56 protein-coding genes and 11 pseudogenes (1 of these 67 running past the window's edge) are annotated in these 54,827 nt (G+C 67.9%); 42 read left to right on the top strand and 25 right to left on the bottom strand.

Annotated features, from left to right (window positions below; translation table 11 throughout):
* Both EOT10_RS33825 and EOT10_RS33820 read right to left on the bottom strand, forming a co-directional pair.
* A protein-coding gene (locus EOT10_RS33825) for a response regulator transcription factor (RefSeq protein ID WP_127832193.1) crosses the window boundary here: on the bottom strand, positions 1-616 show its 5' portion. The gene continues 38 nt to the left of window position 1, outside the view; 616 of the gene's 654 nt are visible here — the first part of the coding sequence; its start codon is at positions 614-616; the stop codon falls past the left edge of the window.
* 281 nt (positions 617-897) lie between these two features.
* On the bottom strand, positions 898-1,215 hold the full coding sequence (locus EOT10_RS33820) for a hypothetical protein (protein ID WP_127832192.1): 318 nt from the start codon (positions 1,213-1,215) through the stop codon (positions 898-900).
* 127 nt (positions 1,216-1,342) lie between these two features.
* Here EOT10_RS33820 and EOT10_RS33815 point away from each other — a divergent pair, with 127 nt between their 5' ends.
* The 4 genes from EOT10_RS33815 to EOT10_RS33800 all read left to right on the top strand — a co-directional run bounded on the left by EOT10_RS33815 (position 1,343) and on the right by EOT10_RS33800 (position 6,632).
* Positions 1,343-2,344, top strand: coding sequence for a zinc-dependent alcohol dehydrogenase family protein (locus EOT10_RS33815; RefSeq protein WP_189492410.1), 1,002 nt, complete (start codon positions 1,343-1,345; stop codon positions 2,342-2,344).
* Between the two features lie 143 nt (positions 2,345-2,487).
* Positions 2,488-3,567 carry a baeRF2 domain-containing protein gene (locus EOT10_RS33810; protein WP_127832190.1) on the top strand — a complete coding sequence of 360 codons (1,080 nt, stop codon included), beginning with the start codon at positions 2,488-2,490 and terminating at the stop codon, positions 3,565-3,567.
* A gap of 94 nt (positions 3,568-3,661) precedes the next feature.
* On the top strand, positions 3,662-5,422 hold the full coding sequence (polX, locus tag EOT10_RS33805; RefSeq protein WP_127832189.1) for a DNA polymerase/3'-5' exonuclease PolX: 1,761 nt from the start codon (positions 3,662-3,664) through the stop codon (positions 5,420-5,422).
* A gap of 175 nt (positions 5,423-5,597) precedes the next feature.
* Positions 5,598-6,632, top strand: coding sequence for a cation diffusion facilitator family transporter (locus tag EOT10_RS33800; protein ID WP_223281355.1), 1,035 nt, complete (start codon positions 5,598-5,600; stop codon positions 6,630-6,632).
* A 210-nt stretch (positions 6,633-6,842) separates the two neighbouring features.
* Here EOT10_RS33800 and EOT10_RS41480 read toward each other — a convergent pair whose 3' ends face one another.
* From EOT10_RS41480 to EOT10_RS33790, 3 genes are all read right to left on the bottom strand, one after another.
* A complete protein-coding gene (locus EOT10_RS41480) occupies positions 6,843-6,998 on the bottom strand; it encodes a DUF6131 family protein (RefSeq protein WP_189492393.1) in 156 nt (51 codons plus the stop codon).
* Positions 6,999-7,096: 98 nt separating this feature from the next.
* Positions 7,097-7,420 (bottom strand): plasmid stabilization protein, encoded by a 324-nt coding sequence (locus EOT10_RS33795; protein ID WP_127832188.1) that lies wholly within the window; start codon positions 7,418-7,420, stop codon positions 7,097-7,099.
* Positions 7,421-7,538: 118 nt separating this feature from the next.
* Positions 7,539-8,444, bottom strand: coding sequence for a LysR family transcriptional regulator (locus tag EOT10_RS33790; RefSeq protein ID WP_127832187.1), 906 nt, complete (start codon positions 8,442-8,444; stop codon positions 7,539-7,541).
* A 146-nt stretch (positions 8,445-8,590) separates the two neighbouring features.
* Here EOT10_RS33790 and EOT10_RS33785 point away from each other — a divergent pair, with 146 nt between their 5' ends.
* Together EOT10_RS33785 and dctA are read left to right on the top strand one after the other, a co-directional pair.
* A complete protein-coding gene (locus EOT10_RS33785; RefSeq protein WP_127832186.1) occupies positions 8,591-9,709 on the top strand; it encodes a PrpF domain-containing protein in 1,119 nt (372 codons plus the stop codon).
* Entirely contained in the window at positions 9,706-11,121 is a 1,416-nt protein-coding gene (dctA, locus tag EOT10_RS33780) for a C4-dicarboxylate transporter DctA (protein WP_127832185.1), read from the top strand. The genes EOT10_RS33785 and dctA overlap by 4 nt, the downstream gene beginning before the upstream one ends.
* Positions 11,122-11,318: 197 nt before the next feature.
* Here dctA and EOT10_RS42265 read toward each other — a convergent pair.
* A pseudogene (locus EOT10_RS42265) lies at positions 11,319-11,483 on the bottom strand (pirin family protein); the annotation flags it as partial.
* A 494-nt stretch (positions 11,484-11,977) separates the two neighbouring features.
* Positions 11,978-12,622 (bottom strand): TetR family transcriptional regulator, encoded by a 645-nt coding sequence (locus EOT10_RS33765; protein ID WP_127832183.1) that lies wholly within the window; start codon positions 12,620-12,622, stop codon positions 11,978-11,980.
* A 104-nt stretch (positions 12,623-12,726) separates the two neighbouring features.
* Between EOT10_RS33765 and EOT10_RS33760 the strand changes: the two genes are divergently transcribed.
* Positions 12,727-13,662, top strand: coding sequence for an oxidoreductase (locus tag EOT10_RS33760; RefSeq protein WP_127832268.1), 936 nt, complete (start codon positions 12,727-12,729; stop codon positions 13,660-13,662).
* A 29-nt stretch (positions 13,663-13,691) separates the two neighbouring features.
* Here the strand turns inward: EOT10_RS33760 and EOT10_RS33755 are convergent.
* Positions 13,692-14,535: pseudogene (locus EOT10_RS33755) on the bottom strand (IS5 family transposase).
* 817 nt (positions 14,536-15,352) lie between these two features.
* Here EOT10_RS33755 and EOT10_RS41475 point away from each other — a divergent pair.
* The 9 genes and pseudogenes from EOT10_RS41475 to EOT10_RS33710 all read left to right on the top strand — a co-directional run bounded on the left by EOT10_RS41475 (position 15,353) and on the right by EOT10_RS33710 (position 21,952).
* A complete protein-coding gene (locus EOT10_RS41475) occupies positions 15,353-15,508 on the top strand; it encodes a DUF6131 family protein (protein WP_189492390.1) in 156 nt (51 codons plus the stop codon).
* Positions 15,509-15,931: 423 nt separating this feature from the next.
* Entirely contained in the window at positions 15,932-16,363 is a 432-nt protein-coding gene (locus tag EOT10_RS33750; protein WP_431313353.1) for a CDGSH iron-sulfur domain-containing protein, read from the top strand.
* 175 nt (positions 16,364-16,538) lie between these two features.
* Positions 16,539-17,384: an iron-containing redox enzyme family protein gene (locus tag EOT10_RS33745; RefSeq protein WP_127832267.1), complete on the top strand. Its 846-nt coding sequence runs from the start codon at positions 16,539-16,541 to the stop codon at positions 17,382-17,384.
* A 330-nt stretch (positions 17,385-17,714) separates the two neighbouring features.
* Positions 17,715-18,182 (top strand): MrpF/PhaF family protein, encoded by a 468-nt coding sequence (locus EOT10_RS33735; protein WP_127832181.1) that lies wholly within the window; start codon positions 17,715-17,717, stop codon positions 18,180-18,182.
* Positions 18,175-18,444, top strand: a complete 270-nt coding sequence (locus EOT10_RS33730) for a Na(+)/H(+) antiporter subunit B (RefSeq protein ID WP_127832180.1) — start codon at positions 18,175-18,177, stop codon at positions 18,442-18,444. The genes EOT10_RS33735 and EOT10_RS33730 overlap by 8 nt, the downstream gene beginning before the upstream one ends.
* On the top strand, positions 18,441-19,211 hold the full coding sequence (locus EOT10_RS33725; RefSeq protein ID WP_127832179.1) for an MnhB domain-containing protein: 771 nt from the start codon (positions 18,441-18,443) through the stop codon (positions 19,209-19,211). The genes EOT10_RS33730 and EOT10_RS33725 overlap by 4 nt, the downstream gene beginning before the upstream one ends.
* Positions 19,211-19,558 carry a sodium:proton antiporter gene (locus EOT10_RS33720; protein WP_127832178.1) on the top strand — a complete coding sequence of 116 codons (348 nt, stop codon included), beginning with the start codon at positions 19,211-19,213 and terminating at the stop codon, positions 19,556-19,558. The genes EOT10_RS33725 and EOT10_RS33720 overlap by 1 nt, the downstream gene beginning before the upstream one ends.
* A pseudogene (locus EOT10_RS33715) lies at positions 19,555-21,367 on the top strand (complex I subunit 5 family protein). Before EOT10_RS33720 ends, EOT10_RS33715 begins: the two are co-directional and overlap by 4 nt.
* A 48-nt stretch (positions 21,368-21,415) precedes the next feature.
* Positions 21,416-21,952 carry a cysteine hydrolase family protein gene (locus EOT10_RS33710; protein ID WP_127832177.1) on the top strand — a complete coding sequence of 179 codons (537 nt, stop codon included), beginning with the start codon at positions 21,416-21,418 and terminating at the stop codon, positions 21,950-21,952.
* Between the two features lie 63 nt (positions 21,953-22,015).
* Here the strand turns inward: EOT10_RS33710 and EOT10_RS33705 are convergent, their stop codons facing one another.
* The 5 genes from EOT10_RS33705 to EOT10_RS33685 are packed head-to-tail and all read right to left on the bottom strand — an operon-like array spanning position 22,016 to position 26,628.
* On the bottom strand, positions 22,016-24,109 hold the full coding sequence (locus EOT10_RS33705) for a xanthine dehydrogenase family protein molybdopterin-binding subunit (RefSeq protein ID WP_127832176.1): 2,094 nt from the start codon (positions 24,107-24,109) through the stop codon (positions 22,016-22,018).
* Positions 24,106-25,110: an FAD binding domain-containing protein gene (locus EOT10_RS33700; protein WP_127832175.1), complete on the bottom strand. Its 1,005-nt coding sequence runs from the start codon at positions 25,108-25,110 to the stop codon at positions 24,106-24,108. The genes EOT10_RS33705 and EOT10_RS33700 overlap by 4 nt, the downstream gene beginning before the upstream one ends.
* Entirely contained in the window at positions 25,107-25,676 is a 570-nt protein-coding gene (locus tag EOT10_RS33695; protein ID WP_127832174.1) for a (2Fe-2S)-binding protein, read from the bottom strand. Before EOT10_RS33695 ends, EOT10_RS33700 begins: the two co-directional genes overlap by 4 nt.
* Positions 25,677-25,727: 51 nt before the next feature.
* Positions 25,728-26,231 (bottom strand): nucleotide exchange factor GrpE, encoded by a 504-nt coding sequence (gene grpE / locus EOT10_RS33690; protein WP_127832173.1) that lies wholly within the window; start codon positions 26,229-26,231, stop codon positions 25,728-25,730.
* Entirely contained in the window at positions 26,212-26,628 is a 417-nt protein-coding gene (locus tag EOT10_RS33685) for an SseB family protein (protein WP_127832172.1), read from the bottom strand. Before EOT10_RS33685 ends, grpE begins: the two co-directional genes overlap by 20 nt.
* Positions 26,629-27,119: 491 nt before the next feature.
* On the opposite strand from EOT10_RS33685, the gene EOT10_RS33680 reads away from it, so the two are divergent.
* The 5 genes and pseudogenes from EOT10_RS33680 to EOT10_RS42260 all read left to right on the top strand — a co-directional run bounded on the left by EOT10_RS33680 (position 27,120) and on the right by EOT10_RS42260 (position 31,574).
* Positions 27,120-28,658 (top strand): MFS transporter, encoded by a 1,539-nt coding sequence (locus EOT10_RS33680; protein WP_127832171.1) that lies wholly within the window; start codon positions 27,120-27,122, stop codon positions 28,656-28,658.
* Positions 28,659-29,002: 344 nt separating this feature from the next.
* On the top strand, positions 29,003-29,329 hold the full coding sequence (locus EOT10_RS33675; protein WP_127832170.1) for a plasmid stabilization protein: 327 nt from the start codon (positions 29,003-29,005) through the stop codon (positions 29,327-29,329).
* A gap of 140 nt (positions 29,330-29,469) precedes the next feature.
* Positions 29,470-30,216, top strand: a pseudogene (gene ku, locus EOT10_RS33670) (non-homologous end joining protein Ku); the annotation flags it as partial.
* A 25-nt stretch (positions 30,217-30,241) separates the two neighbouring features.
* Positions 30,242-30,916 (top strand): UdgX family uracil-DNA binding protein, encoded by a 675-nt coding sequence (locus tag EOT10_RS33665; protein ID WP_127832169.1) that lies wholly within the window; start codon positions 30,242-30,244, stop codon positions 30,914-30,916.
* A 409-nt stretch (positions 30,917-31,325) separates the two neighbouring features.
* The gene (locus tag EOT10_RS42260; protein ID WP_127832168.1) at positions 31,326-31,574 is read left to right on the top strand and encodes a hypothetical protein; all 249 of its coding nucleotides are present in this window, start codon (positions 31,326-31,328) and stop codon (positions 31,572-31,574) included.
* A 100-nt stretch (positions 31,575-31,674) separates the two neighbouring features.
* On the opposite strand, the gene EOT10_RS33655 is transcribed toward EOT10_RS42260, so the two are convergent.
* Positions 31,675-32,046: a helix-turn-helix transcriptional regulator gene (locus tag EOT10_RS33655; protein WP_127832167.1), complete on the bottom strand. Its 372-nt coding sequence runs from the start codon at positions 32,044-32,046 to the stop codon at positions 31,675-31,677.
* Between the two features lie 192 nt (positions 32,047-32,238).
* Here EOT10_RS33655 and EOT10_RS33650 point away from each other — a divergent pair, with 192 nt between their 5' ends.
* Positions 32,239-32,913 (top strand): ANTAR domain-containing protein, encoded by a 675-nt coding sequence (locus EOT10_RS33650; protein ID WP_223281352.1) that lies wholly within the window; start codon positions 32,239-32,241, stop codon positions 32,911-32,913.
* Positions 32,914-33,021: 108 nt separating this feature from the next.
* Positions 33,022-33,195 (top strand): annotated as a pseudogene (locus tag EOT10_RS42255) (ornithine decarboxylase); the annotation flags it as partial.
* 489 nt (positions 33,196-33,684) lie between these two features.
* Here the strand turns inward: EOT10_RS42255 and EOT10_RS42250 are convergent.
* Positions 33,685-33,957 (bottom strand): ANTAR domain-containing protein, encoded by a 273-nt coding sequence (locus tag EOT10_RS42250; RefSeq protein ID WP_223281351.1) that lies wholly within the window; start codon positions 33,955-33,957, stop codon positions 33,685-33,687.
* A 554-nt stretch (positions 33,958-34,511) separates the two neighbouring features.
* On the opposite strand from EOT10_RS42250, the gene EOT10_RS33635 reads away from it, so the two are divergent.
* The gene (locus EOT10_RS33635) at positions 34,512-35,180 is read left to right on the top strand and encodes an HAD family hydrolase (protein WP_127832165.1); all 669 of its coding nucleotides are present in this window, start codon (positions 34,512-34,514) and stop codon (positions 35,178-35,180) included.
* Positions 35,181-35,557: 377 nt separating this feature from the next.
* Here EOT10_RS33635 and EOT10_RS33630 read toward each other — a convergent pair whose 3' ends face one another.
* Complete coding sequence (locus tag EOT10_RS33630) at positions 35,558-35,965, bottom strand: STAS domain-containing protein (RefSeq protein ID WP_127832164.1); 408 nt, start codon at positions 35,963-35,965, stop codon at positions 35,558-35,560.
* 581 nt (positions 35,966-36,546) lie between these two features.
* Between EOT10_RS33630 and EOT10_RS42245 the strand changes: the two are divergent.
* A pseudogene (locus EOT10_RS42245) lies at positions 36,547-36,795 on the top strand (hypothetical protein); the annotation flags it as partial.
* Positions 36,796-37,087: 292 nt separating this feature from the next.
* On the top strand, positions 37,088-37,639 hold the full coding sequence (locus tag EOT10_RS33615) for a type 1 glutamine amidotransferase domain-containing protein (RefSeq protein WP_127832163.1): 552 nt from the start codon (positions 37,088-37,090) through the stop codon (positions 37,637-37,639).
* Between the two features lie 162 nt (positions 37,640-37,801).
* Here the strand turns inward: EOT10_RS33615 and EOT10_RS33610 are convergent, their stop codons facing one another.
* Positions 37,802-38,086, bottom strand: a complete 285-nt coding sequence (locus tag EOT10_RS33610; protein WP_127832162.1) for a DUF7336 domain-containing protein — start codon at positions 38,084-38,086, stop codon at positions 37,802-37,804.
* A gap of 325 nt (positions 38,087-38,411) precedes the next feature.
* On the opposite strand from EOT10_RS33610, the gene EOT10_RS33605 reads away from it, so the two are divergent.
* From EOT10_RS33605 to EOT10_RS33590, 4 genes and pseudogenes are all read left to right on the top strand, one after another.
* Positions 38,412-39,104: a HemK2/MTQ2 family protein methyltransferase gene (locus EOT10_RS33605; protein WP_127832161.1), complete on the top strand. Its 693-nt coding sequence runs from the start codon at positions 38,412-38,414 to the stop codon at positions 39,102-39,104.
* 313 nt (positions 39,105-39,417) lie between these two features.
* Positions 39,418-39,747, top strand: a pseudogene (locus tag EOT10_RS42240) (iron-containing redox enzyme family protein); the annotation flags it as partial.
* A gap of 39 nt (positions 39,748-39,786) precedes the next feature.
* Entirely contained in the window at positions 39,787-40,782 is a 996-nt protein-coding gene (locus EOT10_RS33595; protein ID WP_127832265.1) for a Ppx/GppA family phosphatase, read from the top strand.
* A 179-nt stretch (positions 40,783-40,961) separates the two neighbouring features.
* Positions 40,962-41,918, top strand: coding sequence for an LLM class F420-dependent oxidoreductase (locus tag EOT10_RS33590; protein WP_127832160.1), 957 nt, complete (start codon positions 40,962-40,964; stop codon positions 41,916-41,918).
* A gap of 114 nt (positions 41,919-42,032) precedes the next feature.
* Here EOT10_RS33590 and EOT10_RS33585 read toward each other — a convergent pair whose 3' ends face one another.
* From EOT10_RS33585 to EOT10_RS33555, 7 genes and pseudogenes are all read right to left on the bottom strand, one after another.
* Positions 42,033-43,160, bottom strand: coding sequence for an enolase C-terminal domain-like protein (locus EOT10_RS33585; RefSeq protein ID WP_127832159.1), 1,128 nt, complete (start codon positions 43,158-43,160; stop codon positions 42,033-42,035).
* A 282-nt stretch (positions 43,161-43,442) separates the two neighbouring features.
* Positions 43,443-44,432: pseudogene (locus tag EOT10_RS33580) on the bottom strand (thiamine pyrophosphate-dependent enzyme); the annotation flags it as partial.
* Between the two features lie 143 nt (positions 44,433-44,575).
* Positions 44,576-45,055 (bottom strand): annotated as a pseudogene (locus EOT10_RS33575) (FAD-binding oxidoreductase); the annotation flags it as partial.
* A 164-nt stretch (positions 45,056-45,219) separates the two neighbouring features.
* On the bottom strand, positions 45,220-45,411 hold the full coding sequence (locus tag EOT10_RS33570) for a CsbD family protein (protein ID WP_127832158.1): 192 nt from the start codon (positions 45,409-45,411) through the stop codon (positions 45,220-45,222).
* A 452-nt stretch (positions 45,412-45,863) separates the two neighbouring features.
* Positions 45,864-46,041: pseudogene (locus EOT10_RS33565) on the bottom strand (IS5/IS1182 family transposase); the annotation flags it as partial.
* A 57-nt stretch (positions 46,042-46,098) separates the two neighbouring features.
* Positions 46,099-47,037, bottom strand: a complete 939-nt coding sequence (locus tag EOT10_RS33560; protein WP_127832157.1) for an SRPBCC family protein — start codon at positions 47,035-47,037, stop codon at positions 46,099-46,101.
* A 4-nt stretch (positions 47,038-47,041) separates the two neighbouring features.
* Positions 47,042-47,836, bottom strand: coding sequence for a histone protein (locus tag EOT10_RS33555; protein ID WP_127832156.1), 795 nt, complete (start codon positions 47,834-47,836; stop codon positions 47,042-47,044).
* A 237-nt stretch (positions 47,837-48,073) separates the two neighbouring features.
* Here EOT10_RS33555 and EOT10_RS33550 point away from each other — a divergent pair, with 237 nt between their 5' ends.
* From EOT10_RS33550 to EOT10_RS33505, 10 genes are all read left to right on the top strand, one after another.
* Entirely contained in the window at positions 48,074-48,424 is a 351-nt protein-coding gene (locus EOT10_RS33550) for a gas vesicle protein GvpO (protein ID WP_127832155.1), read from the top strand.
* A 32-nt stretch (positions 48,425-48,456) separates the two neighbouring features.
* The gene (gvpJ, locus tag EOT10_RS33545; RefSeq protein ID WP_127832154.1) at positions 48,457-48,966 is read left to right on the top strand and encodes a gas vesicle protein GvpJ; all 510 of its coding nucleotides are present in this window, start codon (positions 48,457-48,459) and stop codon (positions 48,964-48,966) included.
* Positions 48,967-48,969: 3 nt separating this feature from the next.
* Positions 48,970-49,683 carry a GvpL/GvpF family gas vesicle protein gene (locus EOT10_RS33540; protein WP_127832153.1) on the top strand — a complete coding sequence of 238 codons (714 nt, stop codon included), beginning with the start codon at positions 48,970-48,972 and terminating at the stop codon, positions 49,681-49,683.
* Between the two features lie 9 nt (positions 49,684-49,692).
* The gene (locus EOT10_RS33535; RefSeq protein ID WP_127832152.1) at positions 49,693-49,944 is read left to right on the top strand and encodes a gas vesicle protein GvpG; all 252 of its coding nucleotides are present in this window, start codon (positions 49,693-49,695) and stop codon (positions 49,942-49,944) included.
* A gap of 28 nt (positions 49,945-49,972) precedes the next feature.
* Complete coding sequence (locus EOT10_RS33530; protein WP_223281364.1) at positions 49,973-50,371, top strand: gas vesicle protein; 399 nt, start codon at positions 49,973-49,975, stop codon at positions 50,369-50,371.
* Complete coding sequence (locus tag EOT10_RS33525; RefSeq protein WP_223281350.1) at positions 50,364-51,167, top strand: GvpL/GvpF family gas vesicle protein; 804 nt, start codon at positions 50,364-50,366, stop codon at positions 51,165-51,167. The genes EOT10_RS33530 and EOT10_RS33525 overlap by 8 nt, the downstream gene beginning before the upstream one ends.
* Positions 51,164-51,412, top strand: coding sequence for a gas vesicle protein (locus tag EOT10_RS33520; protein WP_127832151.1), 249 nt, complete (start codon positions 51,164-51,166; stop codon positions 51,410-51,412). The genes EOT10_RS33525 and EOT10_RS33520 overlap by 4 nt, the downstream gene beginning before the upstream one ends.
* Complete coding sequence (locus tag EOT10_RS33515) at positions 51,390-51,797, top strand: gas vesicle protein K (protein WP_127832150.1); 408 nt, start codon at positions 51,390-51,392, stop codon at positions 51,795-51,797. Before EOT10_RS33520 ends, EOT10_RS33515 begins: the two co-directional genes overlap by 23 nt.
* A gap of 40 nt (positions 51,798-51,837) precedes the next feature.
* Entirely contained in the window at positions 51,838-52,137 is a 300-nt protein-coding gene (locus EOT10_RS33510) for a CsbD family protein (RefSeq protein WP_317617380.1), read from the top strand.
* A 348-nt stretch (positions 52,138-52,485) separates the two neighbouring features.
* A complete protein-coding gene (locus tag EOT10_RS33505) occupies positions 52,486-52,689 on the top strand; it encodes a hypothetical protein (RefSeq protein WP_127832149.1) in 204 nt (67 codons plus the stop codon).
* 453 nt (positions 52,690-53,142) lie between these two features.
* On the opposite strand, the gene EOT10_RS43260 is transcribed toward EOT10_RS33505, so the two are convergent.
* Positions 53,143-53,553 (bottom strand): MerR family transcriptional regulator, encoded by a 411-nt coding sequence (locus EOT10_RS43260; RefSeq protein ID WP_127832148.1) that lies wholly within the window; start codon positions 53,551-53,553, stop codon positions 53,143-53,145.
* A gap of 54 nt (positions 53,554-53,607) precedes the next feature.
* Between EOT10_RS43260 and EOT10_RS33495 the strand changes: the two genes are divergently transcribed.
* Positions 53,608-54,492, top strand: coding sequence for an alpha/beta fold hydrolase (locus EOT10_RS33495; RefSeq protein WP_127832147.1), 885 nt, complete (start codon positions 53,608-53,610; stop codon positions 54,490-54,492).
* Positions 54,489-54,699, top strand: a pseudogene (locus EOT10_RS33490) (helix-turn-helix domain-containing protein); the annotation flags it as partial. The gene EOT10_RS33495 and the pseudogene EOT10_RS33490, both read left to right, overlap by 4 nt.
* Between the last annotated feature and the right edge of the window lie 128 nt (positions 54,700-54,827).

Here is a 54,827-nt window from a genome sequence, read left to right as displayed (position 1 = left end):
GGCGATCGGCCACGCCCAGCGCACCGAGCTTGGTCCGCAGCCGGCGGACGTAGGAGTCAAGGGTGTTGTCGCTGACCTGTGCGCCGTGCGGCCACCCGGCGGCGACGAGGGCGTGGCGGCGTACGGCGTCGCCCTGCGAGGAGATGAGCCTGCCCAGCAGCCGAAACTCGGTCGGGGTCAGGCTCTCGCTCGTCGAACCGTGGATCACGACATGTTTCGCCGGATCGAGAAGGACGCCTCTCGGCGGGGTCGTCGCGGTGGTTCTGCGCAGCAGGGCGCGGACCCTCACCAGCAATTCAGGTATGTCGAACGGTTTCGTCATGTAGTCGTCGGCTCCGGCCTCGAAGCCGCCCACCTTGTGATGCATGCCGTCCAGAGCGGTGAGCATCAGCACCGGGGCATCCACGCCACGTGCCCGCAGCGCCAGGCAGACATCGCGGCCGTCCGCGTCCGGGAGCCCCAGATCCAGGACGACCAGGTGAGGGACGGGCTCAAGGTGCCGCAGCAGGCTGTCCGCCGTGGGCGCGACCGCGATCGTATGGCCGTCGTGCTCGAGGGCGCGCTTGAGGACGTCGCGAACCGCCGCGTCGTCTTCGCACACCATGATAAAAGCCACGCGCTGACCCTAGGCACTCCGGCGAGAGTTCTCCATTCGCGCTGGTCAGAGCCCTGACAGGCGGCGAGAACCGTACTCACACGAACGTCTCAGAGGGCTTCACACCGCGGAGTTCCGCGAGGTTGGCCCGGGTCGGTCTCATGGACCTCGGCCTGGAGCGCGTGGGCGCGCAGGGCGAACCGTGTCCGTCACCGAACCCCCGGAACACCCGTCCGCCACGGCAGGGACAGACGAAAGCTGAGCCGAGCGGGCGACAGGACCCCGGCCTCCTCCGCAGCTCGTCATCCCATGTCGTCGCTTGCCAGGCGCAGCGCCAGTTCCTGGAGGACGGCATCGGTGTGCGGCTCGGCGCCCGTTTCATCGTAGGCGTCCGCGACCGCCCCGAAGGCGGTGATGAATCCGCTGATCAGAGCGCTCATCGGCTCGGCTGCCTGGCGCAGTACGGCCATACCGACCTCTTGTGTCGAGGCCCCGACAGGGACCTCGAACTGATCGGGGATGACCTCCCCGAGGAGTTCCGAGACGAAGTTCTCCGAGTCACCCGCGCGCAGAGCCGTGAGAGCGGCGATGGCCTTGAGCTTGATCTCGTTCTCGGTCATGTTCCGAGGATCCCCGGCCATGGCCGTCCCGGCATGCGCGAGGCAGGCTGGGCTCCAAGGATGGAGGTGTCCGGACTTCACGGCGAACCGAGGGAGGCCCGTGATGGATGCCTCGATTCCGGAGACGATGGCGGCCTGGGTCGTCTCCGCCGACCGCCCGGGCGGCCTGGAGCGCGCGGAACTGCCCGTACCGGTCCCGGCGCCGGGCGAGCTGCTGGTCCGCGTGCGGGCCTGCGGGGTATGCCGTACCGATCTGCACGTCCGCGACCACGACCTGCTGCCGCACCGCGACCGGGTCGTGCCCGGCCACGAGGCCGTCGGTGACGTCGTGGCCACGGGCAGTGGGGTCACTGGATTTGAAGTCGGTGCTCTGATCGGCATCCCGTGGCTGCGCGGTACGTGCGGGGCCTGCCCGTACTGCACGCGCGGCCGGGAGAACCTGTGCCTCTCATCGGTCCACACCGGCTGGGACGCGGACGGAGGCTATGCCGAGTACGCGACCGTCCCCGCGGACTACGCGTACGAGATGCCCGCCGGGTACTCCGCCGAGGAGCTGGCGCCGCTGCTCTGCGCCGGGATCATCGGCTACCGGGCGCTGCGCCGGGCGGACCTCCCCACCGGCGGCCGGCTCGGCATCTACGGGTTCGGCGCCTCCGGCCACCTCACCGCACAGCTCGCCCTCGCCCAGGGCGCCACCGTCCACGTCCTCACCCGCTCCCCCGCCGCCCAGGCCCTCGCCCGCGAACTCGGCGCCGCCTCGGCACGCGACGCCCGGACGGGACCGCCCGAACCACTGGACTCCGCCATCCTCTTCGCCCCTGAGGGCGCCCTCGTCCTGGTGGCCCTCGAAGCACTGGCCAGCGGCGGAACGCTCGCCATCGCGGGCATCCACCTCTCCGACATCCCGCCGCTGGACTACCAGAGGCACCTCTTCCGCGAACGGACCGTCCGCAGCGTCACCGCCAACACCCGCGAGGACGGCCGCGCCTTCCTCTCCGCCGCCGCCGAGCACCGGCCGCGACCGACCCTCTCCCCCTACGACTTCGCCCACGCCGACACGGCCCTGGACGACCTCGCCGCCGACCGCGTCCACGGCGTGGCCGTGCTCCGCATGCCCGGCGGGCCGTAAGGGATCGGTGATGCATGGAGGCCAACGGTCTCCCGGCGATTGCGGGGAGCTGCCTTGGCTACCCGGTGAAAAGTGAGCCCTGCGGTGGGAGCCCCATGACGTCACCGCGTCGTGCGCGTGAACCAGAGCAAGGAGCGCCTCTCATGCGGCTGCATTTTCTCTACTCGCTGTATGCCAGACCCGGCCCGTACGCCTCCGTCTACGTGGACACCTCCCGGGACATCGATGACCCGGACAGGGCGATCGAGCTGCGCAGGCGCCATACCCGCTCGGACCTGATCGCGCTCGGCGCCGACCCGGCCACCGCCGACGCCTCCGCCGACGCCGTCGGGACCGACGCCGACGTGCCCGGCTGGCACGGCCAGGCACTGTTCGCCACCCACGGCGAACTGGTCCTCACCGAGGAGCTGCTCCAGCCTCCTCCCGTCGACAAGGCGAAGTACACCGCGCTTCCCGATGCCATGCCCCTGGCACTGCAGCATGCCCCCGACATCCCCTACGCGGCCGTTGTCCTCACTCGCGTCGGAGCAAGGGACGGCGACAGCGCGCCCGGAGATGTGCAGGTGGAGCTGCAGACCGGACGCTGGCCGAGCAGTGCGGTCGCCCCGCGGGCCCTGACCGACTTGCGCATGCCCATCCACAGCTGGCACGAGGAGGCCGGGCGGCTCGCCGACGAGCTGGCCCACCTCGTCGACCTCGGCCACGCCGACACTCTCGTGGTCTGCGGCGACACCTGGGCCCGGGGCGTCCTGGTCAACCGCCTGCCCGCCCCGCTCCGCAGCCGCGTAGCCGTTGTCCCCGGTGACGGAGAGGACGCGGAGAGCGGCCGCGCCCTGCTCGAGCGGCAACTTGCCGCTCTCTTCCGCGGCCGTCTCTCCGCCCACGACCGCGACCGGCTGGAAAGCTTTGCCGCCCAGCGCGCTCGCAACCGCGCCGGCGAGGGCCTGCCCGCCACCGTTGCGGCCCTGCAACGCGGACAGGCCGATGCCGTTGTCGTCGACCACCCATTCGAGGAGTGGCCCCCCATCTGGCTCGGCACCGACCCCGACCAGATCGCCCTGTCTCCCACCGAGCTGCAAACCTTCGGCGTCGCCGGCTACGAGAGACAGCCCGCCGACGCCGCGCTGCTCTATGCCGCCGTCACCACCGGTGCGGAACTGATCGTCGTCCCCCGCGAAGAGACACCCCTGGAGGACGGCATCGGCGCGCTCCTGCGCTACTGACCGCACGGCCTGCCGCGTGAGCCCATGCAGTTTCCAGGGCACGCGGACGTGCTCGGCACGCATGAACAGGGTGTCGTCTGTCTACTCGGGAATCATGGCTCGGTCCAACGACGAGGTGGCCGCGCTGTTCCACGAATACGCGGACCTGATCTCGATCAATGGCGGAGACGCGTACAAGTCACGTGTCTACGAAAAGGCTGCCCGGTCGATCGGCGGCTACCACGCCGATGTGTCCACCCTTGACGTCAAGGGCCTCCAGGAGATCCCCAACGTCGGCAGGTCCATCGCCGAGAAGATCCTCGAGTACTTCCGCAGCGGCAGCGTGTCCGCCGTCGAGGAGCTGAGGGCGAAGATCCCCACCGGGGTCCGCCGGCTGACCGCCATCCCCACGCTCGGCCCGAAGAAGGCCTGCGCCCTGCACGAGGAACTGGGCATCTCCTCCGTCGAGGAACTCGCCGACGCCATCCACGACGAACGGCTGCGCGACCTGAAGGGTTTCGGGCCGAAGACGGAGGAGAACATCCTCCACGGCATCGAACTCCTGCAGTCCTCCGGAGAACGGGCCCTGCTCGACGTCGCCATGGACCTCGCCGACGACATCGTCACCGAGCTGTCCCGGGCGACCGGCTGTCAGCGCTGCACCTACGCCGGTTCACTGCGCCGCTTCCGCGAGACGATCGGCGACATCGACGTCCTCGCCGCGGCTGACAGGTCGGCGCCCGTGATGCGGGCTTTCACCGAGTTGCCGTACGTCTCGGAGGTCATCGCGCACGGCGAGAAGAAGACGTCCATCCGCACCACCAAGGGCCTGTCCGTCGACCTGCGTGTCGTACCGCCGGACTCCTGGGGCGCGGCACTGCAGTACTTCACCGGCTCCAAGGCGCACAACATCCGTACCCGGGAGCTGGCCGTCCACCAGAAGCTCAAGCTCTCCGAGTACGGGCTCTTCGACGCCGAGAGCGGCAAGAAGATCGCCTCCGAGACCGAGGAGGACGTCTACGCCCGGCTCGGCCTGCCCTGGATCCCGCCCACCCTGCGCGAGGACCGCGGCGAGATCGAGGCCGGACTGCACGACGAACTGCCCGACCTGGTCCAGGAGACGGACATCCGGGGCGATCTCCACACCCACACCGACCTCACCGACGGCCTGGCCCCGCTGGAAGAGATGGTCGCCGCGGCCGCCGAGCGCGGCTACGCCTACTACGCAGTCACTGATCACGGCCCGAACCTGTACATGCAGCGGATGACCGATGAACGCATCCTGGCCCAGCGCGACCGCGTCCGGGAACTCGACGGCGAGCACACAACGCGTGGCCGGCGGGGCGGAATGCGACTCCTGCACGGCGCTGAGCTGAACATCGGCCCTGACGGCACCGTCGACTGGCCCGAGGAGTTCCTGGCCGGCTTCGACCTGTGCGTGGCCTCGGTGCACTCACACTTCAACCAGGGAAGCGAGGCACTGACCCGGCGGATCGTCCGGGCCTGCGAGAACCCCTGTGTCAACATCATCGGCCATCCCACCACCCGGCTCATCGGCAAGCGGCCGCCCATCGACGCCGACCTCGAAGAGATCTTCGCCGCGTGTGCGCGCACCGGCACCGCCCTGGAGATCAACGCCCACCCCGACCGGCTGGATCTGCGCGACGAGGACATTCTGCGAGCCAAGAGGCACGGCGTGAAGTTCTCCGTCGACAGCGACGCCCATGCCACCGTCCACCTGGCCAACATGCGGTACGGCGTGGGCACGGCACAGCGCGGCTGGCTCACCAGGGACGACGTGATCAACACCTGGCCGGAGACCCGCCTGCGGAGCTTCTTGCTCAAGGGAAGGACCGCTCGCAGGTCCCGCGGCTGACCGAACCGAACAGAGTCCCGACGAGACGATCGTGCGGCAGTCGCGCAATGCGTTCCCCTTCCCTGGGCGTTCCGGTACCCCAAGCAGCAGCAAAAGGGATGAGCCTGAACAGTTGGCGGCATATCATCCACACGGGCGGGCCAGGACTGCCAGATCAGACTGAAGGGCAGCGCCAGTGACAGGCACTGACGGTCGTGGCGATCGCGACTCCGGCGCCCGGGACGTGCGTACGCGGATCACCGTCTTTGTCGCTCTCGCGGCCAACCTCGTGATCGCCGCGGCCAAAGCGGTTGCCGGTCTCTTCGCCGGGTCCCCCGCGCTGCTGTCGGAGGCGGCCCACTCGGTCGCGGACTGCCTGAACGAGGTGTTCCTCCTCATCGCCGTGCGCCGCAGCAAGCTCCCCGCCGACGAGCGGCACCCGTTCGGCTACGGCAAGGAGCGCTATTTCTGGGCCTTGCTGGCCGCGGTGGGGATCTTCGTCATGGGCGGCTGCTTCTCGTTCTATCAGGGCGTTCAGGCCATACGAACGGACCGGCAAGAATCGCTGAACGGCTACCTGGCGGGGCTGGCGGTGCTCGGAGTTGCGCTGCTGGCCGACGGCGCCTCCCTGGTCCGCGCCCTCTACCAGGCGCGCCGGCACCGGGAGGGCGCGTCCGACCCGGCGCTGCGCACGGTGATCGCGGAGGACGCGACAGCCGTGGCGGGTGTTCTCCTCGCGGCGGCCGGCATCGGGCTCCACCTGGCGACCGGGCAGGTGGTCTGGGAGGCCGGCGCCTCCATGGGAATCGGGCTGCTGCTGGTGTGCGTGGCCTATCGGCTCGCATGGGAGGCGCGCGACCGGCTGATCGGCGAGGCCGTCGACACGCGTCTGCGCGACCGGATCGGTGACTTCCTCGCGTCCCAGGACGAGGTCGACCAGGTCGCGGCGTTACTGACGATGAAGCTGGGACTGGACTCCGTACTCGTCGCCGCCCGCGTCGACTTGGCACCCGGCCTGGACAGCGAGGAGGTCGAACTGGTCTGCGTCCGGCTCAAACGGCGGATCAGCGACCAGTGGCCGCAGGCCGAGTATGTGTTCCTGGACATCACCGAGGCGCCCGGCCCCGAGGAGGACCGGCGCTCATCGGCGCCCACCGCCTCCGTCCTGGGCGGCCGGCTCTCCCGCCTCCTGCGGCGCGGACGACGTCCTCCAGGTCCATGGATCCGCTGATCTCCAGCTGCCGTGACCGGCCGGGCACGATGTCCTCCGGCTCACCGGGCTCGACGAGCACGTACGCGTCGCCGGCGTCGAAGCCCTTGACCATCTCGGACCATCTCGTCCAGCGGCACCTCCTCCGGTGCGTTCGTCGACACGCTTGTTGCGGACACCGAAGGTCAGAGCTCCGTTCCATACCGTGCGTGCCATGGCGGGGCAGCCTCGTCACCAGTAGTGCCGGCGGCCGCGCACAGCATGGCCGAACGCGCCGAGGGTCCAGAGGACGAGTCCGATGATCAGCAGAAGGATTCCTATCGACCACAGGATGCTGATGCCGGTGACGTATCCGACGACCAGCAGGATGATCCCGAGAATGATCACGATGGCCTCCAGGTCAGTCGACGCCTCACGGATACCCCTCCGCGAAGCGGCGACTCGGCCGGGCGCCCACCTGGCCCGGCCGGTCCTCGGCGCCGTCGTCACCGGCCGAGGGACTGCTTGAGCTCCTCCTTGTTCATCGAGGACCGGCCATGGATGTTGCGACGCTGGGCCTCGGCGTACAACTGGTCGTACGTGGGCCCCTCGGCGCCGCTGTGGGAGCGCTGACCACCGCGCTTCGACGACGGCATGTCCTGAGTGGAGGACTTGCTAGCGGTCCTGGACTCGCCCGAGCGGGCGCGTTCCTTGTTGACCGTGCGCGCTGCGATCTCCTTCGCGCGCTCGGTACTCTCCCCACGAGCTTCGGCACTCTCCTTGATGTGCTCGTACTGGCGTTCCCGTTTCGAGCTCGAGCCGCGTGGCATGGCCACTCCTTCCGGCTAATCCGGTGGTTCCTGTTGCTCAGGTCCAACACCCAAGCGCGGGGCCTGGATTGGTGGCGGTGAGCGCGACGGTTCCATGACCGGTGGGCGGGGTTCGGTGTCAGAGGGATCGGGCTGCTGCGGCGTCGCGGAGGAGTCCGGCGAAGGTCAGGGCGGCGGGGGTGAGCGAGTGGTCGGCCATGTGAACCAGGAGGATGCGTCGGACGGGGGCCGGCGGCTGGAGGGGCAGGACGTCGACGCCGGGTCGAATGCCCTCCAGGGCCAGAGTGGGGGCGAGGGCGACGCCGATACCGGCGGCGACCATGGCCTGGGCTTCCTGATAGTCGTGCGCCTCGTAGGCGATGTGCGGCTCGAAGCCGACCGCGCGGCAGCCGCGGACGAGGGCTTCGGCCACCGGGTGACGTTCGGCGCGGGTGATCCAGGGGTCGTCCGCGAAGTCGGCGAGTGAGGCGGCGTCACGGCCGGCGAGTGGATGGTGGTCGCTGACGAGAAGGGCCGGCGGATCATCGAGGAGGGGGGTGACGACGATGTCCTCCCGGTCGATTCGGCTCCAGTCGTAGTCCCACATCAGCGACATCTCGATCTCCCGGTTCTCCAGCATGGTCCAGAGTCCGGCGATACGGGCGCTGCGGACGGTCAGCCGCACGTCGGGGTGGGCGTCCCGGAAGGCGATCACGGCCTGCGGGAGGAGCGAGGCGCCGACGGTGGGGAAGGTGCCGATGCGCAGCGTGCCCGCGCGCAGCCCGGCGAAGTCGGCGAGTTCGTTATCCGCGGCCCGCAGTTCGCGTTCGATCCGTTCCCCTCGTTCGGCCAGCGCCCGGCCGGCGTCGGTGACCGTGACGCCCCGGGCGTGGCGTTCGAGGAGGGGCTGTCCTGCCTCCACTTCCAGGCGGCTGATCTGCTGAGACACCGCTGAGGGCGTGTAGTTGAGGGCGCGGGCGGTAGCTGTCACCGAGCCGCGCCGGGCGACCTCGGTGAACAGCAAAATGCGCCGGACGTCCAGCATGCCGCTACCTCCAGCGTTCACTTCAGCTTAATGGCCATGCAGATTTCCGAGATTGTACTTCACGCTGCCGTAACCCACCGTGGAGGACACCACGCACGGCGAGACCGTCGTTGGGCTTCCCTTTCCATGTCTGTGAGGAGCTAGTTGTGCTGCGTCTGCAGGGCGAGATGATCCGTGGAGGTACCAGCAAGTGCTGGATCTTCGACCACCGCGACGTGGTCGCCACGGGCGTGGAGGTCGATGCCCTGCTGCTCGCCGCCTTCAACGCCGCCGACCCCCGTCAGATCGACGGCGTGGGCGGCGCCTCCTCCACCACCTCCAAGGCCGCCGTCGTACAGGCGTCGACCCAGGCCGGTGTGGATGTCGAGTACGCCTTCGCGCAGGTCGGAATCGGCGATGAGCGCGTGGAGTGGGCCAGCAACTGCGGCAACTGCGCCACCGCCGTGGCCCTGTACGCCGTCCACCACAAGCTCGTGCCGATCACCTCGGACACCACCACCGTCCACATGCTCAACGTCAACACCGGGGCCCGCCTCACCGGCACGATCCCCACGCCTGCGGGCGAGGCCCCGGAAGAGGGCACGGCCGTGGTGCCGGGCACGTCGGCGCAGGGCGTGCCGGTCCTGCTCGGGTTTCAGGACCCGGCGGGCTCGACGACCGGCCGCGCACTGCCGACCGGCCGGGCACTGGACGAACTGACCGGCCCGGACGGCCCCGTCGAGGCGTCCCTCGTCGACGCCGGCGCCCCGGCCGCGCTCTTCGAGGCCAAGGCGTTCGGCCTCGACGGCACGGAATCCCTCACCGCGTTCGCCACCGCGGTGCCCTCCCTGACACTGCTGCGCCGCCAGGCAGCGCTGGCCATGGGCCTGGCCCGCGAGGGCGATCCGGTCAGCCACGCGGTACCGAAAGTGGGCATCGTCGCCCGGCCCGCCCCCTATCGCACCACACAGGGCACACTCGTCAACCAGGACGAGTACGACCTGGCCGTTCGCATGGTCTCCATGCACGCCCCACACCCGGCGATCGGCCTGACCTCCGCCGTGGCCCTGGCCGCGGCCGCCGCCACCCCCGGCACCCTCGCCCACCGCGTCGCCCGGCAGACCGCCGACGGCACGCTGCGTCTGGGCACCCCCGCCGGCGTGATCACCACGCAGGCCGTCCCCGCACCGGACGGCGCGTCCCCCACGGTGCTCCTGCACCGCGCCGCCCGGCGTATCGCCCGCGCCGAACTCCTCGTTCCCGTCCTGGAAGGACGCCCCGCATGAGCCGCAACGAAGCTGCCCCGGGCACCGTCACCGCACCACCGGGCCGCATCCGGCGGATGCTGTCCCACCTCTACATCCAGTGCCTGATCGCCGTCCTCCTCGGCGCCGCCGTGGGCGGGCTGTGGCCGTCCGTCGGCGCTGACCTGAAGCCGCTCGGCGACGGCTTCATCGCGCTGGTGAAGATGTTCATCGCGCCGATCATCTTCTGCACGGTCGTCCACGGCATCGCCTCCATGGGCAACGCCCGCGCGGTCGGCCGCGTGAGCCTGAAGGCTCTGGTCTACTTCGAGGTGCTGACCACCGTGGCCATGGTGATCGGCCTGGTCGTCGTCAACGTCGTCAAGCCGGGCAGCGGTCTGCACGTCGACCTCTCGACCCTGTCCGCCAAGGGCCTGCCGCCGGAGGCGACCACGGCCCACGAGGGCTTCGCCCAGTTCGCCCTCGCCATCATCCCGGCCACCCTGATCAGCGCCCTGACCGGCAACGAGATCCTGCCGGTGCTGCTGGTGTCCGTGCTCTTCGGCTTCGGCCTGCACGCCAGCGGAGAGGCCGGCCTGAGCATCGCCCGGGGCGTCGAGAAGTTCTCCACGGTCCTGTTCACGCTCATCCGCTGGATCATGCGGCTCGCCCCCATCGGCGCGTTCGGGTCCATGGCCTTCACCATCGGCAACTACGGCCTGGGCACCCTGCGTCATCTCGCCCTGCTGGTCGGCTCGTTCTGGCTGACCGCCCTCTTCTTCGTCCTGGTCGTCCTCGGGACCGTGATGCGCCTGAACGGACTGCGGCTGCTGCCCTTCCTGCGCTACATCAAGGAAGAACTGCTGATCGTCCTGGGCACCTCGTCCACCGAGCCCGTCCTGCCGCGCATGATGGCCAAGCTCCAGCACGCGGGCGCCTCGAAACCGGTCGTCGGCATCACGCTGCCCGCCGGGTACTCCTTCAACCTCGACGGCACCGCCATCTACCTGACCATGGGCTCGGTCTTCCTCGCCCAGGCCCTCGGCGTCCACCTCAGCCTCACCCAGCAGCTGGCCATGTTGGCCGTCATGCTGCTCACCTCCAAGGGCGCCGCTGGCGTCACCGGCTCCGGCTTCATCGCCCTGGCCGCCACTCTCAGCGCCGTCCCGCACGTCCCGGCCGCCGCCCTCGCGCTGGTCTTCGGCGTCGACCGGTTCATGTCCGAAGCCCGCGCCCTGACCAGCCTGGTCGGCAACGGCGTCGCCACGCTGGCTGTCGCCCGGTGGGAGGGCGAGCTGGACGAGGACCGCGCCAAGGCCGTCCTGCGCGGAGAGATCCCCTACGCCCCTGCCCCCGCCCATTCTGCGGTGCCGGCCGAGCCCGGTCCGAAGCAGACGCCCGCACCCGAGGCGCTGCCCGAACCAACCCGCGACCCTGTCCCCGTCGCACGCTGATACTGCGTGGGCGGGTCGGCCCGGAGCAGACGCTCCGGGCCGACCCGCCCACGTCTCAACAGGACGACGACACCTGCGACTCGCGGACGTGGGGCCAAGGCACCCCAAGAGATATTTGCGATCGCAGTGAAGAGAAGCCGGGCGAGTCGATTTGCCCCTCACCCGGCTTCGTTTGGATCACGCCACGGAGAGGCAGGTCAGCGCACTCGTCCCCGAGGTTTCAGCGTGACAGACGGCAGTTCTGGCGCAGCCAGGGGATCTCCGTCGTATCCCTTCACTTCCCCAAATCTCGACCCGGTCATCCAGTCCTCCCCGGCCTGGGTGATGTCGTCCTGCGATCTGCCGATGAAGTTCCACCACATACCACGGAAACTGCGGTTCTCCCCAGGTCAGAGGTACCGGACACCCTCGGCAGTCAGCAAAAGGTCAGCATCGGACGCCGAGGAGTCAGCACACATGGCGGCACGCGCGCTCGCCCGCGGGATGGGCACCTTCTTCAAAGATTGCGAGCACCCTGAGTCTCGATGGTCCAAGTGCCCGCACCTGTACAAGATCCGTCCACGGACATCCACGGGCTCGAAGTCCGTCGCAACGCAACCGGAGCAGTTGCTGTGCGACTGCTGGGGTGGGAGGACGTGCCGCCGATGTCACTGGTCCGTTTCACCGTCCCGACGGCGACCGCGGCCCCTCCAGAGACTCGCAACAGCGGACGCCGAGCCCCCGGCCGACGACGTCCGGGCCGGACTGCTCGCCTCCTCACCCATATGAGCAGTCGCCAGAATGCGCGGTCATGGGTGGTGTTCCAGACCGGAACGCGTGATCGCCGTTCGCGACGTTGTTCCGAACGCAACGCGCCCTAGCCGACGTTGCTTGATGAGCCTCTGCACCGTTGTGGCACTGTTCCACCAGTAGCAGCGGCGGACACAGAGTCCAACGCCGGGGCAATTGTGGCGAAGGCCCGGTCGGTCAGTTCGGCGGGGTCCTCAGCGCCGTCGCTACCGCTCCACCGTTGCAGCACGGCGTCGAAGGCGGTGAGCGCCATCCCGGCGGCTAGCTGCGGGTACAGATCGGTGACGGGGTCGAACCCCAGGCGCTGCGCCAACTCTGCTGCCAGGTCGTCGCGCCACTGGTCCTGGCGTTCCAGAAAGCGTGCGCGCAGGGCGGGGGTGCGCAGAATCAGCTGAACCACGCGCAATGCCCTGTCGGAATGGTCGGCGCAGGCGGCCATGGAGACCCAGACGGTGTGCTGCAGGGACGCGGAAGGCTGCTCCTCGATGGGGCGAGACGCCAGCGCTGCGCGCATGCCGATGCCCATGTCGGCCAGGAACTGGACGACCACGTCCTCCTTGGAGGCGAAGTACCGGAAGAACGTTCGCTTGGACACGCCGGCGGTGGCCGCGATCTCGTCGATGGTGACCGCGTCGAACCCCTTCAGCGCTAGTAGCTGCAGCGCCGCTTCGCTCAGCTCGTTGGAGACGAGCTGGCGTTTGCGCTGGGCCATGGTGACTTCAGGGCGGGGGCTCACCGGGCAATCCTACCCCCATGCCATCCATGGCACTCGGTGGCCCCTTGACACTAAGTGTCACGCACGGCAACGTGTGCCGCATGAGGAAGAACCAGCGCTGGACCGCCGATCGGATCCCGGACCAGGCCAAGCGGGTGTTTGTCGTCACCGGAGCCAACAGCGGGCTCGGCCTGGCGACCACCCGGGCACTCGCCCGCAAAGGCGGGCACGTGATCCTCGCGGTACGCGACGAGGCAAAAGGCCACCGGGCCGCCGCAGAGATCACCGCCGAGCAGCCTGGCGCCGACCTTGAGGTGCGCCGCCTCGACCTGGCCGATCTCGATTCGGTCCGAGCGTTCGCCGATCAGACGCGCGCCGATCATCCGCGGCTGGACGTGCTCGTCAACAACGCCGGCGTGATGGCGCCGCCCCGCTCACTGAGCGCCCAGGGCCACGAGTTGCAGTTCGCCTGCAACCACCTTGGCCACTTCGCGCTCACTGGTCTACTGCTCGACCTGCTGACCAACGGCACCGACCCCCGCGTGGTCACGGTGAGTTCGACCAACCACCGGCAGGGGCACCTCTACTTCGACGACCTTTCCGGCGAGCGCAAGTACTCACCCATGGGGTTCTACAACCAGTCGAAGTTCGCCAACGCCGTCTTCGGACGGGAACTCCACCGGAGGCTGACCGCGGCCGACAGCTCGGTGCGCAGCGTGCTCGCCCACCCCGGCTACACCTCCACCAATCTCCAAACAAGCGCGCCGGTCGGCATGGTGAAGATGCTGTTCGGCCACATCCTCGCCCCGCTCGCCCAGCCCCCGGAGCAGGGTGCACTGCCCCAGCTGTACGCGGCCACCGCCCCGGACGTGAAGGGCGGTGAGTTCATCGGGCCGGACGGCTTCGCCGAGCTGCGCGGCGGCCCGACGCAGGTGCAGTTGTCCACCGCGGCAGCCGATCCCCAGACCGGCCGCCGTTTGTGGGAACTGTCGGAACAACTCACCGACGTGCGGTTCCTGTTTCCGGCCGCTTTCTGACGAACAGGTCGCGCGGACGGGTGTGAGGGTCATGGCCGGCGGTGCGGGCGTTCGGCCCAGCGGGTGGGTTGTCCACGCCTGCCGGATCAGGCTCCGCACGGTGATGATCGTGTCGGCGAGATCGAAGAAGGTGTCGATGATGGTGACGCGGCGTTCGTAGCAGTGGACGAGGCGATGGAAGGCGTACTGCCAGGCGTGGGTGCGCTCCACGTGCCACCTCTGGCTTGCCTGGATGGGCGCCTTATCGCCTTGTGCGCCATCCGGCCCTGCAGGCCACGCTCGTTGAGCGGGGCGCGAGTCTTGTCGGAGTCGTAGCCGGCGTCCAGGTGGACGGTGATGTCATCGGGCAACGGTCCGAGGTCGTCCAGGCGGTCCAGGGTCGGCGCGAGCAGCGCGGGGAGTCGCGTCGGTTGGCCCAGGCCAGGACGCGGCCAGCGGAATGACATAACCGTCCGTCATGCCCGAGCGTTTCAGACCCCGTTTACCGCGGTCGACCGGGGAACGCCCGGCCACCTCGCCGCCTCCGGGGGCCTTGGTGATCGAGCCGTCGACGGCGATCTGGTCCAGGACCAGGACGACGATCCGGTCGTAGGACTCCAGCGCGATCTGCTTGAGCCGCGCGAAGACGCCGAGGACGATCCACTCGTCGCGGCGGTTGCGGATCGTGGTGGCCGAGCAGGTCGTGTCGGCGATCGCCGGGTAGGAGCAGCCGAAGCGCAGGAGCTGCAGCATCTTGTCGACGACGATTCGGTCGCTGATGCGTCGGCGGTGGCAGCCAAGTGGATGGTCCGGGTGGTACTCCGGCCGCTCGGGCAGCAGGGCCGCGAATTGGCCCCAGAGCGGTTCGGCCAGCCATGAGGGCAGCGCAGGCACAGGTCTCCCCGGTGATCACAGAGCGTCGCAACGCCAAGATCGCCAGGACCTGTGCCTGTCTTGCTGCCGGGTACCACCACCGCGCCTATCCGCGCGGCCTCTAAGGCAACGAGGCCCGTCGCTCGGCCACGACCTGACCACCCGCCACCAGCATTGCGCCGCGCCAAGGTTGCGGTGCCCTCCTGGACCATCGGCGTCGGCGTGGTGTCGGTCACCGCGCAGAAGTTCTGGACGACGCAAACAGGTCGGCGGTCGTCACGAGACAGACATCATGTCGGTCAGGAGGACCTCCGACACCGGTGCACCGAGGCCACCGCGAAGGACCGCGTCCGTGCCGCCGATGAACGACGCGAACTGGACGCGACGGTCGAGGCACAGGATGTACTCGAGCGAGGCGAGGGAAGGACACCGGACCACAGGGGTGAAATGCGGCGGACAGGCCAATGCCCACGCCAGTGGGATGGCTGACGCAGATCCCCAGTCGTCATGCGAGATATATAGCGTGCGACGGCCCACTGGAGCCGATCTGGATGGCTGCCCCCGACGAGTCACGCCGATATGCCGGGGCACACGGGAGTCAGCGGCCCCGTGTGGAGACATCGGGCCCCCTGGAGGATCCGCCTCACTGCACAGCGCCAGTGCCTGGCAACGGTGGCGGCCGTCCCGCCCGCGGGCGGCATCCTGCGCGGGTTGACCCATCCCTGACTACCTGAGCTGGGTGTCAGACCCGACGAAATAGGGACGAGGAACGCCTCGTTCCTGGGCGTGTGGCGACATCCGGGAGGGGTACACGAAATTCACTACTCTGGAGGCCAACATGATCATCTTGGGGATCATCCTGCTCGTCATCGGGCTTGTCACGGGGATCGGCATCCTATGGACGATCGGAGTCGTCCTACTGGTCATCGGCTGCGTCCTCTGGCTTCTCGGCGCGGTTGGTCATGCCGTGGGCGGCCGTCGGCACTATTGGTGACATCACGCCATTCCATCCTCGGCAATGTCGCGCCCCGTTCCTGACCTCAGGTCGAAGGGGAGTACTGGCGGGGTGTGGAGCGCGAGGCGAGTTCGGTTACGCATTGCCCCGCAAGTGCAGCCCGTGCTCGGGGTGTGCGGCACCAGGCGCAGACACACGCACTCGTTTTTCCGCGCTCCATAGAGGAAGGCAGCCGATGACTCCCCCGGCACCAGCACGGGCTCGGGCACCGACGCTTGAGTCCGTTCCCCAGGCCCGGTGGCTGAGGCCGCATGGCGTGTACGCACCGCTGTACGACACCGGGATACTCACCTGGGCGCTGCATCGGGAGCCCGCTCACGGGCCGCCGTGCTGACCACTCGCCTCAACGCGCCTCAGGCCCAGGAGCACGGCACCGTACGGCACGGGGACCTGACGATCGCGATGTACGGGAACGTACGACCTCGTCATCAACGTGGCACCTCCTTCGGACGGTTCTCCGCTCTCGTGCGTCCTGGCTCCGCCGTTGGGCGCTCTCGGGCGAGGAGGACAGGGAAGGACCGGTGGTCATCCATGCCGCACGCATCTGAGCGACCGCGCCGGGTCACCGTCGATCCGGACGGACCTCTACTGATGGAGGGCCCAGTCGAAGTGGTCGCCGACGACGGCACAGTGTCCGTCTCCCGCCGCTTCACCGTGGCGATCTGCACCTGCCGCCGCAGCCGCACCTACCCGTGGTGCGACACGAGCCACCGGGCTCGCCCGAAGCCTCGGATCACGGCGGCAGACGCCCCTGCTTCGACAGAGGCATCAGCCGCCGTCACACGTCCGGCCGGGCCGCAGGACCGAGGGAGCGAGCCCGACTGTGGATCCTGAGACCTGCGAGACCAGCCCCCGCGGACACGTTCTTCCCACTCCGCGCGGCGACATCTCGCGGCACGTGGTCGACGCCCTTCGCGGGGCGGCTTCCGTATCGAGCCCGCGCGCACCCTTGACCAGCGTCGACCCGTACGGGGACGACCTCCAGCTCTCCCTGTACGTCCTCTACGAGATGCACTACCAGGGATTCGCCGGGGTGCGTGACGAGCTCGAATGGGACGTCGGCCTCCTGGCCCTGCGCGCGCGTCTCGAGGAGCGCTTCCTGGCCGCGCTGCGGGCGGACGTACCCCCGCGGGTCGACGCGGACGCCGCGCTCGCGCCACTGCTGCTGGAGCCCGTCGGCCACGACGCGTCGAGCGTGAGCCACTTCCTGCAGAGGGACGGCACGCTGGAACAGCTCCGTGAGTACGCTGCCCTGCGATCGCTCTACCACCTCAAGGAAGCCGATCCGCATGCCTGGGTCATCCCGCGTCTGCGGGGACGTGCCAAGGCGGGCATGGTGGCCATCGAGTTCGACGAGTTCGGAGCTGGGCGGGCCGAGGACATCCACGCCCAGCTCTTCGCCGACCTCATGACCGATCTCGGACTGGACAACCGCTACGGCCGCTACGTGGATCTCGCGCCCCCAGTGGCGCTGGCCACCGTCAATGTCATGTCGCTGTTCGGCCTGCACCGCAGCTTGCGCGGAGCGCTGGTGGGCCATTTCGCCGCCGTCGAGGTGACGTCCTCCCCCGGCTCGCGCCGATTGGCCACGGCCCTGCGCCGCGCCGGTGCCGGACCGGCCGCGGCGCGCTTCTACGACGAGCACGTGGAAGCCGACGCCGTCCACGAGCAAGTGGTGCGCCACGAGGTCGTCGACGGGCTCCTGTCGGACGAACCAGAACTCGCCCCCTCCGTCTCCCTCGGTGTGCAGGCCACCGTCTTCCTCGAAGAACTCCTCGGCAGACACCTCTTGAATGCTTGGTACGACGGCCGTAGCGCGCTGCGCGCACCACTGGAACCGCACCGGCGAGGTTGACGAGATGTCAGACAACGGCATAAGAACCTGACGGCCGGGCACCCGGGTTGGCGGGAGGTGGGCTCATGGCTCGTTCGGTCGCGGGCTCTACGCCCCTGCGTGTCACCGCCGAACTGGTGGTCTGGTGGGTGGTGTTGACGGTTCTCTGACTCGTGCTGATCTCCAGTGTCGACTTGCTGGAGTGGGTGGTCGGATCGTGCGCCGCCCTGGTCGCCGCTTTCGCCGCCCGCGCGGCGCGCGTCGCCGCGACGGGGCGGGGCTGATCCGCGTGACGTCGCGCGTCGTCCTGCTGCCGCTGCTGCTGCTCCGCCGTGCTCCGGGCCGGACGCGGTGAACGGCTGGCTCGTAGCGGCCGCCACGCTGCTGGTACTCGGCGTGGGACCGGCCCTCTGGGGCGCGGCCACCGGTCCGGTCCGGCGTCGAGTCGTCGCGCAGAACCTCGCGACGCTCCTCGTGTGCCTGGTGATGCTGCTGCTGGCCCAGGGCTACGCCCGCCCCGCGTACATCGACCTCGGCCTGGTCCTTTCGGTCCTGGGACCGGCCGGGACGCTCGTCTACGCTCGGCTGCTCGCCGACGAGTTGGCGGCCGTCCCGCCCACGGCCCGTGTCGCACGCGCGATGACGACGCTCTCAGTAGCGGCGCCGCCGCTCGTCCTACCGCTCTGTGTGGTGACGGGTCCAGGCCGCTCCCTCGCAAAGCTGCTGGTGATCGGTGCACTGCTGATGGCGGGCAACACCGTCTCGGGTCGGGCGATGGCGGGCGGGGCGCACCTGCAACGGGAGACACACGATGGCTGACCTGCTGATCGTCCTGGCGCTGACGCTTGTGGTGGCCGCCGCTACCGCCGCCGTCTTCACCCGCAACCCGGCCCGTCAGGCCCTCGTACTGGCTCTGCTCGGGCTCGCGCTCGCCGTCGTGTTCACCGTTCTGCAGTCTCCGGACGTGGCCCTCTCCCAGCTCGCGGTCGGGTCCGCCCTGACGCCGCTGATGCTTCTGCTCGCGGTCCGCAAGGTGCGCGGCCGTGGCAGGCACGACGGACGGGCGAGGGAGCCGCGGTGAGCAAGAAGGCGCGGCTGTGGCTACTCGCGGTCGGGGGCATCGGCGTGGCTGTCCTCCTCGCCTTTGCTGTCTTCGACCTTCCCGGCTTCGGCGGCACCTCGCATCCGTACGGCGACCGCGCGGTCCGCAGCGCCCTCGCCCGGCACACCGCGAACGCCATCTCCTCAGTCAACTTCGACCAGCGCGCCTTCGACACCCTCGGCGAGGAGTCCATCCTGTTCGCCGCCGTCCTCGGCACCGTCGTCCTGCTCCGCGAGACCCGCGACGAGCACAGCGAACCGCCCGAGCCGGTCCACGTCGACCCTCCCGTACGCCGCTACGCGCTGATCACACTGCCGGTCACCCTGCTCATCGGCCTCTACGTCATCGCGCACGGCCAGCTCAGCCCAGGCGGCGGCTTCCAGGGCGGCGTCATCGCGGCGACCGCGCTGCACCTCCTCTACATCGCCGTCGACTACAAGGCCCTGGAGCACATCAGACCTGCCGCCGCCTACGCGGTCGCGGACGCTGCAGGCGAGGCCGCCTACGTCCTGCTGGGGACGGCCGGACTCCTCGCCGGCTCGGCGTTCCTCGCCAACTTCCTGCCGTACGGAACGCTCAACACCCTTTCCTCCGGCGGCACCGTCCCGCTCCTCAACGCCGCGATCGGGGTGGAGGTGGCCGGCGCGATCGTCGTCCTGCTCGCCCGCTTCCTCGATCAGGCCCTGGAGATCGAGGGCGGCGGAGCGGGCGGGCCGCGGCGACACGACGAGGAGGGGAGGCGGTGATGAGCGTGCTGCCGTATCTCGCTGCCGGATGGATCTTCCTCGCCGGCTGCTACGGACTGGCCACGAGCCGCAATCTGATCCACGCGGTCGGTTGCCTGTCCGTGTGCCAGAGTTCGACGTACGTGCTGCTGCTCGCCGTGGGGTACCGCCGGGGCGGCACCGCTCCCGTTTTCTCAGACATCGCCCCCGGCTCCCGCCCCGTGGTGGACCCGGTCGTCCAGGCGCTCGCCCTCACCGATGTCGTCGTGGGCGCCACGGTCACCGCGCTGCTGCTCGCGCTCGTCATCCAGACCGCGAAGCGGCACGGGACCGTCGATCCGGACGAACTGAGGGAGCTGCGAGGGTGACAGCCGCGCCGCTCCTGCCTCTGGTCGTGGCCACCCCTCTGTTGGGCGCGGCGCTGCTGGTCGCGGCGGGCCGGCGGTTGCCCAGGTTCGCCGCCGAGGTGATGGGTTTTGTCTTCTGCGCGGGCGCGGCCGCGTGGGCTGTCGCTCTCCTGGTGCGTTTGCCGTCGGCGGACTCGCGTGCCGTCGAGTGGATGGGCGGATGGCGTCCCCGTGACGGAGTGAGCGTCGGGATCGTGCTCGTGGGCGACCGGGTCGGCGTCGGGCTCGCCGCTCTCACCTCCGTCCTCGTGCTCGCCGCGCTCGCCTATTCCTGGCGGTACTTCGACGAACCACCGCACCGGCACGCGGGCGCGTTCCCCGCCCTCATCCTGCTGTTCCAGGCCGGCATGTGCGGCTTCGCCCTTACCGGCGATCTCTTCAACGCGTTCGTCTTCTTCGAACTCATGGGTGTGGTCGCCTACGCCCTTACCGGCTACCGGGTCGAGGAAGCCCGGGCGGTCCAGGGGGCGTTGACCTTCGGCATCGTCAATTCGCTGGGCGGCTACACCACTCTGCTCGGCGTCGGCCTGCTGTACGCACGCACCGGCGAGCTCGGCCTCGCGCAGATCGGCGGCCGACTCGACACGCACCCGCACGACGGGCGCCCGGACGCCCTGGTTCTGGCCGCCTTCGTCCTGGTGCTCACCGGGCTCCTCGTCAAAGCGGCGGCCGTACCCTTCCACTTCTGGCTCCCCGACGCCCATGCCGTCGCCCCGACGCCCGTGTGCATCCTGCTGTCCGGAGTGATGGTCGAGCTCGGCGTCTACGGCGCGGCACGCGTGTACTGGACCGTGTTCGCCGGTCCCGGCGGCATCCCGGGATCCGCCGTGCACCGCGCCCTGCTGGCCATCGGCGTACTCACCGCCCTCGTAGGTGCCGTGATGTGCTGGGCAGCAGCGCCACCTGAAGCGGCTGCTCGCCTTCTCCAGCGTCTCGCACACGGGCCTGTTCCTCATCGGCGTCTCGGTCCTCAGCCCGCAGGGCCTCGGCGGCACCATCCTCTACGTCCTCGCCCACGCGGGAGTGAAGGCCGCCCTCTTCGCCTGCGCGGGCATCCTCCTGGACCGTTTCAGCAGTGTCGACGAACACGAACTGTATGGACGGGGACACCAACTCCCCCTGATCGGCGTGCTGTTCGCGGCAGGTGGCCTCGCGCTCGCCGGGCTGCCGCCCTTCGGCACGGGCCTGGGCAAGGCAGTGTCCGAGGAAGCCGCGGGGTGGTGGCCGACCGTCGCCTTCGTGGCCGCCTCGGCGCTCACGGGAGGCGCGGTCCTGCGTGCGTCTGCACGTATCTTCCGTGGCTGGGGCCCCCGCCCCTCGACTGACCCGGAGACCACGCCCGGCACGGACGAGGAACCGGAGACACGTGGCCCGCTGAGGCGCATCCCGGACACGATGCTCGCCGTACCTGTGGCGCTCATGGCGGGCGCTCTGGCCGTAGGGGTGGTCCCGTGGCTGTGGCCGGCGGTCGGCAGGGCAGCCGACGTGTTCACCGACCATGCCGGTTACACGGCAGCCGTGCTGGGCACGACGGAAGCGGCCCCTCCTCCAGTCACACCCGCACCCCACTGGACGGGCATCGGCGTCACCCTCGGCCTTGTCTCCGCGGCCCTCGCCGTCGCCCTCGCCTGGACGGCGACGCGCCGGCCCGCGACCGACGAACCGTCCCGCTGGGCAGCGCCCCTCCACCGCCTCCAGTCGGGCCACCTGGGCGACTACGTCGCGTTCACCTTGGCAGGCATGGCCCTGCTGACCGTGCTCCTCTGGTGAAGGTGGGCCCTCTCGCACCGCCCGGTCCGCGGAAAGGAAGAAGTCGGCATGGGAAAGACAGCAGTCGTCGTCATCGACATGATCAACACGTACGACCACGACGACGCGCACCTTCTGCTCCCCGCCGCACAGGCTGCGGTACCCGCCATCGTGAACCTGCTGGAGGGCGCGCGCCGGCACGACGTCCCCGTGATCTACGCCAACGACAACTTCGGGCAGTGGAGATCGCACCACGGCGAGATCCTCGAGACGGCTCTCGCTGGACCGCACGCCGATCTGGTGCGCCCTCTCAGCCCTGACCAGGAGTCCCTCTTCGTCGTCAAAGCACGCCACTCGATCTTCTTCGAGACCCCGCTCAGCTACCTGCTGAGACAGCAGGGGATAGGGCATGTCGTGCTGTGCGGCCAGGTCACCGAGCAGTGTGTCCTCTACTCGGCGCTCGATGCCCACATCCGCCATCTGGACGTGACCGTGCCACGCGACGCGGTCGCCCACATCCATGAAGACCTCGCGGATGCAGCGCTGCGGATGATGGAGCGCAACATGGCGGCGAACATCCCGAGCACTGCCGATATCCACTTCTGACATCACGGCGCGATTCGGCCGCTGGCGGCCTGCGTGGCGGGCCGGCGTGCACCGAACGGACCATCACTCCAGCGCGTGCAGCACCTTGTCCAGCGTGATCGGTAGGTCCCGTACACGAACACCGCACGCGTGCCACACGGCATTGGACACCGCTGCGGCCGTGCCGACAATGCCGATCTCCCCGATGCCCTTCGATCCCATGGCGTTGACGTGCGGGTCGTGCTCGGGGAGCCATTGCGCCTCGATCTCGTCGACATCCGCGTTAGCTGTGATGTGGTAGTCGGCGAAGTCGTGATTCACGACATGACCGGTGCGGGGGTCGAGCACACTGATCTCGTGCAGTGCCATGGACAGGCCCATCGTCATGCCACCGATGAACTGCGAACGGGCCGTGCGCGGGTTGATGATCCGGCCCGCGGCGAACACGCCGAGCAGGCGCGGCACCCGCACCTCCCCCGTGTCCGTATGGACGTGTGCCTCGGCGAACTGCGCGCCGAAGGCGTGCATCGCGTAGCGGTCGTCGGGCGGCTGCACCACGCCGGACGCCTCGGCCCCGTCCGGCGGCTCGGTACGGTACCTGGAGCGGAAGGCGCGAGCGGCCTCGACAACAGCCGAACCCCACGTCGTCATGCCCGACGAACCCCCGGCCACCGACGCCATCGGGTAGTCGGTGTCTCCGATCCGCACATCTACGCGCGAGACTGGTACGCCGAGCGCGTCTGCCGCGATCTGCGCCAGTGTGGTCCACGTGCCGGTGCCGAGGTCGGCTGCGCCGATCTCGGTGACGTAGCGGTCGCCTTCCCGTCGGATCGTCGCCGTCGAGTCGGGCATCCTGCTCACCGGGTAGGTGGACGCCGCGACGCCCGTACCGACCAGCCAGGCACCCCGGCGGCGTACGCCCGGGCGCGGGTCGCGCTCCGACCAGCCGAACCGTGCGGAGCCCTCGCGCAGGCACCCGACCAGGTTCCGGCTGGAGAAGGGCTTGCCCGAGCCGGGTTCGACGTCGGGCTCGTTGCGGATCCGGAGCTCGACCGGGTCCATGCCCAGGCGTTCGGCCAGCTCATCCATCGCCACCTCGGGTCCGAACATGCCGGGGCACTCGCCGGGGGCGCGCATCCAGGAGGGCGGCGGGACGTCGAGGGCGGCAAGCCGGTGTGTGGTCCGCCGGTTCGGCGAGGCGTACATCATCCGGGCGGGAACGCCCGTCTGCTCGGCGAACTCCTTGACCTTTGATGTCTGTTCGACGACGTTGATCTCGAGGGCGGTGAGAGTGCCGTCGTGGTCGGCACCGAGGCGGCATCGCTGAATCGTCGGGGTGCGGTAGCCGGCGAGGGCGAACATCTGCTGGCGGGTCAGAGCCAGACGCATGGGCCGGCCAGGGACCGCGCGTGCGGCCAGCGCGGCGAGCACCACGTTGACGTGGGGCTGCCCTTTGGAGCCGAAGCCGCCTCCCACGTACGGGCAGACGACCCTGACCTGTGCCTCGTCGAGGCCGAACACGGCGGCCAGGGTGGCCCGGGTCGGGTGGACGCCCTGTGTAGAGTCCCACAGGGTGAGGGAGCCGTCCCCCGCCGGATCCCAGAGTGCCGCCGTGGCATGCGGCTCCATCGGATTGTTGTGATACATCGCGGTGGAGTACGTCTGCTCGACGGTCACCTCCGCGGCCGCCATGGCGGCGTCGACGTCGCCCTCGGTGGTGTCGGTCGGAAAGTCCGGGTTGACCCGCTCGGGCGCGTACAGATCATCACGGTCGGCCCGCAGTTCGCAGTCGTGCGCAGCCTGCGCGTAGGTCACACGGATCAGAGCGGCGGCGTGCCGCGCCACCTCCGAACTGTCGGCGACGACCGCTGCGATGACCTGTCCACGGAAGGCGATCTTCCGGTCCTGCAGCGTCGCAAGTTCCCTGTCCTCGGTGGAGGCCAATCGCTCCGCAGTGGCGGGGGTGAGCACCGCGACCACTCCGTCGAGAGCTTCGGCTGCGGTGGTGTCCAGCTGAGAGACCGTCCCCCGGGCGATCGTGGCCTGGACGGGACAGACGTAGGCGGCGTTTTCCAGCGGGGTCTCGTAGGCGTACACAGCCGTGCCCAGGACCTTGGCGGGCCCGTCCCGGCGGGGCAGGCCGCGGCCGATGGCATCCAGTTCGTTCAAGAAGGTCATCGGGCGTCCTCTCGGGCCAGGTCACGCAGGGTGGCGGTGAGGGTGCGGCGCAGCAGGGGGATCTTGAACGCGTTGCCGCCGTCCAGCCCCTCGGCCGGGCGCGCGTCGGCGAGTTCGACGTCTGCGGCGGCGCGGTAGCTCCGCACGGACGCCGGGGACCCCCGCAGCGCCTCCTCGGCCCGGTGCGCCCGCCATGGCGCATGCGCCACGCCACCGAACGCGATACGCGCGTCCACGATCACGCCGTCTTCGACTTCGAGGGCCGCAGCAACGCTGACCAGAGCGAACGCGTACGAGGCACGGTCGCGCACCTTGCGGTATGCCGATCGGCGGGCGATGGGCCGCGCAGGCAGGTCGATCGCGGTGATCAGCTCGCCGTGCTCAAGGACCGTGTCGCGCTCAGGGCTGTCGGCGGGCAGCCGGTGCAGGTCGGCGAAGGGGATCGTGCGCTCACCGTCGGGACCGAGCACCCGCACCACCGCGTCGAGCGCGGCCAACGCCACGGACATGTCGGACGGGTGCACCGCGATGCAGTGCTCGGACGCGCCGAGGATCGCGTGGTTGCGTGTCCAGCCCCCGACGGCCGAGCAGCCCGAGCCTGGCTCCCTCTTGTTGCAGGGCGTCGTGATGTCCTGGAAGTAGACGCAGCGCGTTCGTTGGAGCGGGTTTCCGCCCGTGGTGGCCATGTTGCGCAGTTGCCCCGACGCACCCGACAACAGCGCATCGGACAGCATGGGGAACCACTCGCGCACCCGCGGGTCCGCGGCGAGTTCGCTGTTCTTGGCACCCGCGCCGATCCTGAGGGCGCCGGCACCGAGCTCCTCGATATCGGCCGACAGCAGATCGGTGACGCCGACGACCAGGTCGGGTTCGACGACGCCCAGCTTGAGGTGGTCCACCAGGTTCGTACCGCCGCCGAGGAACACCGCGGTCGGGTCCCCGGCAACAGTGCGCACCGCGGCTGCCGCGTCGGTGGGGCTCAGGTAGTCGAACGGTTTCACCGTGCCACCTCCGCACCGGACGCCGGCCCGGTGGACGCTGCCGCGGCCTGCAGAACGGCTGGCACGATGTTGGCGTAGGCCGCGCAGCGGCACAGGTTGCCGCTCATCCGTTCAGCAACTTCGGCGCAGTCGAGTCGCGGCGCCCCCGTACCGGGGGTGGCGGCGCTCGGCCAGCCCCGCGCGAACTCGTCCAGCATGCCGACTGCGGAGACGACCTGCCCCGGGGTGCAGTATCCGCACTGGAGCGCGTCGCAGTCGATGAAGGCCTGCTGCACAGGATGCAGGTCGCCGTCCTCGCGCTCTCCGCCGGCGGTTGCCACCTCAGCGGCCAGCCCTTCGGCGGTGACGACCTTGGCGCCGTCCTGGGTGACAGCAAGGATCAGGCAGCTCAGCACTCGCCGCCCGCCGGAGAGCACCGTGCACGCGCCGCACTGCCCGTGGTCGCACCCCTTCTTGGGGCTCGTCAGGCCCAGCCGTTCGCGTAAGGCGTCCAGGAGCGTCGTGCGGGTGTCGATGGTGAGCCGACGTGGTGCCCCGTCGACGTGCACGGTGATTTCTGTATTCACCGCCCGAGAGTTCCCTGCCGTACCTCCGCTCACACAGCGCCTGGCACCGACTCACGCAGGTGGCGGCAGGGCTGGGCTGGGCCGGCGCGCGAGGCGGGGATCACGTTTGCTTCGAAGCGGTCCGACGACCTCCACCTGGGCCGGACGCAGCAGGAGGTCACCGACCCGGTACCCGACGCTGAAGATCCGCGCGCAGGTCAACCGGTCTGCGTACGAGGAGACATGATGCGCCACGGCGTCGTGGAACGTGGGGTCGAACGCGTCGCCCTGCTCACCGAACGACTCAAGGCCCAGCGCGCCGAGCTGGGTGCGCAGGGCGTCGGTGATGTCCTTCAGACCCGGCGTGACCGGCTCCCGCTCCCCCGTACGGTCCACGGCATCCAGCACGGGAAGCAGCGCCCGAAGAACGTTGGCGACCGCGATCTCCCGCACGGCCATGCGATCCCGCCGCACCTGCTTGCGGTAGTTGTCGTACTCCGCCTTCACGCGCTGAAGTTCGGCCGTGCGCTCCTCAAGAAGGCGCCGCAGCGCGGGATCATGTTTGTGGCGGAGCAAGCAGCGCTCGTACGCCTTGACTGGTGAGGATCAGGCCATCGTGGTGGCCAGGGTCTATGAGGAGTGCCAGGTCTTCGTCGGCGGGCCAGTTGGCTGCCAGCAGTCCGAGGTGTACCTGGCGACCTACGCAAATTTCGGGGAACGCCTGGCCCATTCGCTCCGCTGACGTGAAGACAGGAACAGCACGCAGGTGAGGTGGGTCGCCGATCACGGGGAGGATCAGTCGGCCGTCTTCCGGGTACTTGTGATCGTCGATCTCGTCAGGTTCAGGAACGAGAATGTCGCAGGCGGCCAGCGTGTCCAGGGCGGTCTGGTCGGCTGGTGCTTGATGGAGGTCGCGTAGGGCTTCCTGGGCGGCGGCCGCGAACAGTTCCTTGGGAATGCTGTCGGCGCACATCGATTTGTCCCATCGTGGCTCCGGCTGGACCGCTCGGCGTGGGATCGCTGGGGTCTGCCGTCGGCTATCCGGTACCCGGGAGGGATCCGGGTATGCGGCATCTCAGTACGGCGGTGACGGCGGCCGGTACGGGCCGTCACGGTCCCCTGGCAGTCGCCCATTGGAAGCACAGTTGCCCGTCTCAATTGACTCTGCCAGGGCCAGCGGCATCGAACCTGCCGACGTCACTGGAGGTTGCCAGCTGCCGTAGGGGTGCGACCGAGGGACGCGGGGCGCGAGGTTGCGAGCAGATTCGGATCGGTACGCGCGGTCTGGGGTGCGACACGGGCGCGGAGGGGCACCCAGGCGGTAAAAGTACCGGCCCGCGGTCGTGGCCGCGCCGCCGCGCGCGGATAGACCCGTACGCGGCGTCTTCGAGGTCTCAGCCGCCGAGCAGGGCATCTATCCCTGACACGGCCCGGCCATAGGTCTGCGTCGGCCACTCCTGGGAGGTGAGCACGCTGGACAGGAGCCACCGCGTTGCGGGACGTGGGCCGCTCGACGCGGCGAGGCGTCCCGTCGCCCGCACCGCAGCCGTCCTGACCGATCGCGCGGAGCGGGCGGTCGGCGGGCGCGCGCGGCTCCGGGTGGTTCTGCTGCTCTCCTTCGTGATCGCCCTGGACGGCGCCGACAAGGCGACCGTCGCCGTGAACGCCGACAGTTTGGAACACGCCTTCAGCATCGGACCCACCCAGATCGGTCTGCTGATCTCCGCCACGGCCCTGGCAAGCGCCGTCGCTACGCTGCCCACAGGCGTGCTCACCGACCGGGTCACCCGGACGCGGCTGCTCAGCATCAGCGTGATCCTCTGGGGCGTGGCGATGGTCGCCGCGGCGACCGCCACGACGTACGGGTTCATGCTCGCCGCCCGTGTCGTCCTCGGGATCGTCACCGCCACGGCCGGACCGACCGTCGCTTCCCTGGTGGGCGACTTCTTCCCCGGGCCGGAACGGGCCCACCTGTACGGCTACATCCTCGCGGGGGAACTGTTCGGAACAGGGCTCGGCTACGTGGTGTCGGCAAATCTGTCCCAGTTCCTCTCCTGGCGTGCCTCCTTCGCCTGGCTGGTCCTCCCCGGCATGCTCCTGGCCTGGCTGCTGAACCGGCTGCCAGAACCGGCCCGTGGCGGTAGCGACCAATTGCCTTCGGTCCGGAGGGAGACTTCTGTATCCCGCGTGGAGACCCGTGAGAAAGAGGATTCCGAGGATCCCTCCCCGGAGGCCGAGCACCCCATGGCGCGGCAGGTGGTGGACATCGCCGAGAGCGACCCTCTGCCCGACCGCGTGTTGCGCGAGGATCCGCGGCACATGCCGGCCTGGCGGGCCTACCGTTATGTGCTGGGCACCCGCACCGTCGTCCTGATGATCACCGCGTCCGCACTTGGCTACTTCTTCTTCACGGGTGTCCGGTCCTTCGGACTGCTCTACGCCACCCACCGCTACGGGATGAGCAAGTCAACCGCCAGCGCACTCGTCCTCGTGGTGGGCGTCGGCATCCTGGCAGGACTCATGGCGGGGGCCCGCCTGCCGGACATTGCACTGCGCCACGGCCATGCCCACGGTCGAGTCCTCGTTCCCGCGGTGGCGCTGCTGGTCGTTGGGCCCGTCATCGCACCCGGATTCCTGGCGTCCTCCCCGCTGATCGCCCTTCCCTTCCTGACCGTAGGAAGCGGGTTGCTGGCGGCTCCAAATCCCCCGCTCGATGCCGCCCGCCTCGATGTCGTGCCGCCAGGTCTGTGGGGCAGGTCGGAGGCGGCGCGCACCCTCGTACGCGTCGGCGCCGAGGCGAGCGCACCCCTGCTGTTCGGCTTCTTCGCCTCCCAGGTGTTCAGCGGACACGGGCCGAACGGGGGTCTCGAAGCAACGTTCCTGGTGTGTCTGGCGCCTCTGACGGTCGCGGGGCTGCTGCTGCTGGTGGCACTGCGCACCTACCCCCGGGACGTCGCGACGGCTCTCGCTTCGATGCACGAGTCTGGTAGCGCCCACGACTGAGTGGCCGCTTCTGACCGTTCCCACGCGGCTTCCATGAACGCTGGGGGAGAACGGTGCGGGAGGTGAGCCATCCCGCACGGCAGACCACCGCGCCACGGGCCGAACGAACATGGCCACTGTCGTATCCATGCACGCGACCGCCCATCCAGACACGTTTGTCACCTGGCGTCCGGGTACTCAATCCTTTGGCCCGCTGGTGTCGCGGATCCTGGGTTTTGGTCCTGAAGTGGAGGAGACCGGGTTCAGAAGGGCTACCCGGCAGAGCGTGCACGCACGAACGCTCTGCACCCACCTATTCGATGTGCGCACACGCGCGACCACACATGTCAGAAAGGCAGAAGGCCATGCCGGCAGGATCCAGTTCCAAGCGGGAACGACAGTACGAGCACATCAAGGAAGGCGCTCAGAAGCGCGGCGCTTCGGCCTCACGGGCCAAAGAGATCGCCGCACGCACCGTCAACAAGGAGCGAGCGCGCTCGGGCGAGTCCAAGACCGCCAGCAAGACCTCCACCCAAGACAAGAAGTCCGCCTCCCAGCGGGGTGGCGAACGCTCACACAGCGGCTCACAGGGCCCCACCAAGGACCAGCTCTACGAAGAGGCCAAGAAGCGCCACATCGACGGACGCTCCTCGATGAACAAGCAGGAGCTGCGCAAGGCCCTCGGCCGCTAAAGGGAACCACCCAGTCAGGTACGACCAGCGGGTGACGACGCCCGGCCCCATGATCGGACGTCCGGAGCCCGCAGGGACCCAAAGGCGCCTGCCCCCCTGCGCGCGCACGACGTGACTGGGTGCGAGGAGGTGGCGAACGCATGGCACGTGCAGTGTGGGGCGGCGCCCTGACCTTCGGGCTGGTGTCCCTGCCGGTGCAGCTGTTCACAGCGACAGACAGCCACACCATCCACTTTCACCAGCTGGAGCGCGGCACCTCGGACCGGGTGCGCAATCAGCGGGTGAATGAACGCACCGGCAAGGAAGTGCCGCTCGATGCGATCGTCAAGGGTTACGACGTCGGGGACGAGTACGTGCTCGTCGAACCGGACGAACTCGAAGACATAGCCCCAGGACGCTCGAAAGTCCTCGAGGTCGTCGGTTTCGTCGACCTGGACGACGTCGAGCCGATCTTCTTCGACAAGACGTACTACCTCGGCCCCAAGGGCAAGGACTACGCCAAGACCTACGCGCTGCTGACGCAGGCGATGGACCGTCAGAAAAGGGCCGCGATCGCCACGTTCGTCATGCGTAACCGCGAGTACCTCGTCGCCGTGAAGGCCGAAGCGGGCATGCTCACACTTCACACTCTGCACTGGGCGGATGAGATCCGGGATCCACGCAAGATCGAAACCATCCCGGACGAGATCAAAGTGGACCAGCGCGAATTGCGGATGGCCGAACAGCTCATCGACGCGTTGAGCATGGAGTGGAAACCGGAAGAATTCCACGACACCTATCGAGACGAGGTTGCCAAGCTCGTCGAAGCGAAACGGACCGGCAAGACCATCGACAAGACAGAGCCGCCGGCGGAGTCCACCAACGTCGTCGACCTGATGGAAGCCCTGCGCGCGAGCGTGGAACGGGCCAAAACTGCGAAGAGTCACGACGGGAAGCGGGCGGAGGGAGCCTCCGAAAGCCCGCCGACCGACATCAAAGCGGCCCCACCTGTACGAGAACGCCACACAGACAGTGTTCGGCGCCGGAACCAGATCCGCTCGCATCATGCTGAGCGGAGAAAAGCCGGGTGACCAGGAGGACCTGCAAGGACGCCCTTTCGTCGGACCGGCGGGGCATCTGCTGCGCAAAGCCCTGGGCGAGCTCGGTATCGAAGAGGGAAGCACCTATCTCACGAACGCGGTGAAGCATTTCAAATTCAGCCGAGAAGGTCCGAGCAAACGGCGCATACACAAAGCGCCCGACCTTCACGAGATGACAGCTTGTCGGCCGTGGCTCGTCGCCGAGCTGAAGTCGGTCGATCCCGACGTCGTCGTAGCGCTGGGTGCCACCGCTGGGAAGGCGCTGCTGGGCAGCTCCTTCCGGGTGGGCGAGCAGCGAGGCATCCTGCTGTCCGCCCCCGCGTGGGACGAACTCGGGCACAGCATCGACGAGAACGGCACCTCGGGTCGCGAGCCAGGCGGCGATCAGGGAAGTCGAAGCCTCGTCTGTACCATCCATCCGTCAGCGGTTCTCAGAGCCGACGATCGGAAGAGCGCGTACGCGGGACTGCTTTCCGACCTCGGCGTGGCGGTCGCCGCCCTCCCATAGGTCACGTCACGTACTTCTTTGCTCGCCGTCTTCCTGCACTTCTTGGTCCGGGGCCAGCGCGTCCGCCGCCTCACCGACGTGGTCCCGGCACTTCCCGCCGTGTCTCGCGCTCAGCCCTCACCCTGTCCCCGGTAGTTGAGCTCTCACGTGCCGGCTGTATGTCCGTACTCGTGCCCGCGAATACCCAACAACCCCTGCTGCCGACCACCCTCATGCCGCACTGCTGTCGCGACTTCCACTCTTCCGCCTTGAACTGGATTGGCGGAGACCCGGACGGAACCTGCGGGCCCGGACCAGGACCCCCGCGGATCGTCCCCGCCCGGAGGCGCACACGCCCCGCATCGTCTCTGCGCGAGGGGTACCCGCGTGTCGAACACGCACACAAGCCCACCGAAGAAGCGAGAGCACTGTGAGTGAGGACAAGCCGAAAGCAACGAACTCGGAGCCCACACCTAGGGACCCGCCGGATCAGCAGGCCGGCACCGGCCCGGACCCGTGGGAGGCCGCCGACGAGTGGACACGGCCCGCCGACGAGGAGCAGCCCGAGCCCGACCCGGAGATCCCCGACACGGATGAGGCGGGCACAGGCCGACGGGGCGCGCCTCACTCCGGGAGCCCGAATCCCGAGCACCCTGTGCCGGACGAACCCTCCGGTTGATTCTCGGCACGACGGGGCAGGTCCGGCAGGTGTGACCACGCGAACCCAGGGGTGCGAATCCTGTCCGGGAGGCAGGTCGATCCCTGGGTCTCACCCTGCGCTACTTCGGTGCGGCTTCAGGTCTCTGCCATCGTGCGGTCGCCTGCACGGCATGCGGCGTGTCCTGGTGCGCCGTATCGTGCTCGACGAGGAGAGCCAGAAGATCAGCCACGCTCAACCCGCACTCGGCAGGGTGACGGAGGACGGTCCCGTCCTCGACGCGATATGTGTTGGAGCGCCCCCTGCGGGTGTGCGTGAGATAGCCGTCCCGCTCCAAATCCGCGACGATCTTCTGGACCGCACGCTCGGTGAGCTGACATCTGACCGCCATATCCCGGATACGGGTAGTGGGGTTCTCGGCGATCGCGGCCAGCACGCGAGCGTGGCTGGTGAGGAACGTCCAGCCGGTGTGTGATTCCGGTACTCCACGCATACAGCCAAGGGTAGTGTTTGATTCACGTATTTAAAAAGGCGAATCGAATTTCGTGTATCTATTGACGTGTGCGGTGCCGCGGGCAGAGTCTTGAGGAGGGGAAGACGCACGAACCGCGATGGAGTGGCTGCTATGCCAGGACGCGCAGGTCTATCGACGAAGAACACAGCGGTGCAAGGTGTCCAGCCACACGTGTCTGCACACCCGTCCACCGACCACGAGCCACCGCTCACCATCACGATGGAGCCTGCGCCGGAGCGCATGCTCGTGACGGTGTCCGGGGCCGCCGACATCGTCAGCCAGCAGGCGTTGCAGAACGGTTTGCGCCGGGCCCTGCTCCAGTCGAGCGACGGAATCGATCTCGATCTCAGTAAGGTCAACTTCTGCGATTGTTCCGGCCTCAACGTTCTGCTGAGTGAGCAGCGCCGCGCCCTGAACGAAGGCAAGAGCATATTTCTCCAAGCTTGCAGTCCTGAGGTGCACCGCATACTCACAGGCACTGGCACTCTGTCTCTTTTCGCCACCTTGGATAAGCGGGCCGGGCCAGGACAGGGCCCGAATGAGGACCGCGAAAACCACGGCCACGAGGCGCCCTCGTCAGGCGAGGTCGACCGGATCGAACTCGCCCAACTCCGGAGGGCCATGAAGACCCGGCCCGTCATCGACCTCGCCCGGGGCGTCCTGATGGCTACCTTCGGGCTGGAACCCGAGGACGCGTGGTCCGTCCTGGTCTCGGTGTCCCAGAACACGAACACCAAACTCCACAAGGTGGCCGACGACCTCGTCCGATCTGTCACGGGTGAACCGCTCCCGGTGCCGATCCGGCACCAAGTCGCCGCGAGCATCACAGAACTGCAGAAAACGTAAGCGCCGGCCCGTCCCGCCACGGTCACACACCTCCACGCGCCCGGGCGGGTAGGTGCACGACATTCAACAGCCCCATCGATCTTCCGCCGACTCGGGAGCCCGTGTGCCATGCACTCCGAAAAGGATCAGTCACGCGCTCCCGTGCTCGAGGCCCTGACGGAGCACCGCAACCAGGGCCGAATCGGGTTCACGCCCCCGGGCCACAAGCAGGCTCGAGGAGCCGATCCTGCGGTGCTTGAGGTCCTTGGCGACGCAGTCTTTCAAGGGGACATCCTCGCTACTCGTCGGGCGTGACCTCGGCGACAGGGGCGAAGACTCCGGCGAACGCGTTGTTGACCCGAACGTCGGTTGGGTCAAACACGTCCACCACTTGTCGAGCAGCACACTCAACGGCCTTGGCATCGGCCCCATTCGAAGATGACGACGAGGGCCTTGCCGCCTGCATCCCGCACCTCATCCGCTGGCGCAGCCAGTCCAGTCCAGTCCAGTCCAGTCCGACGCTCCCCGGGCCGAGAGGGCAACCTTGTCCCCGTGGGCGGCAGCAGCCAAGGCCGTACGGCCCACACTTCCGCTCGCACCCGTCACAACGACCGTTCTCGGGCGCCTCATCATCACGTATTGCCGGATCGGCCGTGTTCGAGTTGCCCCAAACAGTCCATGGCGGCCGGGTACCCAACCGCCAGGACACGTAACGCCGTTCGCTTCCTGCCGACGTCTGACCACCTCTCCGAATACCCAATCCTCATGCGTTGGCGCAGCACGTGCACTTCGTCAGATCTCGGGCGCCTGCCTTCGCTGGGCGAACTGGCGAGCCAGCTCTGTACGGATGTCGGCGCACAACACGCCCGAGCGGCCCCATTCGACGAGCAGCTCAGCAACATGACGGAGCTTGATGTCCGTGCGCATCGACGTCTCACGCAGGACGTCCCAGGCTTCGGCCGAGGACATCCGTCCAACGGCGATGATCACACCTGCCGCTTGATCGACTACGGCGTCGAAGGCTCCGGGCTGGGGCTGGCCTACTCCGCCCTCCCGCTTCAGCACCGGCCCCTCAGGGACTTTCTCCGCAGGCTCATCGCTCCGCTGCTCGTGAGGACGGGGACTCAATGCTGCCTCCAGGACAATCGGCGACGAATGGTGCCACTACTTTCAGCGCCCCCCGGTGACCTGGCAATCCGCCGAGCGGCGTATAGCCTGCCGCCTGCCTTTGAGTAGGGGGCCCACGACCGCCTCAGGGGACCCACCTGTCTTTCTTGTCCTGATGAGCACTCGTGTCACTGGTTGCAGCCTGAGAGCGCAGCCCGCGAGATACTGAAGGTTTCCCCAACGGGCTGCGTGGCCTAACACTGGAGGGGCGTCACTCCGAATAGGCCGAGAGCTCTCATTAAAGTCAGTCCGTCGACGGCCTCGCGCCCCCTGTCAAGGAAACGCCGAGGACTTCTCCCTCCGAGGGGGGAAGCCCGCGGAACCAGCCGCACCCAGCTGAGTGCCGCCACCGTCGTCAGCGACGCCGGCAAGATGTCCTCTGCCTGGTAATGCGCCATCCTCAGAAGCAAATGCGGTCACGACCATGACACATCGAAAGGCAGGTGGGGCTCGTGGCACGCGCCGCTCTGTTCGACGTCGACGGCACACTCGTCGACACCAATCATCTGCACGTCGTGACGTGGTGGGAAGCGTTCCGACAGGCCGGGCACGACGTCCCGATGCACGACGTCCACCGCGCGATCGGGCTCGGCTCCGACGACATCCTCACCCACCTCCTCGGTAAGAACCGTGACAAGGAACAGGACGCACAGATCAGTGCCGCGCACACCGCGTTGTACGGCACCTACAACGATCGGCTGCCACAGTTGCAAGGCGCCCAGGACCTGCTCAGAAATCTTGCCGGCCGAGGCTGGCGCATCGTTCTGGCCACCTCAGCCGGGGACCCGGAGCTGAAGTCTCTCCGCCGCGCCATTGGCGCGGACGACGTCATCTGGGGTGTGGCCGGCGCGGACGACGTGGCCGAGGGAAAACCTGCTCCCGATCCCGTGCACCGGGCACTGGAACTGGCAGAAACGGATGCCGACCAGGCGGTGTTCGTAGGAGACACGGTCTGGGACATGAGGGCGGCCACCGCGGCAGGTGTGCGCGCCATCGCCGTACTCTGCGGGGGCATCCCGCGTACGGACCTCGAAGAGGCGGGGGCTGCTGCCGTGTACGACAGCCCCGCAGACCTCCTCGGCCAGCTCGACACGAGCGTCCTCGCCCAGGTGAGCGGTTAGCGGAGGGCTGGTTTGCTCACGGGTTCCGCGCTGCGACGATCGGCCCCGCCCCGACGCGCCGCCCTGCCGGATGCGGAGACCGTCAGCGACCGGAATAGTCGCGTCCACGTACCGCTCCAACGCCCCGCCGGAACCTCGACCGACTGCCGGTTCTGGTGGCGTGCCGGCTGAAGCGCGCTCTGACCATGTTGGACGAACTGCCCACCGCCACCCTGGTGATCGACCGAACGGAGCGCGGCCGCGGAGACGGCGAGCGGTGCACGTTCGGCTGGAGCGACGCGGAGCATGTGCCGTCGCCAATGATCGGCGGGGACGGAAATCCCTATGCGTCTTTCGGAGCACCGGGCACGATGCCCCGCCCAGAATGGCGCCTCTCTTCAGTCGGCCGGGGCATTCGGCCAGTGCGCGAGGCTACCGGGCAAGGGAGCAGATCCCGTCGCTTCCGCTGTCGAGGCGTGAAACTCGTAGCTCCCGCGCAGGCCACTCAGCTCGAAGAGCCTCAGCACCCGGCTCGGGACGGAAGCGAAACGCAGCGCGCCTTCACGTTCACGGACGCGTTTGGTGATCGCCACGATCATGCCCAGCCCCATCGAATCCATGAAGGTGACAAAGCCCAGGTCCAGGACGAAGTGGCGGTGTCCCTCATCGAGCAACTTGATCACGCCTTCGCGAATCATGGGTGCGGTGTGGGCGTCGACCTCACCGTCGACCTCGATGACGGCCCAGCCGTTGACCTCGTCGTAGCTCACCATCATGTTCTCGTGCCGGATGATGTTCGTGCGCATTGACATCCCTCCTCACGTCTCCACGTGGCGAGAATCGTGCGGTGGCGTCGGCCTGCCCGACCCGATCAAGGCCTGCACCAACGCCTGTACCAAGGCCTGTACCAAGGCCAGTTTCGCTTGACCGCCGTCCCTGGCGCCTCGCGCGCGGTCACCGACGGTTCCTTGTCATCCGCTCTGCTGGAACGGCTCCCGGCTGAGGTCCACATGCACCGCCCGCTGCGAAGCGGTCCGGACCTGCCCATTCTATCGGGAACAGCTCGTACGGCACCGCGCCCAAGAAGTACACACAGACGCATGTACCCACCGAACCGGTGCCAGCATGTGGCCTCGCCGGTCCAACAGCCACATCAGTCCATCACCTCGGTCGGGGCTCATGGAACACCACCGACAAGCGCGAAGCCGGGCCCTGCCACGCGGCGCGGTCACACGCTTGCGGGTCCGGCTGGAGTGCTGGCGCAGGCCCGGGGGCACATGTGTATATCCGGCCGGTCATCACTGGACCCCAGATCTGCATGGCGGTGAACGCTGCGGGTACCCGAGGGCGACCTGCTCCATCCCCACCGACACCGGAGGCGAATCCCATGGGCTTAGGCGGATGCATTCTTCTCATCGGCGCAGGCGCCATTCTCACCTTCGGCACCGACTGGCATATGCGAAGCGTCAACCTCGATGCAGTCGGCGTGATCAAGATGATCGTCGGCGTGATCATGATGATCGTCGGCGTGATCATGATGATCGTCGGCGTTATCGGTGTACTCGCCTTCACCAGCATCGCCAAACGCAGGCGGGTCATCGTGCCATCGTCCACTTCGCTCGTCGACGAAGGGCGAGGAGTCACTGCCCTTCGCCGCGCTCGCCTCGTTGATGTGCCTGCACGGCGACCAGGTCAAGTCCCTATTGGACGCTGGCCGGTCGGACCCGGACGCATGGCGGCTCCTGCCCCGCCGACGGCCGCTGCCCCGCGGCTATCTCATGGGTATAGCGCTCGCAATCGGCACGTGCGTGCTCCTCCCTTACGGCGAGGAGTTGCTGCGCTGCCGACGGGCAGGGCGAGCTCGCCGAAGCCGGCGTCGAAGGCTGTACGTCGTCAATCAGCAGAGCAGCAAGGGAGTTTGAGCAGCCATGCGCATTGCATTTCTGACAGCGCCCGAGGGCGTCGAGCAGGTGGAACTGACCGGCCCCTGGCAGGCGGTCGTCGACGCGGGCGATGAGCCTGTCCTCGTGTCGACGAATTCCGGGCGGATCCAGGCCTTCAACCATCTCGACAAGGCCGACACGTTTCCCGTGGATGAGATCATCGGCGAGGTCACGGCCGAGTCCTTCGACGGCCTCGTGCTTCCCGGCGGGGTGGCTAATCCCGACGCGCTGCGGGTGGACGACCAGGCCGTCTCGTTCGTCCGCGACTTCTTCGACCTTGGCCGACCGGTAGCCGCTATCTGCCACGCCCCATGGACCCTCATCGAAGCGGACGTCGTCACCGACCGGGTACTCACCTCGTGGCCGAGTCTGCGCACAGACATCCGTAATGCGGGTGGTACCTGGGTCGACGAGCGGGTGCGGATCTGCGACGACGGACCCAACACACTGATCACGAGCCGCAAGCCGGACGACCTGGAGGCGTTCTGCGAGTCGCTTCTGGCGGAGTTCGCGAAATCGTCAGCAAAGCCTGCGTGACCAAAATCGGACGGGCGATCGCCTGCGTGGAAGGCCAGGGCTTCGGCGTAGTCGCTTGACGTCCGGTTCGTGGTGATCTGCCGGCTCGGCGGGGTTCCTGAAGGAGCAGCCGGGGCTTACGTGGCCACGGAACGGCATCCCGCCAAGACTCCGCCCACGGGCCTACTCGCCCGGCGGAACTCGAACGAAGCCCTCGGTCCAATCGCCCTCGTCGAGCTCGCAGGCGTCGAAGTAGAAGCACTCCGGTTCCTCACGGAAGCCCGGTAGGAGTCGGGCCTGACGCACGCGCTCTTCAACCCGTTCAAGGGTTGAGTAGATACCGAGCAGCTTTACGTCGTCGCCGTCCGACTCGTCGCAGAACACGCCACTCTCATCGACGTGCACTGTCGAGCCGTCGTCGCCGGCTTCGTTCTGGTGGCCGACATGCCACAGCGGATACACGATCACGGGCGCGAAGCTATCAACACTCAAGTTCGTGGACGTTCCGCGCCTCTCACCTCCTGGGACCCCACGATCACAAGCCGGGCGTCACGCGACTTCGCCGAGGCCTTGCAGCGTGGGGTGCTGCATCCACACATCGACGACCGGCATCAGGTTCGCTGTCCCCGAGTGACGTGACAATCCGCCGAGAGGCGTCCTCTCGAACGTGAACAGATACGCCCCTCACCTCCGGCACCCCACAAACACACTTCAGGGGCCCATGTGTCGTTCTTGCCCCTGCGGGCACTCGTGTCGCAGCGGTGACGCACCGCTTCCCACAGAGTGGAAAACGATGACCACGCAAGCGCAGCCATCAGCAACGGCAGCGGTGCGGCTGCCTCGTTTGATCAGCCCGCCCGGCGTGTACGCACCGCAGAACGACACCCGGATGCTCGCTCGAGCACTGTCGTGCGAGGTCGTAGGACGCTCCACCAGCCTGCTGGATCTGGGGACCGGCAGCGGTGCCCTCGCCATCCAGGCGGCCCGCTTGGGTGCTCGTGTGACCGCCATCGACATCTCTTGGCGTGCGGTGTGGGCCGCACGTCTCAATGCTCACCTGTCCCGACAGCACGTCATCGTGCGCCACGGTGACCTGGAAACCGCGCTCCGGGGTCCCTCGTTCGAAATCATCGTCAGTAATCCCCCGTACGTGCCCTCCCCTTCGGCCGACCTGCCGAGTCGTGGCAAGGCGCGATCCTGGGACGCGGGGCCCGACGGACGGGCTTTGTTGGATCGCATTTGTGATGCCGCTCCCTCAGCCTTGCGGCCCGGCGGAGTTTTGCTGCTCGTGCAGTCGGCACTGCCCGGAACAGAAGTGACGCTGAAGGGGCTCACCGACGCAGGGCTTCGTCCCGAGGTCATCGATCGGGCCCGCATCCCCTTGGGCCCGGTTCTGCGCTCCCGCGCGGCGTGGCTGCGCCGACAGGGACTCATGGGGGCGCAGAGCTGGGAGGAACTGGTGGTCATACGCGCCGAAAAGGTCTGAACACACACGCCGTGTCACCGTCGCCCCGGCGATCCCCTGCTGGTGGAAGGTCCCGTCCAAGTGACGGATGACGCCAGCACGGTCTTCGCCTCGCGCCCCTCCCCTTCACCGTCGCGATCTGCAGGTGCGGACGCAGCCGGAACCACCCGTGGTTCCATGACCTGAGGAAGGATCTGCTCGTGCAGCCAGACGCCGAGGAGCGCCGCGTCACAGCCCCTCCACTCACCCAGCCCAGGGGCTGTCGTCCACGGTCGTTCCTCGCGGCAGTGCCCGCCGACGCGGCGCCGCAGCCCGATATCGACGAAGCTCTCACGCCGATCCGCACTCCTGGGTTAGACCCCGCTGCGCGGCCTCGCCAAGGCGGCACTGGTGGCCGTCGAGTTCGGCGCCAGGCGTCCGGAGGGCACCGCGCCCAGCTCGTCGCCGACGTCAGGGCGGATCTCGGCCTGTGCACCGCCTACGGACCGTACGTCGACGCGGCGGCCGCGGAAGCGCTGGCCGCGGTCAACCTCATCTCTCTGTTCGGCCTGCACCGCGCGCTGCGGGGAGCCCTGGTGGGGCACTTCGCCACCGTCGAAGTTACGTCGCCCCCGCCTCGCGGCGCCTGGCGGCGGCCCTGCGGCGAACCGGTGCGAGACCGGCCGTCATGCCTGCCTTGTCGGCGACGGGGTACTCATACGCCATGCGAATAAGCGTGATCGACGTGGGATCCAACACCGTCCGGCTCGTCGTGGCGGACGCCGAGGGCGGCGTGCCGCTGCCCGTGCACACCGCCAAGTGGAAACTGCGACTGTCGGAGCAGGTGGAGCCCGACGGGACGGTTCCTGAGCAGGCCGTCCAGCAACTCGTCATGGCGGTGTGCGCCGCAGCGAGAAAGGCCCAACACTGGGGCGCTGCAGCCCCGTTGTCATTCGCGACAGCCGTGGTGCGCAACGCGCCGAACCGCCTCGACGTCCTGCGGACCGTACGCACCCGGACGGGCATCCGGATCTGCACGTTACCCGGTGAGGCGGAAGCCGAGCTGACCTTCCTGGGAGCGCGCAGGTGGATGGGGTGGCGCGCCGGCCCGCTGGCGATGCTGGATATCGGCGGCGGCTCACTGGAAGTGGCGTTCGGGCGTGGCCGACTACCCGATTTCGCGGTCTCGTTATCCCTCGGCGCCAACCGGCTGACGCGGGAGTTCCTCGTCGAACAGGACCCGCCCTGCGCGGAGAGCGTCAGGGCGCTGCGCCGCAGAATTCGCCATCAGCTCCGGGACGTGGCCTCGCGGATCCGCTGGGAGGCTCCCCACACGACCGTGGCGACCTCACGGACGTTCGAGCAGCTGGGCCGCTTGTGCGGCGCACCTCCTGGCCGTCAAGGCCCCTTCGTACCCCGCCACTTGACACGAAAGGATCTGCGCGGGGCGGTGGACCGACTCGCTGTCCTGCCGTCACCCGAGCGTGCGCAGCTGGCCGGGATCTCCGCACCACGCGCGGAGCAGAGCCTCGCCGGAGCCCTCGTCGGCCACACAGCCATGAAGCTCATGGGCATCACCGAGGTCAGCATCTGCCCCTGGGGCATCCGCGAGGGAATCCTGCTGCGCCACATGGAGGAGGGCAGCACATGGTGGTCCGAGCTGATCCAGACCTTGGACGAGGGCGACGCCCCCTTGCGGCTCGCGGAGCCCGCGCGCTGACGTGATCTCTGCCGCGCGTATGCGCCCGGTGCCGCCGGCCCCAACGTGGCGGTCGAGCGCCTGAACGTCGCGGTCCGTGTGTACACAAGGGCACAGTGGGCGCACTGGGCGCAGTGAAGTTTCATCGTCCGCCGTCGGGCCACTCGGCTGAGGAGTCCCTTCTCCCCTGAGGAGTGTTCATGACGGAATTCGGCTATTTCCTGTCGAGCGAAGAGCACACGCCGAACGAGCTGGTGGAACAGGCCAGGATGGCGGAACAAGCCGGGTTCACCTCGCTGTGGATCTCCGATCACTACCATCCGTGGAACGGCAACCAGGGGCAGAGCCCGTTCGTCTGGTCAGTGATCGGCGCCCTCTCCCAAGCCGTGTCACTTCCCGTGGAAACCGCCGTGACCTGCCCCGTCGTGCGGATACACCCGGCCGTGGTAGCTCAGGCGGCCGCTACGAGTGCCGTCCAGCTCGACGGCCGGTTCCGGCTGGGCATCGGCACCGGGGAAGCCCTCAACGAGCACATTCTGGGCGATGCCTGGCCCGAAGCACCTGTCCGGCTGGAGATGCTGGAAGAGGCAGTCCAGGTGATGCGACGCCTGTTCACCGGAGACCAGATCAGCCATCGCGGCAAGTACTACACCGTGGAGAACGCCCGCCTCTTCACCGTTCCCGACGAGCCGGTGCCGATCGATGTCTCCGCCTTCGGTCCGCAGGCTGCCGAGCTCGCCGGTCGGATCGGGGACGGACTCATCACCATGGCCCCCGACGCCGCGGCCATCGAACGTTTCCGCCGCAGCGGTGGCGGGACCAAACCGGTGGCGGCGGGTCTCAAGGTCTGCTGGGACACGGACTCAGCGGCAGCCGTGCGCACCGCACACCGCCTTTGGGCGAACGCACACCTGCCCGGTGAACTCGCCCAGATCCTTCCCACTCCGCGCCACTTCGAGCAGGCGTCGGAACTCGTCACACCCGACCGCGTCGAGGCGAACCTGACGTGCGGAGACGACGTCGACGCCCACGTGGCGGCGGTCAAGGAATACGTGGACGCCGGCTTCGACAGCATCTACATCAACCAGATCGGCAAGAACCAGCAGGGGTTCTTCGACTTCTACCGCACCAAGGTACTGCCGCAGCTCGGGATCTGAGCCACTTGGGCCAGTGGTCACCGAGCATGTCAACGCGCACACGCAAAGCACAGTCACAGGCTGTCGCGCCGCCGACCACATGTCCCCTTCGCGACCGGCGTCGTGCAGGCACCCTCACTGAACGCGGAACGGCTCACCTGCACGGTGTCGGAAGGCGAGTCCGTGTCCCGCAGCATCGCTCGCCCCAGGGCAGATTGTTCCGCCCTCCGAGTCCAGCACCCCGTCGAAGAGGAGGGTCTCGATCCGCACGTGGTCGTGGAACCACTCCAGATGCCGGGTGTTGGGCACAGCGGCGGCGGCGTGGGCGTGGACCTGGGGAGCGCAGTGACCCGAGATCTCCAGTCCGGCCGCCTGGGCCAGCGCGGCGGCACGCAGCCAGACGGTGATTCCCCCGCACCGTGTCGCGTCCGCCTGAAGACAGTCCACCGATCCAGCTCTGATCATGTGCCAGAAGTACGGCAGTGTGTAGCCGTACTCCCCCGCCGCGACATCGATCGCCGTCGCTGCGCGGATCTGTGCGAGTCCCTCCAGGTCATCGGAGGAAACCGGCTCCTCGAACCAAGTGACACCTTGGTCTTCGAGTTGACCGGCTACGCTGATGGCCTGCTTTCGGGTGTAGGCGCCGTTGGCGTCCACGTACAGCTCGCTGTCATCGCCGATGCTCCGGCGGGCTTTCGCAACGCGGTCCCGGTCGCGCGGTTCGGCCCGTCCCCAGGACTCGCCGATTTTGATCTTGACTCTAGGAATACCCTGGTCCTCGACCCAGCCCCGCAATTGACGGTCCTGTTGCTGATCGTCGTAGGTGGTGAAGCCGCCGCTGCCATAGACGGGCACATCTTTGGTGCTCGCCCCGAGCAGGCGGGTGAGAGGCAGACCCAGTAGCCGCGCCTTCAGGTCCCACAGGGCCATGTCTACTGCGGAGATGGCTCCGGCGACAAGCCCTGGGCGGCCCGTGATGCGGACCGCTCTGCTCATCGCCTCGTTGGCCGCGGGGACGTCCCATGCGCAGCGGCCTGTCACCACATGGGCGAGCTCCTGGTCAATGACGTGGGCGGTGCCGGCCGCCCCGTAGGTGTAGCCGAGGCCTACGGTGTCGGCGGAGCGCACCCGTGCGAGGATCAGGGTCGTCGAGTCCCAGGCCAACGTCCCGTCGGCTTCCGGCGCGTCGGTGGGCACGATGTAGGCAGCGGCCTCGACGGAGTCGCTGGCCGGGTCGGGACCAGGCTTGGTGTGCCAAGTCATCGTTCCGGTCGTCCCTCCGCGGCGTCCGTCGCGCCACCGCGGCTCCGTCCGGGGAGCATCTCCTGCACCTTCGCCTTGATGCCCTGCTTGATCATTGATCCCCGGTCGCTGTCGCCCTTGATGATCGACAGTGCCGCGGCCTCGATCTGGTCGAGGCTGGCATGCGGCGGGATCGGTGGCACGGCCGGGTCGGTGCGGAAGTCGATGACGAAAGGACGTTCCGCCCCCCAACGCTCGATGCCAGGCCGGCTCGACATCGCTGGGCTTCTCCACCCGCACCCCTTCCAGCCCGATCGAGCGAGCGAAGTCGGCGTAGGGCACATCGGGCAGCGCCTGCGAGGGCAGGAACTGGGGAGCCCCCGACATGGCGCGCATCTCCCAGGTCACCTGATTGAGGTCCTGGTTGTTGAGCACCGCGACGATCAGGCGCGGATCCTGCACTCCTGCCAGTACTTCGCTGCGGTGATGAGCTCGGCCAGGCCGTTCATCTGCATCGCCCCGTCCCCCGACGAGGGCGATGGCGGGCCGGTCGGGATGAGCGAACTTGGCGCCGATGACGTACGGCACTCCGGGACCCATGGTAGCGAGGGTTCCGGAGAGCGAGCCGCGCATGTTCCCACGCATCCGCAGGTGCCGGGCGTACCAGTTGGCCGCGGAGCCGGAGTCGGCGGCCAGCATGACGTTCGACGGCAGTAGCGCGTCGAGGGCATGTACGACGTACTCGGGGTTGATCGGGTCGGCCTCCACCGCGGCGCGCCGCTCCATGACCTCCCACCAGCGGACGGTGTCCTTCTCGATCTTCTTGCGCCAGGAACCGTGCTTCTTCCGCTTCAGATGCGGGAGCAGGGCCTTGAGGGTGGCGGCCGCGTCGCCGACGAGGTTGACCTCGAACGGATAGCGCAGGCCGATCATGTACGGATCGATGTCGATCTGCACCGCGCGCGCCTGGTCGAGTCCAGGCATGAACTGCGTGTAGGGAAAGCTGGATCCCACCACCAGCAGGGTGTCGCAGTCCTGCATGAGTTCGTACGAGGGCCGGGTGCCGAGCAGACCGATCGAGCCGGTCACGTACGGCAGGTCGTCGGCGAGCGCGTCCTTGCCGAGGAGCGCCTTGGCCACGCCGGCCCCCAGGAGGTCGGCAGCCTTCTCGACCTCGGCCCGCGCACCTCGTGCGCCCTGCCCGATGAGGATCGCGACCTTCTCCCCCGCGTTCAGCACCTTGGCCGCGTGCTCGATCTCCGCCGGATCGGGGATCGGGGCGTAGGAGGCCATGCCTAGGCTGGAGGGCACCATCTTGAACGCATGCGTCGGCGGCGAGTAGTCGAGTTCCTGCACGTCCGCGGGGATGATCATCGCGGTAACCGTGCGCTTGGCGTACGCCGTCCTCATCGCGCGGTCGATGACGTTGGGCAGTTGCCCAACGAGCAGTGACTGTGGGTCGAGGGCTTCGGGCCGAACTTCAGCTGATGGTCGGACAGTTGCCGGTTCAACTCGTCGAGCACGATGCCCGGCTCCACCACGCACGTGCGCCTCGCCACGTCGACGGACACCAGTTTGTCGCAGTACTTGGTCCAGTCGATGACGACGGCGGCGTTGGTGCACTGGCCCGCCAGGCTCGTACCTCCGCCCCGGGACAGCACCGGCGCGTCGAATTCGGCGCAGACGGCGATCGTCTCCTCACCCGCGTCGACGGTTCGCGGCACCACCACGCCGATCGGCACCTGGCGGTAGTTCGAGCCATCGGTCGCGTAGGCGCCCAGGCTGCCCGCGTCGAACCGGACCTCACCATCCACCCGCCGCAACAACTCACGCCGCAACGCCGGGACATCGACCGCCGAGCGAGGCGTCCCCACACGAGGGTCCTCACCAGGCGGCGCGCCGCCTTCCGAGGCCATTTGCGGTCTCCCTTTCCATGGGCCCGAGAACCCGTGCCGGGTCTGCCGTACGCCGCCTCGAGTACCCAAAGCCGCGGATTTCAGGTCTCCTCCCCCGGCCCCTCTCCTCATCGCCATACGCAGGAGCCCCCACCCATTTGGTGGGGGCCCTTCACGCGGCGGCGTCAGTTGTGGCGGCGCTTGGGGGGCTCAGCGGCGCCTCGGGCACGGTCCTGGACCTCGCGCATGGACTCCTCGGCCTCTGCCTTCGCCTGGTCCACCTTGCCCTCGGCCTCCTTGGCGCGATTGCCCGTGACCTTGCCGGTCATCTCCTTGGCCTTGCCCTTGATCTTGTCCGTGCCGCGCTTACCGGCCATGACAGCTCCTCGTTCTCTGTGTGGCATCTTGTGTGACACCTGCTCCTTCAACGTAGGAGAGGCGAAGAGAGATCGCCCGCCGAACGGTCGCGGTGCGTAACCGGACCACATGTTTGCGTGTGGCCCCAGACGGTGACCCTGGCCTTGCCCTGATGACTGCGGCTCACCACCGTCCCGCGGCTACTGCCGATGGCACGCAGCACATCGGCGATGGTGCGGGCTCCTCCGTCGTGCGTGCGTCCTGCGCCGGTGTGAAACTGCACTGTCAGGCATCCGCCCGGCGAGTGGACGAGATGGGTCAGCAGCTGGTTGGGGCAATGTGTCGCCTCATCTGGCCGATGGTCTCGCCTCCGATCCCCGGAACACCCTTGACCGGCACGTGATTCCCGTTCGACGGTGCACGGGTGACAGCCAGGCCAGGGCTCAACGCCCGTTGTATCGCGGCGAGTTCGCCACCCGGTCAGGGGTTGGGCCAGCGACTCGTGCTTGCGCAGACACATTAGCGCGACCAGGGCACGCCGGTGCGGCGGAGGTTTGCCAGCGACGGTCACCCTCACGGGTGGCGATGAGCATGGTCAGCCAACCGACCAGCGCGTGCGGGAGGTCGAGTACGGCAGGATGGGGAACCAACAGGGCTCCTGTGCCGATGAGCTGAGACTTGTTCGCTACCCGAAGCCGCCGAGAACGCTACTCCTCGTCCTCCGTCTCCCCCTCGTCGTACTCGTCCTCCTCCTCGTAGCCGCCTTCTCCGTCGTCCTCCTCTTCCTCATCGTCGGCCGCCCCCTCCTCCTCATATTCGGCTTCCTCGTCCTCCGTCGCCTCTTCATGTGTGCGGACGACCTCGCCATCACGGATTTCCCCGCGCCAGCCTTCGACTTCCTCGTCCGTGAAGGTGACGTACCGCTGGAAGTGCTTGAAGTCCAGCCGTAGCCGGCGGCCTTGGGCACGCCAGAGGTTTCCGGTCTTCTCAAAGAGCCCAGAAGGGTAGTACTCGACGACCAGTACGATGCGCGTGAGGTTTGGCGCGAGTTCGTGGAAGGTCACACATCCGCGAGTGCTGCCCTTCGCTCCCTCAGATGTCCATACGATCCGGTCGTCCGGCACCTGCTCCTGCACTGTGGCCTTCCAACTGCGGGTCGAAGGCCCTACCTTCACCTTCCAGTCACTACTGGTTTCGTCCCCCTGGGAGACGCTTCGTACTCCTTTGGTGAAGCTGCTGAACGCCTCGAACTGGGTCCAGTGGTCGTACGCCGTGCGGATCGGGACTCCGACATCGAGGGCTTCGACCATGTTCATCGATTTGGAGGTGCCCGCCTTCCGCTTGCCTCCTCCGCCGCCCAGCGCGTCTTTCGCCTTTCCGACCACGCTGTCCTTGAGGCCCTTGACCTTCTGACCGACGAGAGCCTTCAGAGGGGAGTCTCCCTGAAGAATCCCGAGGCCGACCTTCGGGAGGGGGCCGCCGTTCTCGGCAGTATCGAGGAGCTGACCGGTCAGGTCTTCCAGTTTGTCGCCGGCCTTTTCTGCCAAGACCTCCACCCGAGCGCTGAGGTGGTCGACCAGCTCGTCGCGGAACTGCTCCAGCCCTGAAGGCTCGTCGCGGCCGGCTTGGCGATCTTTGGTGGCCATGACCCTACCTCCGCCGCGTCGACGTCTTCTTAGCGGACGCCTTCTTGGCCGACGTCCTCTTGGCAGGCGCCTTCTGAGCCGCCGCCTTCTTGGCGGCCGTCTTCTTGGCGGGCGCCCGCTTCGTCGGTGCCTTCTTGGCGGGCGCCCTCTTCGCAGGTGCCCTCTTCTTCGCGGTCTTCTTGGCGGCGGTCTTTCTCTCTTCAGGCGCCTCCCTCTCCGGTGTCCGCTTCTTTGCGGCGCCGGAGTCGCGGCCCGCTGACCCGGATGACCGACCGCGGCCCTGCCGGCGCCTCCTCGGCGGCTGCTCCTGGCCTTCACCTTCCCCCTCTTCAGACTCTCCGTCCGGTTCCTCTTCCGCCCCATCGCGGTCTTCGTCCTCGTACTCCCCCTCCCCCTCTCCCTCCTCGCGGTCGCTCTCCTCGGTCTCGTCGTACTCGCCCTCGTACTCGCCCGCTTCCTCGTCCTCGCCTTCCTCTTCGCCCTCCTCGGTGCCGAGCCGGAGCGTCCGTTCACGGAGGGTTTCGGCCAGTTCCGCGAACTTGCGGTCGGCCGCGGCAGCCACAGCCTGGCGTCCCGCGGTCAGCACTTCCCCGCGCACCTGGTCATTCAGGTCGGCGACTTGGGGGAGCTCGCGCAGCTGGCGAACACCTTGAGTGATCATCTTCTGAGGATCGAGCCCGAATCGCCGACCCGCGAGATACGTCGTGACGGCGAACGCGAGCCGCGCCTTCTTCGTTCTCCCCAGGACGTATCCGCCGGCTACGGCCCCGGCGAGGGCGATCTTGGTGGTGTCTTTCATGGGCTGGCTCCTTCGCAAGCGCAGGAAAGGCGCGTCAATAAACGTCTCTTGCCCGAACCGCAGTTGAAGCGCGGGATTCCATGGGGACGCACCACTGGGCGTCACGACCCTCAGACACCAGGTGACTCAGCCGTTCGGAACGGCAGCCATCCAGCGGTGCGACAATTGCCCCTATAGCATGGAATTATATGGGGATCCGTGAAATGTGGCTTCTGCTCCTATCCCAACGGTGGCGTCATGCCCGCTGAAGAATCCGCCAAGCGCCGGTCAGGGGCCGGCGGCCGCGCCCGCCAGGGAGGTGCCGGCACAGATCGGCACCACTCCGGCAAGGGCAACGCCGCGCAGGCCATGCGGTCCGCAGCGGAGCAGTTGTACGAGTTGCTGGGTCGGCGCCCCGAATCCGTCTCCGCCGTGAATCCGACGGAGGACGGCTGGGTGGCAGATGTAGAGGTGCTGGAGCTCGAGCGCATCCCCGAGACGACGAGCGTCATGGCCAGCTATCGCGTCACTCTGGACAAGGAAGGCGACCTGGTGGGTTACGAGCGGGTCCGGCGTTACACACGTGGGCAGATCGACCGTCGGGGCTGAACGCACCGGATCGGTCGGTGAAGGGAGGCACCATGACCATGGTGCCGCAGAGCAGTAGCAGCGACATTTCCCGAGGTGGTACGGGCAGTCTGTACGACGTCCTGGAACTCATCCTTGATCGCGGACTCGTGATCGATGTGTTCGTCCGGGTGTCGCTGGTGGGAATCGAGATCCTCAAGATCGACGCCCGGATCGTGGTCGCGAGCGTCGACACGTATCTGCGCTTCGCGGAAGCGTGTAACCGCCTGGATCTCGAGGCAGGACGGAAGGCCCCCACGCAACTGACCGACATCGTTGGCGACGCAGTGGAGAGCGGCGCCGAGGGGAAGTCCAAGGGCGCACTTACCGGTGCCGTGGAAGCGGTCACCGACACCATCAAGGGCGTCACTGGACGTGACGAGGGCGAGGACGAGGAGGACAGCGAGAAGAGCGATCAGGAAGAGGAGGGCGACACCAGGGAGAGGGAGCCCGTGGAACGGCGACGGCGCACCCCCCGGCGGACGGCCCATCGTGACAGAAGCTCGTCTCGCGAGAAGGAATGAGCGATGGCCGTTTACATCTACTCAATCACCAGCAAGCAGCACCCCCTCCCGCTCGCGGGACTCGAGGGTGTGGGGGATCCACCGGCCCAGCTGCAGACCGTGACCGGCGGACCACTGTGCGCCGTGATCAGTGACGCCCCGGATGACCTGCGCCCCAAGCGCCGTGACCTCTCCGCCCACCACCAGGTCCAGGAGCATTTGATGGAGGGCGGCTCGGTGCTGCCGATGAGATTCGGTTTTCTGGCCCCGGACGTCGAGGCGGTACGACTCGCGCTCGAGGAGCGCGCCCAGGAGTACACGGCCCGGCTGGAGGCACTCGAGGACTCAGTGGAGTACAACCTCAAGGTGTCGCAGGATCAGGACGTTCTGCTACGGGAGATTCTTGAGTCGTCGCAGGAGGCACGGCAGCTCAACGACGAGATCCGTGGCGGGAGCGCCTCCCCCGGCGCCTCCGTCAGACTCGGCGAGATAGTCGCCGCGGAGGTCCAGGCGCGCGAACAGGCCCTGGCCCACGGGATCATCGAAGCACTTCGCCCCTACTCCCGGGACAGGGAGTCGGCCCAGCCGACCGGCGAAGACTTCCTCAACGCCTCATTCCTCGTCCCTCACGAACATGAGGAAATGTTCCTCGCCACGGAGTTGAGCGTCGCCAATCAGCTGGGTGAGGACGTCCACTTCCGGCTCAACGGCCCTCTGCCCCCGTACAGTTTCGTCTGAGGAATTACCATGGGCCTGCTCACCCAGATCCTCACCCTCCCCCTCGCGCCGGTGCGCGGCGTTGGCTGGGTCGCCAACCGCGTGCTGGAAGCCGCGGAGGACGAGTACTACAACCCCGCGCCCGTGCATCGCGAATTGGCGGAACTCGAACGTCAGTTGCTCGATGGGGAGATCGACGAGGCAACATTCGACGCTCGCGAAGATGAACTCCTCGACCGGCTCGATGAAATCAGAGATCGCCGAGACCGAGGCGCTCTCTAGCCGTGCAACGGAACGCGAGGTCACCGCTGTGACTGACTTTCCCGCCAACAGGCTCGGCTCCTATCCGACCCGAGCCGGGCCGCCTTACGCCCAAGGCTCGTCAGCCAATCTCGCAGACATTCTTGAGCGGGTACTCGACAAGGGAATCGTCATCGCCGGCGACATCCAGATCAACCTGCTCGACATCGAACTGCTCACCATCAAACTTCGCTTGCTGGTGGCCTCCGTCGACAAGGCCAAGGAGATGGGCATCGACTGGTGGGAGCACGATCCGTCGCTCTCGTCCCGAGCCAGAGGGGAGCGGTCGCTGTCCGAGGAGAACAGGCGGTTGAGGGCTGAGATCGACGCTCTGCGCCGGGACAGCGAGCTCCCTGAGGGAGAGCGGGAGCAGCCGAGGCGTGACACCCGGAGCCGTACCGATGAGTGAACTGGTCACCTACGCCTACGCCGTGGCCCGCGACGCCGACGGGCTGGCCGAGTACGCGGCCACTCTCAGCGGCGTCGCCGGCGAGAGCGCCGCCCTCGTGCCCAGCGGCGGCGACCCGTCACTCGTTCTCGTGGTGAGCCGCGTGGCAGCGAGTGACTTTCAGGAGGACGCCCTCAAAGCCCGTCTGGAGGACATGGAGTGGCTCGAGGCAGTCGCCCGCGCCCATCACAGCGTCATCGACGCCCTCTCGGCCCGTACCGACGTCCTCCCTCTACGCCTGGCGACCGTCTACCTCGACAACACACGTGCACGTGAGGTCCTGGACGAACAAGCGGCAGTGTTCGACGAGCAGCTCACTCGGCTCGCCGGTCATGTCGAGTGGGGTGTCAAGATCTACGCAGACCCCGCCGCACCGGCACCAGCCCCAGCCGGCGACCTCTCACCGGGCCGGGCCTACCTTAGGCAGCGCAGGGCGCAGCAGAGTGTCCGTGACCAGGTCTACCGTGCTGCACAACAGGCAGCCGAGCGGGTGGAGGCGGCTGGGCGCCAGTACGCGGTCGGGCGTGCACGTCACCGTGTCCAGACAGGCGACCTCGCCGCCACGGCGGACGAGAACGTCGTCAACGACGCCTACCTGGTTCCCGCAGACCGTGCGGAGATCTTCCGATCCGAGGCTGCGCTTGCTGCCGAGGGACTCCAGGGCGTGAGAGTCGAGATCACCGGCCCATGGGCCCCCTATTCGTTCGCGGCAGCCACTGGGCCGGGCCGGCTCGCGGACGGACGGGCGCCGTCATGATGCCAGGCGAATCGTCCCAGTTGGACCCCCTGCCGGACCGACAGGTCGCCCTCATCGACCTGCTCGACCGGCTGCTCAGCGGAGGCGCGGTCCTCACCGGAGACGTGGTGCTCTCCATCGCCGACATCGACCTCGTGCGCATATCGCTGCGCGCCCTGATCGTTTCCATCGGTCCGGACAATCCCTCGCCCTGGCCCCCTCCATTCCCCACCGGACACAGCAATGACATCCGAAGAACGCCGTAGGCAGGCTCAGCGACAAGCCGAGATCGCCGAGGCTGCCGCGCGCGCTTTCCGGATTCTGCCCGCAACGCCCCGTGACCTCCGCTCGGGGAAGGAGCCCCCACGCGGTCCCTCGCACCGGATCACCTCCGACCCCGACACCGTGGAAAGGGACCTGGTCAGGCTTGTTCTCACACTGGTGGAACTGTTGCGCCAACTCATGGAACGCCAGGCACTCCACCGGGTCGACCAAGGTGACCTCACCGAAGAGCAGGAGGAACGCCTCGGCGCCACGCTCCTGGTACTCCACGAACGAATGGCGAGTCTGTGTTCCGAGTACGGACTGACCATGGAAGACCTCAATCTGGATCTGGGGCCACTCGGTAGGTTGCTGCCGCCTCCCGACTGACGACCTCGCAGGGACGCCAGGCTGCGGGGAGCACCCGCCGGTGCACCGGGCCGGCGGCACCATTTCGGGGCTCTTGCGTGACAATGGAGAAGAGTCTATTTACTCGCCCGAGGAGCTGATCCGTGTGGCTGGCGCGGGAAAGAAATGGCACGGCAAAGCCCAAGAAACCATGGGTAAGGCCAAACAGAAGGTCGGACGGGCAACAGGCGACAACGAGTTGCGCGCGGAGGGAACGGAGGATCGAGTCAAAGGTAAAGCCCGCCAGGCGGCTGGCAAGGCCGAGCAAAACGTTCGTGGAGAGGCAGAGGAGCTGAAGGGCAAGATCAGGAAGCACACCTGATGATGAGACTGAACGGGCCCAGGGGGAATGCCCCCCCTCGGGCCCACCCCTTGCGATAGAAATCGCTTTTGGCGGCGTCACCTTAGCGCCGTTTCTCCTACATGAGGCCGAGATCGCGCACCGAGGCAGCGTCACCCCGCCGTCGCCAACCGCCGGCGGAGTGTCTGCGTTGGCGCCGGCTCCACCCCGATGCTGCCGAACTGCCGCCTGAGGGCCCGGCGCACGCGACCTTGTATACCTGTCCTGGACGGCGGGACCGCCACGGTCCGCTGCCAAAAAATGCGGTAAGTGACCATGCCTGGGAGCCTAAAAGTCGGAACCCCCAACGCATGCGAGGAGTCACCCGTCATGGGCGGTATGGATGACAAGCGCCAGGAACCCGGCAAGGGCCGCGAGGAGCAGAAGCGTCCGAGCCGCCCCGATCAGGACCCGGCCCACCCCGAATCCCCCCATCCCTCCCGCAGTAGGCGCGACGAGGACCCACAGCATGAGCGACGGCGCGAGGAAAACCAGCTCCCTGACGAGCGTGACCTGCGCGACGAGGACACCTGACCCGCAGCCGCCCCACACCACGCAGAGCCCGGTCGGGCCCGTAGTCACCCCGGCCGGGCTCTGTCATCTCCCCGCGGCCGCATACAGCGGACCGAATTCGGCGCGGGAACGCAGAAGCCGAAGGCCGCAGAGCACAGTGCCTGCCATGGGCCCTGTCAGGCTCCGGCCGTCGCCTCGCCTTCCAGCTCGTCGTAGAGGCAGTCAGCTCCCGCGCCCATTTCTGACACTTCGGGCTTCCTCTCCCGCTTCGCACCCGTCGTACACCGTGCTCGTCCAGGACGACCTCGGAGATGACCTTGCCCAGACCCGCGACGCTTAGGAGTAACTGGCTGATGGGGGCAGCCCCCTCGCCCATGTTGCCGTGGCTGCGCTGGTCTCCCCTCAAAGCCGCGGCCACCAGCCGGGCCACAGGACACTCGTGGCCTCCCGGGATCGAGTCCTAGGTGTTGCGGGTCAGGGCGTGGTTGACGGCGTCACGTGCTCGTCCTGCTGTAGGGGGACGCTTGCGGCGTATCTCGTGCACGAATCGCACCTTGTGAGTAGGTCGTGCTCGCAGTTGATCACGTGCACGAGGAATCGTTCGGCATCCTCGAGTTGCGCTCGTTGCGTCCGGATACGGTGGAGTTGCCGCTCGATCGCGCCCGTTCTCTCGGGTTCACCTCGGTGCAGAACCTGCCGGATCTCCGGCAGACTCATTCCGACGCCCTGGCATGCCCGCAGAACCCGCAAGCGGTGGAGGTGCTCCTCACTGTAATTGCGCTGGCCTGACGGTGTGCGGTCGGGCACGACGACACCTACATCGTCCCAGTGCCTCAGCACATGCACCGCTACTCCAAGACGGTGAGCGACCTCTCCGATCTTCATGAGGCCATTATCCCTGCTTGACCTCAGGTCGACCTGAGGTTCTAGCTTCATCGCATGAATACGAGGGAATCGCGGCTGCCGGATCCGGTCCACATCACCGTCGACGGGGCAAGCGTCGCAACATACGTACTGGCTCCCGAGCGGAGGGCTCCGCTGGGGGATGTGGTGTTCTGCCATGGCACGCCGTGGTCGTCACAGGTATGGGCGGAGGCTGCACGGCACCTAAGCGGCAGCTATCGGGTGTTCTTGTGGGACATGCCCGGCTACGGCAGATCAACGAAGGATCCGGCAGTTCCGATCGATCTCGCCATCCAGATGTCGCGATTCGCTCAACTGCTCGCGTACTGGCGCTTGGACAGGCCATACGTCGTCGCACACGACATCGGAGGAGCCGTGGCGCTTGGGTCTCACCTGCTTCACGACAGTGAGTACGCGGGTCTGTTCCTCTGGGACGTGGTGACACTCGATCCGTGGGGATCGCCGTTCTTCCGTCTGGTCGCCGACCATGCCGACGTGTTCGCGGAACTCCCAGCCGCGCTCCACACGGCCTTGGTCAAGGAGTACATCGCCGGTGCGGCACGCCACCAGTTGACGACCGGTTGGGTAGACGCTTTGAGTCAGCCGTGGTTGGGGGCGTCGGGTCAGCCGGCCTTCTACCGTCAGATCGCTGCGCTCCGGCCTGAACACACGCGGCCGGTCGTGGAACGCCTACAGCAGGTGAGCTGCGGGGTGACGATCGGCTGGGGTGAGCAGGACCCCTGGATTCCTGTCGACCAGGCAGCTCAACTGCAAGACCGGCTCCCCGGGACTCCACCCGTGATCACGCTGGGCGAGGTTGGGCACCTTGCCCCTGTCGAAACGCCGTCGCGTGTGTCTCGCGCTCTCAGCGACTGGCTCGCCCAATCTGTCACGTGCGACGGCAAGGGTATGGACGGGTGAGAACTCATGCCAATGCGCCGCTGTCTATCGAGGGGCGTCGCCGTCTGATCGAACGATGCAAGACTCGCCCGATCGCGCACGTCGCAGCCGAGATGGGTGTCTCGCGGGCGTGCGCGTCGAAGTGGCTGAAACCGGTGGCGCAAGCACGGCGACATCGGCCTACTCGACCGTTCGTCGACCCCGCACCACCAACCGACCGCGACGCCGCCGGGTCTGATGCAGGGTTGGGTGACAGGTTGGGTCACGCGGCCTGGAGGGCCGGTGTGGTCATGACGGTCTCGAATTCGATGGGGGTCAGTCGGCCGAGGGATGCCTGTCTGCGGCGTCGGTGGTAG

This window comes from Streptomyces antnestii, from assembly GCF_004005495.1.
In the GTDB taxonomy this organism is placed as follows: domain Bacteria; phylum Actinomycetota; class Actinomycetes; order Streptomycetales; family Streptomycetaceae; genus Streptomyces; species Streptomyces antnestii.
This window is presented reverse-complemented; position numbering and strand designations above follow the sequence as displayed.

What these genes read in the sequence shown, in the direction of transcription:
- EOT10_RS33820 (WP_127832192.1), bottom strand. Translation starts at nt 1,215, where the DNA reads ATGACCGAGAACGAGATCAAGCTCAAGGCCATCGCCGCTCTCACGGCT.
- EOT10_RS43260 (WP_127832148.1), bottom strand. Translation starts at nt 53,553, where the DNA reads ATGAAGATCGGAGAGGTCGCTCACCGTCTTGGAGTAGCGGTGCATGTG.
- EOT10_RS41475 (WP_189492390.1), top strand. Translation starts at nt 15,353, where the DNA reads ATGATCATCTTGGGGATCATCCTGCTCGTCATCGGGCTTGTCACGGGG.
- EOT10_RS33560 (WP_127832157.1), bottom strand. Translation starts at nt 47,037, where the DNA reads ATGGCCACCAAAGATCGCCAAGCCGGCCGCGACGAGCCTTCAGGGCTG.
- EOT10_RS33795 (WP_127832188.1), bottom strand. Translation starts at nt 7,420, where the DNA reads ATGCCACGCGGCTCGAGCTCGAAACGGGAACGCCAGTACGAGCACATC.
- EOT10_RS33525 (WP_223281350.1), top strand. Translation starts at nt 50,364, where the DNA reads ATGAGTGAACTGGTCACCTACGCCTACGCCGTGGCCCGCGACGCCGAC.
- EOT10_RS33810 (WP_127832190.1), top strand. Translation starts at nt 2,488, where the DNA reads ATGCGGCTGCATTTTCTCTACTCGCTGTATGCCAGACCCGGCCCGTAC.
- EOT10_RS33675 (WP_127832170.1), top strand. Translation starts at nt 29,003, where the DNA reads ATGCCGGCAGGATCCAGTTCCAAGCGGGAACGACAGTACGAGCACATC.
- EOT10_RS33710 (WP_127832177.1), top strand. Translation starts at nt 21,416, where the DNA reads ATGGGAAAGACAGCAGTCGTCGTCATCGACATGATCAACACGTACGAC.
- EOT10_RS33745 (WP_127832267.1), top strand. Translation starts at nt 16,539, where the DNA reads ATGCACTACCAGGGATTCGCCGGGGTGCGTGACGAGCTCGAATGGGAC.
- EOT10_RS33765 (WP_127832183.1), bottom strand. Translation starts at nt 12,622, where the DNA reads ATGGCCCAGCGCAAACGCCAGCTCGTCTCCAACGAGCTGAGCGAAGCG.
- EOT10_RS33555 (WP_127832156.1), bottom strand. Translation starts at nt 47,836, where the DNA reads ATGAAAGACACCACCAAGATCGCCCTCGCCGGGGCCGTAGCCGGCGGA.
- EOT10_RS33540 (WP_127832153.1), top strand. Translation starts at nt 48,970, where the DNA reads ATGGCCGTTTACATCTACTCAATCACCAGCAAGCAGCACCCCCTCCCG.
- EOT10_RS33535 (WP_127832152.1), top strand. Translation starts at nt 49,693, where the DNA reads ATGGGCCTGCTCACCCAGATCCTCACCCTCCCCCTCGCGCCGGTGCGC.
- dctA (WP_127832185.1), top strand. Translation starts at nt 9,706, where the DNA reads ATGAGCCGCAACGAAGCTGCCCCGGGCACCGTCACCGCACCACCGGGC.
- EOT10_RS33585 (WP_127832159.1), bottom strand. Translation starts at nt 43,160, where the DNA reads ATGACTTGGCACACCAAGCCTGGTCCCGACCCGGCCAGCGACTCCGTC.
- EOT10_RS33720 (WP_127832178.1), top strand. Translation starts at nt 19,211, where the DNA reads ATGAGCGTGCTGCCGTATCTCGCTGCCGGATGGATCTTCCTCGCCGGC.
- gvpJ (WP_127832154.1), top strand. Translation starts at nt 48,457, where the DNA reads ATGACCATGGTGCCGCAGAGCAGTAGCAGCGACATTTCCCGAGGTGGT.
- EOT10_RS33630 (WP_127832164.1), bottom strand. Translation starts at nt 35,965, where the DNA reads ATGCGCACGAACATCATCCGGCACGAGAACATGATGGTGAGCTACGAC.
- EOT10_RS33590 (WP_127832160.1), top strand. Translation starts at nt 40,962, where the DNA reads ATGACGGAATTCGGCTATTTCCTGTCGAGCGAAGAGCACACGCCGAAC.
- EOT10_RS33815 (WP_189492410.1), top strand. Translation starts at nt 1,343, where the DNA reads ATGGCGGCCTGGGTCGTCTCCGCCGACCGCCCGGGCGGCCTGGAGCGC.
- EOT10_RS33595 (WP_127832265.1), top strand. Translation starts at nt 39,787, where the DNA reads ATGCGAATAAGCGTGATCGACGTGGGATCCAACACCGTCCGGCTCGTC.
- EOT10_RS33615 (WP_127832163.1), top strand. Translation starts at nt 37,088, where the DNA reads ATGCGCATTGCATTTCTGACAGCGCCCGAGGGCGTCGAGCAGGTGGAA.
- EOT10_RS33550 (WP_127832155.1), top strand. Translation starts at nt 48,074, where the DNA reads ATGCCCGCTGAAGAATCCGCCAAGCGCCGGTCAGGGGCCGGCGGCCGC.
- EOT10_RS33730 (WP_127832180.1), top strand. Translation starts at nt 18,175, where the DNA reads ATGGCTGACCTGCTGATCGTCCTGGCGCTGACGCTTGTGGTGGCCGCC.
- EOT10_RS33505 (WP_127832149.1), top strand. Translation starts at nt 52,486, where the DNA reads ATGGGCGGTATGGATGACAAGCGCCAGGAACCCGGCAAGGGCCGCGAG.
- EOT10_RS33685 (WP_127832172.1), bottom strand. Translation starts at nt 26,628, where the DNA reads ATGTGCGCCGACAGCATTCCCAAGGAACTGTTCGCGGCCGCCGCCCAG.
- EOT10_RS33570 (WP_127832158.1), bottom strand. Translation starts at nt 45,411, where the DNA reads ATGGCCGGTAAGCGCGGCACGGACAAGATCAAGGGCAAGGCCAAGGAG.
- EOT10_RS33705 (WP_127832176.1), bottom strand. Translation starts at nt 24,109, where the DNA reads ATGACCTTCTTGAACGAACTGGATGCCATCGGCCGCGGCCTGCCCCGC.
- EOT10_RS33760 (WP_127832268.1), top strand. Translation starts at nt 12,727, where the DNA reads ATGAGGAAGAACCAGCGCTGGACCGCCGATCGGATCCCGGACCAGGCC.
- EOT10_RS33495 (WP_127832147.1), top strand. Translation starts at nt 53,608, where the DNA reads ATGAATACGAGGGAATCGCGGCTGCCGGATCCGGTCCACATCACCGTC.
- EOT10_RS33515 (WP_127832150.1), top strand. Translation starts at nt 51,390, where the DNA reads ATGACATCCGAAGAACGCCGTAGGCAGGCTCAGCGACAAGCCGAGATC.
- EOT10_RS33790 (WP_127832187.1), bottom strand. Translation starts at nt 8,444, where the DNA reads ATGCTGGACGTCCGGCGCATTTTGCTGTTCACCGAGGTCGCCCGGCGC.
- polX (WP_127832189.1), top strand. Translation starts at nt 3,662, where the DNA reads ATGGCTCGGTCCAACGACGAGGTGGCCGCGCTGTTCCACGAATACGCG.
- EOT10_RS33655 (WP_127832167.1), bottom strand. Translation starts at nt 32,046, where the DNA reads ATGCGTGGAGTACCGGAATCACACACCGGCTGGACGTTCCTCACCAGC.
- EOT10_RS33750 (WP_431313353.1), top strand. Translation starts at nt 15,932, where the DNA reads ATGTACGGGAACGTACGACCTCGTCATCAACGTGGCACCTCCTTCGGA.
- EOT10_RS33520 (WP_127832151.1), top strand. Translation starts at nt 51,164, where the DNA reads ATGATGCCAGGCGAATCGTCCCAGTTGGACCCCCTGCCGGACCGACAG.
- EOT10_RS33605 (WP_127832161.1), top strand. Translation starts at nt 38,412, where the DNA reads ATGACCACGCAAGCGCAGCCATCAGCAACGGCAGCGGTGCGGCTGCCT.